Source organism: Hominenteromicrobium sp., assembly GCF_046974225.1.
Classification (GTDB): Bacteria; Bacillota; Clostridia; order Oscillospirales; family Acutalibacteraceae; genus Hominenteromicrobium; species Hominenteromicrobium mulieris.
Map to the genome: position 1 here is coordinate 10,478 of NZ_JBKWAE010000017.1, position 40,771 is coordinate 51,248.

A 40,771-nucleotide genomic window follows, 5' to 3' on the forward strand; every position below is an offset into this window, starting at 1 on the left:
CCCTTTGAGAAAAGGATTTCTCCTCTCCCAAAGGGTAGTTTAACTTTTACTTAGAATTATCTTTTTTAATAACTAAGTTATAATTGCTATCATAATACAGTCCAAGTTCTCTACACATTCTATCGTTCACATTATCTAACGCTTTCTTATATTCTGCATACGTTGGAGACAGAACCATTAAATTAGGAATGAATATATCGTTATATCCTTTATTTTGTAACTCTTTCTGCATTTTTCTCTGTGCAATAAATGCTGGATGGTATTTCATTATACCGTTTTTCATTTTAGCACCTTTCCATACTTTTTCTTTTAGTCTTTCATATTCACTTTCACTCATATCACGATAATAGGCTATCATCTCATCTGCGGTTCTGGTTTCTTGTGCAATCCCACCTATCATCTTCGCACCTATTCCCATAATAAAAGGAACTTTCAATGTCGTTTCATCGCAATATTCTAATATATTCTGTAGTGCCTGCTTCTGTTCCAGAGTCTTCAACCTTACATTAAGAAATGGTTTGAAATGACTTTTAAAATAATCTCCCCATTCTTTTCCCGGTAGCAAAGACTCAATTGCATTTTCAACGGTTTGATAATCAAGTGCCTCATTTGCTTTGTCTGCGTCACCATCATCTATAAATTGCTTCAAAGCTTCAAGTCCTGAGTCTTTTAAAACTTTTTCCTGCACTTTTTCTTGATAAATACGAAGAAGAATACTTTTGTCGCCAGTTTCCAAAAGGCTCTGTATGTCTTTAATACTAATACCGAGTTTTCTATATACTGAAATCTTTTTTAAAGTTTCAACATCTTGTGCAGTATAGTTACGATAACCATTGTTATCTTTATCCACTGACAGCAATCCTTTTTCTTCATAATACTTAACTGCACGCTTTGTCATTCCAACCTCATTTATAATTTCATTTAATAACATCAGATGCACCTCCTTATGATTTATGTTGATAGTATAAGCGTATACGCTGCGTGCAGGTCAAGAGTTTTTCGTCTTTCTTCTAAAAATGGGCAATCCCGATTTCAGGACTGCCCATTCATTCTGCTAATTATGCGATTTTTTCTTGCTTGCACCGATTTCTGCATCAATTGATGTAAGTTTGATGTAAATCGCTGTTTTTTCAGTTTTTTATCAAATGAAGTACGTCCCGTCTATTCGGTAAAACGGTACATCTTTACATCATCTTAATAGAGCTTTGCACCTGCCGGAATGTGGTCATCAACCATCAGAAGATGAAGCTTTTCTTCGCCTTCTTCTTCATGAATAGCACTGAGGAGCATACCGCAAGAGTCAATGCCCATCATCGCTCTCGGAGGCAGATTGGTGATGGCGATGCAGGTCTTTCCAACCAGCTCTTCCGGCTCATAATACTCGTGAATACCACTCAAAATGACCCGATCTACGCCGGTTCCGTCGTCCAAAACGAACTTTAAGAGCTTTTTGGACTTCTTCACGGCTTCGCATTCCTTAACCTTCACGGCACGGAAATCGCTCTTGGAGAAGGTGTCAAAATCCACCTGATCCTGGAACAGCGGCTCGATCTCCACATTGGAAAAATCAATTTTTTCTTCGACGATAGGAGCCGCTTCAACGGACTTTTCTTCAGCCTTGGTCTCGGCCTTTTCGGTCTTATCCTTGTCCAAAGGTTTCATTGTGGGGAACAGCAAAACATCGCGGATGGCTGGGGAGTCCGTCAGCAGCATCACAAGGCGGTCGATGCCGTAGCCGATGCCGCCCGTCGGGGGCATGCCGTACTCAAGCGCATTCAGGAAATCCTCGTCCGTGTGGTTCGCTTCCTCGTCGCCCGCAGCAAACGCCGCGTCCTGCGCCGCAAAACGCTCTCTCTGGTCGATCGGGTCGTTCAGCTCGGAGTACGCGTTGCACATTTCCCACGTGTTGATGAACAGCTCAAAGCGCTCCACCTTCGTCGGGTCGCTCGGCTTCTTCTTCGTCAGCGGAGAAATCGCCAGCGGGTGGTCCATGATGAACGTCGGCTGAATGAGCTCCTTCTCGCAGTATTCCTCAAAGAACAGGTTGATGATGTCGCCCTTCGTGTGGCGCTCCTCATATTCAATATGGTGCTCTTTTGCAAGCGCCTTCGCTTCTTCGTCGGTCTTCACCTCGTCAAAGTCGATGCCCGCATACTTCTTGATGGCGTCGTTCATCGTCAAGCGCGCAAATGGCTTCGAGAGGTCGATTTCCACACCGTTATACGTGATGACCGCGCTGCCGCACACCTTCTCGGCAAGGTAACGGAACATGTTCTCCGTCAGCTCCATCATGCCGTAATAATCCGTGTAGGCCTGATAAAGCTCCATCAGCGTGAACTCCGGGTTGTGGCGCGTATCGACGCCCTCGTTGCGGAACACACGGCCAATCTCGTAAACCTTTTCAAGGCCGCCTACGATGAGGCGCTTCAGGTAAAGCTCCAGAGAAATACGCAGCTTCACGTCTTCGTTCAGCGCATTATAATGCGTCTCAAACGGACGCGCCGCCGCACCGCCGGCATTTGAAACCAGCATCGGGGTCTCCACTTCCATAAATCCTCTGCCGTCGAGGAAATTGCGGATCTCCTTAATGATCTTCGAGCGCTTTACAAACGTGTCCTTCACTTCCGGGTTCACGATGAGATCGACGTATCTCTGGCGGTAGCGCATATCGGTGTTCGTCAGGCCGTGGAACTTCTCCGGCAGCACCTGCAGGCTCTTCGAGAGCAGCGTCACAGACGAAGCGTGAATGGAAATCTCGCCGGTTTTTGTCTTAAACACCTCGCCGCGCACGCCGATGATGTCGCCGATGTCAAATTTCTTAAAATCCTTGTAGCTGTCTTCGCCCACGGCGTCACGCGCCACATAGCACTGGATGCCGCCCTTTAAGTCCTGCACATTGCAAAACGATGCCTTGCCCATGACGCGCTTGCTCATCATACGACCGGCCACCACAACTTCTTTGCCCTCAAGCGCGTCGAAATCGTCTTTAATTTCCGCGCTGTGGTGCGTCACATCAAATTTCGTGATCTGGAACGGGTCTTTGCCGTCTTCTACAAGCTGAGCGAGTTTCTCTCTGCGCACGCGCAGCACTTCGGTCAGTTCCGCTTCCGTTTCCGGGGTCTTCTTTTCTGCCATTTTCTGCCTTCCTTTCCCCGCCGCACGGCGGTCACAAAAAAAGCGGGCGGATTTTCTATCCGCACCGCCTGATTCTCAATTAAGATACGGAGATGATCGTGTACTCCACGATGCCTGCGGGTGTCTCCACTTCAACGGTCTGTCCGACCTTCGCGCCGACAAGTGCTTTGCCCACGGCGGATTCATCGGAAATCTTGCCCTGGCGCGGGTTTGCTTCGTTAGAGCCCACAATGCTGAAGCTGCGCTCGGCTTCACTGCCGTCCGCACGCTTCGTTTTTACAAATACGGAAGAACCGATGTGCACGGTATCCGCCGCAAGGTTTTCCTTCTCAATGACGCGTGCGTTGCTCACCATCACTTCAAGGTCGGCGATGCGCGCCTCAAGGATAGCCTGGTCGTTCTTTGCTTCGTCATATTCGCTGTTCTCGGAAAGGTCGCCGAAAGAAAGCGCTTCTTTAATTTTTTCCGCAACTTCTTTTCTGCGGTTGACCTTCAAGTCCTCCAGCTCAGCCTGCAATGCCGCAAGGCCTTCCTCTGTAACATAATATGCCTTTTCTGCCATAGTAAATAAACCACCTTTATTTGTAATTCCGAAAAACGGGTAAATGCGTACACTAATGTTCTTTATTATAGCGATTTTGGTACCAAATGTCAATGTTTTTTAAGGCGGAAAAGTGTACAGAATAAGCCGTTTTCCCGCCCCATCTTTGCTCATTTCCCCCATTCCCGCCCTACCCCGCACAAAGCCCCGCTTCCTTCATAAAATGCCTTTTCCGTTATGCGATAGATTTCCCTTGTGTTTTATACGGGATATGGTAGAATGAAAGCGTAAAATTAAATTTTCAAACGCACAACATGTACAAAGCACAGTTACAAGGAGGCTCATCTTGAAAAAGTATCGGGCATCGGTTTTGATGTTTCTGCTTTTTGAAGGCGTAGCGGTTACGCTGTGGCTCACAAAAAGCAACCTGTTTTATTTATTCAATTTCAGCTACATAGGTTCTTGCCTTTCGGTCGGCTTAGCGCTTTTCACCGCGGGAAAACGCTATGCGCGGCAGTTTGTGCAGCTTGCAGTCGGGCTTTACATGCTCGTGTATCTGGGGCTGATGTCGCAGGAGAACATGCAGATTGAAGGCTTTTGGTACTATCTGTTTTCCGGCGTGTTCGAGGCGGCGACGATTCACTACGCCGTCGCAAAAATTTTCGGCCCGCTGCTTTTCGGCCGCGGCTGGTGCGGTTATGCCTGCTGGACAGCCATGGTCTTAGACTTGCTCCCGTTCAAAGTGCCGCAAAAGCCCCGCAAAGAAAAGCTGGGCACGCTGCGCTATGTGATGTTCGCGCTCTCGTTCGCGCTCGTCTCCGCCCTGTTCCTGATGAAGTTCTCGAACCTCGAGCGCATCATGTTCTGGCTGTTCCTCATCGGCAACATTCTTTACTATGCCGGCGGCATCGCGCTTGCGTTTATTTTTAAGGATAACCGCGCGTTCTGCAAATATCTTTGCCCGATCACGGTCTTCTTAAAGCCGATGAGCTATTTTTCACTCCTGCGCGTACATTGCGATGAAAGCAAATGTGTCCAATGCGGCAAATGCCTGAAGGTCTGCCCGATGAACGTCGAGGTCAACAAAGAAAGCCGAAAGCGCAAAAACGCCACGGAGTGCATCCTGTGCTATGCATGCACCAAGGTCTGTCCCAAAAAAGCGCTGCATTAAAACGCTGTAAACCCTATATATAAGAAAAACTACGGTACCCGCAAGCACCGTAGTTTTTTATTTTATGTTCTCTTTTACGCCTTCACTTTCACCGGATTCAGCAAATCGATTTGCTGAATCTCCCGCTTTCCTGACTGTGCAAAATTCAAGCACGGAGATTTTCAGTTTTATCCAAACGCCGTGCGCAAAAGGGTCGTATCGGACATTGTCCGCACAATGGCTCCGTCGGCCGGCAAATATTTCGGCCTAAGGCCCAGAACGGCGAAGTTAAATAACCCGGAAACTTAGGGTTCAGCCGCCGCGCCGCTTCCGTTACGTCTTTCAATGTATCTTTTTCGCAGAACCCGGCGCGCAGAAAAATACGCCGAATATGCACATCATACGCAATATCTATATTTTCTTTATCTGATATTTCGACACCCAAATCGCGCCAAAGCAGCAAACAAGCAAGTGAAGACTTTTTGTGGCTGATTCCAGAGAACGCCTCCAACCGCTCTACAATCTCCATGGCAGTCACATTGCCCCAGATATTCTCGGCGCAGCCGTCGTATTTCGATGTAAGTCTTTCGGCTGCCGACCACAAATACCGCCCCATATTGCCAGGATAGCGATGCAATGCCGGCTTTGTGCGTAGCAGTGTGCCTATTTCTTCCGACGAGCTTTCTTTGGCAATCTTCTGCATGGAAAAATGCCCTAACCGCTGCGCCAATTTATACGGCAGTGACCATGCGGTCTCCGCTTTCACCGATTGATCTGCGATAAGCCCAAACAAAAATGCGTTGCTATCCCGCATCACAAAATCGCGCTCTGCATCTGTCAAAAGTCCGCCGTTAAATATGTTTTCTGCCGTTCCGAATGTCATTTCATAATTCTGCAAAGCGTTTAAAATATCCTTATTTTCCACTGTGCACCTCCAAAATCAAGCTTTTCAATACAACTGAATTTCTTAATTTCAGTATAGCACAGCTTTTCAGTATCGCAATACAGAATTTCTCGTCCCTGCTTGAGGTGGCGAGATTGGGCTCACTTTTCATCTTTCGTCCTCCTCTCGGGCTAAACCCAGTTTATCCCTTAACGCCGCGTCAAAGCCAATAGAAAACATTGCGATTTTTCAAAATCTGTGCTATACTTTTTTCGTATTGTATTGTATCTCCTACGGAGAATAATAACAAGAAAGGAAAATTGAATATGAACAAGAAATTTAACGCAAAGCAGCTCACTCTGCTCGGCCTGATGACGGCGCTTTTGCTGCTGATGTCCTTTACGCCGCTCGGCTATCTGAACATCGGGCCGCTCGCCATCACGTTCAACGTTATCCCGGTCGCCGTGTCCGCACTGGCCCTCGGACCTGTAGGTGGTCTCATCGCAGGATCCGTCTTCGGCCTCACAAGCTTTCTGCAGGCGATTGGCGTCGGCGGTGTGAGCATGCTCGGGTCCACGCTTTTTAGCATCAACCCGTTTTTCTCCATTTTGCTGTGCTTTGTCCCGCGTATGCTGGACGGCTTTTTGCTCGGCTACATCTTCCGCAGCGTCCGTAAGCTGAACCGCGTCGCCGCGTGCTTCGTCACGGGCTTCGCCGCTGCGTTCTTAAATACGCTTTTCTTCATGTCCGCACTCATCCTGCTTTTCGGGCAGACCGAGTACATGCAGGGCTTGATCAACGGCCAAAACATTCTGCTGTTCGTCTGCGCGTTCGTCGGCGTCAATGCCGTGTTCGAGATGCTCTCGTCCACCGTCATCACCGGCGCCGTCGGCAGCGTCCTCTTAAAAGCCGGGTTTATTCAAACACCCGCTAAAAAAGCAGATTAAAAGGAGGTCCTCCCATGATCTTAGCCATCGATATCGGCAACACCAACATTGTCATCGGCTGCTGTGCCGATGGACAGGTCATTTTCCGCGAACGCGTCTCCACAAACCCCACCGCAACGGTGCTCGAATATGCCGCCATGCTCAAAATGGCGTTTGATATGAACCGCGCAGACATCACCGCGGTTGACGGCGCGATTCTCTCGTCCGTCGTCCCGGCCGTCACGCTCACCATGCGCGACGCGGTGCACAAATACCTGCACCTCACGCCGCTCGTCGTCGGCCCCGGCATCAAAACCGGCCTGCGCATCCACATCGATAATCCCGCCCAGCTCGGCAGCGACCTTGTCGTGGACGCCGTCGCGGGCATCCATCACTATCCCCTCCCGCAGATCATCATCGATATGGGTACCGCCACCACCGTCTCCGTTCTGGATGCGGAGGGCGGATACCGCGGCGGCATGATTCTGCCGGGTGTGGCTGTCTCGCACGATGCCCTCGCAAGCCGCACCGCGCAGCTGCCGAAGGTCGCGTTCGAGCTGCCGAAGCACACCATCGGCACAAATTCCGTAGATTGCCTCAAAAGCGGCCTGCTCTACGGCAACGCCGGCGCACTGGACGGCCTCATCGACCGCATCAACGCGGAATTAAACACCCCCTGTACGGTCGTCGCAACCGGCGGACTCTCCTCCGTCATCGCGCCCCTTTGCCGCAACAAGATCATCTTAGATGACGACCTGCTCCTCAAAGGGCTCTCCATCCTCTTTGAAAAAAACAAACCGAAAAACTGAAGACGCCCCGGCGCTTCAAGTCAATACAATACACACAAAAAGCACGCAGATTTTCATGCTCTGCGTGCTTTCTTTATGTCCGTTTATACGCCGAACCCCCGTCTTTCCGCCTCTTTCAAAAGTGCCGGCTGAATTTCCGGGTACGTCTGGTTTTCCGGCAGAGCGTCGCATAATACAATTTTCTCCATCTCGCTGTGTATCTCCCCGAACGATGTGATTTCCGCATAAAACAGCCCGCCGAACGATTCTTCACCCGTCTCGTTCACGCGCGTTTTGCCTGTCACGGAGTACACGCAGATCGGACGAATTTCAAATTTCACCGCACCCGTTTCTTCCATAAGCTCGCGCTTCGCCGTCTCTGCAATCGTCTCGCCCGTCTCTCTGTGCCCGCCCGGAAACTCCAGCGTCTCGCGCTCCTTGTGCTTACAAAACACCCATTTTCCGTCATGCTTCGCAATAACAACCGCAAAACGCAGCAGCTCGTCTTTCACATCTTCGTAAAACTTAACCGCCACCATAAAATGCCCCCGAATTTTCACGCTCTCTCGTCAATCATTGTCAAAAGTTTTGCTCAACGCAACCTCACTTCTTCCTCCGCTCCGCCTTCCACGCTTCAATCTGCCGCAATCGCTCCTTCACCCTTGCTTCGCTGCCCTGGTCCGTCGGTCTGTAATACTTCTTTCCGGCAAGCGAATCCGGCAAGCACTGCATCGCGGTCAGCTTTTCCGCCGTATCGTGCGCATATTCGTACCCCTCGCCGTAATGCAGCTCCTTCATAAGCTTTGTTGGCGCGTTGCGGATGACGAGCGGCACCGGCTCGGAGAGCATTTTCTGTGCGTCCCTTTTCGCGCTCTCATACGCCACATACAGCGCGTTTGATTTCGGCGCCATCGACAAATACACCACGGCGTGCGTCAAATTCACCGAGCACTCCGGCATACCGATAAAATGGCTCGCCTGATACGCCGCCACGGCGATCTCCAGTGCGCGGCTGTCCGCCATGCCCACGTCCTCGCTCGCGAACCGAATGAGCCGCCGCGCCACATACAGCGGGTCTTCGCCCGCCTCCAGCATACGCGAAAGCCAGTAAACCGCCGCGTCCGGGTCGCTGTTGCGCATCGATTTGTGCAGCGCCGAGATGATGTTGTAGTGCTCCTCGCCGGTTTTGTCGTACAAAAGCGACTTGCGGCTGATGCACTGCTCCAGCGTCTCCATCGTCACGGTCGTCTTGTTGCCCTCGCGGTGCCCGTTCAAAACGACCATCTCCAGCGTTCCCAGCGCCGTTCGCGCGTCACCGTTTGCAAACGCTGCAAGCATTTTCAACATCTCATCGGTGATTTCCACCGTCTGGTTACCGAAGCCGCGCGGGTCTTTGATTGCGCGCTTCATCAGCTCCACAAGCTCATCCTCGGAAAGTGCCTGCAAAACGAACACCTTGCAGCGCGACAAAAGTGCGGCGTTCACCTCAAACGAGGGGTTCTCTGTCGTCGCACCGATGAGCACGATGCTGCCCTTTTCCACAAACGGCAAAAACGCGTCCTGCTGCGCCTTATTAAAGCGGTGGATTTCGTCGATAAACAGCAGCGTGCGCTCACCCATGCGATGGTTCTGCTCCGCCTCGCTCATCACGCCGCGAATTTCCTTGATGCCGCTCGTCACGGCGCTGAAATTGATGAAATTCGCCTTCGTCCGCGCCGCAATAATCTGCGCCAGCGTCGTTTTACCCACGCCCGGCGGCCCCCAGAAAATCATGGAAGACACGCGGTCTTCTTCAATCAGCTGCCGCAGTACCTTGCCCTTGCCGAGCAAATGGCGCTGCCCCGCAAATTCCTCCAGCGTCCGCGGCCGCATCCGCGTCGCAAGCGGCATGTCCTGCCCCGCCCGGTTTCCAAATAAGCTCTGCTGTTCCATTTCGCGTCTCCTTCCGTCTGCAAAACCTGCATAAGCCCTGACTTTTTATCACGCAAACCTGCGCAAATTACATTCAATCCGCCTTCCGCAAAAACAGCCTTCCCGCTCGATCTGCTCTTGCATTGCGCTTCGCACCTCTCCGTTTTCCACCATCATTAACGATTAAAACCGCATTTCGTCTTACTTTTCCACCGTTTTTGCCATCATGGTCAAAAGTCTGCGCACGGCGCGCTGCCAGCGTTTGGTGACGCCCTTGCCGTGCCCGCCTTGATTCCACTCGAAGAATACCTTGCAGCCGTGATCGCTTAAAATCTCCTTCGCCTTTTCCGTGCAGTCGCCCACCGTCCGCATGACGGGCGGGCCGCCGAGCGGTTCGCGGTCGCCGAGGGATAAGTATATTGTGGTGTCCTTTTTAGGCGGACAGTTCTCCAAATATTTCAAAAACTGCGGGTACCACAAAGAGCCGGAAAGGCTTGCACCTGCACCGAATTTTTCCGTTTTCGTCAGCGCCCAAAGCGCAAATAATCCGCCGAGCGAGTACCCCAGCAGCGCACAGTTTTCGGGTTCCGTCGGCGCGCCGAAACGCTCCTCTAAATACGGCAGCGCCGTGTCTGTCAGGAATTTTAAGTAGTCTTCCCCGCCGCCCGAAAACGGCTCACCGGGCCAAATGGGCTCCGCTTCCCATGGGGTGAAATCCCGGCCGCCGTCGATTTCCGTAGAAAAAAATAATACCTCCGGCGCGTCTTCGGCGAGTAGCATCATCAGCTTTTCCATCTCCCACCCGCACAGTACATAGAGCCTCTTGGGCTTTCCCTCCGGCAAAAGGCAGGTGCAGCGACGGCCATCGAGCGTGAATACAATCGGATTTTTGGGCATAGTATCCCCCTTAAAAAACGGAGGCCTGTTCGTTCACTGCACGCAAAACGCGGTTTTGTGTACGCTCACGCACACCGTTTTAATCGAACTATTGTTTCTTTTAGCCAGTATAACACATTTTTTCGCAAAAAGCAAGGACATGAGAGGCCATCACAGGACATCTTTTTGCACAAAAATCCCGGCCGAAATTTTACGACCGGGATGTTGCTTAAAGCTTCAATTTCAGTTTACTTGCACAACTCATCTGCGAGGGCGTCAATCTGGGCGCGGGAGGCATCGTTCAAGGCGCACTTTACGGTGACGGTGGTATCCGTGTAAGTGAGGTTCTTGCTCGTTTCCAGCATCTTTTTCATGACCTTTGCCGCCATAGGCGCCCACGCGCCGTTTTCAATCATGCCGACGGTGCGGCCCTGATAATTGCGGGCGGTGAGATGGTCGATAAAGCTCTGCATATGCGGGAAAATCGTCGCATTATAGGTCGTTGTGGCGAGCACGAGCTTGCTGTAACGGAACGCATCGGCAACGGCCTCTGCCATATCGCAGCGGGCAAGATCTGCGACAACGACGTTCGGGCAGCCGCGCTGATTTAGCTTTTCGGCAAGCTCCTCCACAGCTTCTTTCGTGTGACCGTAGATGGAGGTGTAGGCGATGACAACGCCCTCGTCCTCGACCGCATAGGACGACCATGTGTTGTATTTATCAAGATAATAGCCGAGGTTTTCGTTTAAAACCGGGCCGTGCAGCGGGCAAATGATGGCGATGTCGAGCGCAGCGGCTTTTTTAAGGAGCGCCTGCACCTGTGCGCCGTACTTGCCGACGATGCCGATGTAGTAACGGCGGGCTTCGTCTGCCCAATCTTCCTCCACGTCAAGCGCGCCGAACTTGCCGAAGCCGTCTGCGGAAAAGAGGACTTTATCTGTACTGTCGTATGTGACGATAACCTCCGGCCAATGCACCATGGGCGCGGTGACAAACGTCAATGTATGACGACCGAGCTTGAGCGTACTGCCCTCGCCGACGACAACCTTGCGCTCCGGGAAATCCGTGCCGAAGAACTGCTGCATCATGACGAACGCCTTGGCAGAGGAGACGATCTGCGCCTCCGGGTATGTCTCCATAAAGGCGGCGATATTGGCGGAATGGTCCGGCTCCATGTGCTGCACGACGAGGTAATCCGGGCGACGGCCGTTAAGCTCCGTTTCGAGGTTTTGCAGCCATTCCACGCCGAAGTGGGCGTCTACCGTATCCATGACGGCAACTTTTTCATCGAGGATGACATAGGAATTATAGGACATGCCGTTTTCTACGGTGTACTGTCCCTCAAAAAGGTCTACGTCATGGTCGTTTACGCCGATATAGCGAATATCTTCTGTTACAAACATGTAAAAGCACTCCCTTATGTTCTGAATGTTCTGATTTCAGTATACCACAGTTTTCGCACGATGCAAATGCTTTTTAAAGATAGTGAAATGTCAGACGCAGCGCAGCCAGATTCGGTGTGAAGCTACACGACCTGTGCCGAAAGCTTGTGAGGAAGAATACCGGCACGTGTGATACGCAAAAACGGCGCTCCCGATTGGGAACGCCGTCTGTATGCTGTTTATAAAACCGATTAGTTGAGGATGGTCTTCTCGGTTTCTTTGTCGAAGAGGTGCATCTTGTTCATGTCGAGAGCGATCGTGATCTTGTCACCGGTCTTAGCGGTGGAAGTCGGCTCAACACGAGCGGTAAGAGCATTGCCTTCGCAGTTGAGGTACAGATAGGTCTCTGCGCCCATCAGCTCGGTAACTTCAACGTCAGCCGTAGCTCTGGCCTCCGGATGCTTCTCGATGAACTCCGGCTCATCGTGTACGTCTTCCGGACGGATGCCGAAGACGATCTCTTTGCCAACATAGTTAGCGATTTCATCGTTAGCCTTGTTAGCCGGAACCTTAATCTTAGCTGCGCCGAAGGTGACGTAGTAATCTGCGCCTTCCTTAACAAGGGTAGCATCGATAAAGTTCATCTGCGGGGAGCCCATGAAGCCTGCAACGAATTCGTTGACCGGCAGATCATACAGGTTCTGCGGGGTATCGACCTGCTGGATGAAGCCGTCCTTCATAACAACGATTCTATCACCCATGGTCATAGCCTCGGTCTGGTCATGTGTAACGTAAATAAAGGTGGTGCCGAGTCTCTTATGAAGCTTAGCGATTTCGGTTCTCATCTGTGCACGGAGCTTAGCGTCCAAGTTGGAGAGCGGCTCGTCGAGCAGGAAGACCTTCGGGTCACGGACGATAGCACGGCCGAGAGCAACACGCTGTCTCTGACCACCGGAAAGAGCCTTCGGCTTTCTGTCGAGCAGGTGGGAGATGTCGAGGATACGAGCAGCCTCTTCAACGCGGCGCTTGATCTCATCCTTCGGGGTCTTTCTGAGCTTCAGACCGAATGCCATGTTGTCATAAACGGTCATGTGCGGGTACAGAGCGTAGTTCTGGAACACCATTGCGATATCTCTGTCCTTAGGAGCAATATCGTTTGCGAGCTGATCGCCGATGTAAAGCTCACCCTTGCTGATCTCTTCGAGACCTGCGATCATTCTAAGCGTGGTGGACTTACCGCAGCCGGAAGGACCAACGAGAATGATGAACTCCTTGTCTTCGATGTCCAAGCAGAAATCTGTAACAGCGGTAACGCCGCCGGAATAGATTTTATAGACATTTTTAAGTGTTACACTTGCCATAAGATTTTTCCTCCTGATGATAGGTTGTTATACGTCAGAGCCTGGCAGCCATATGTGACGAACAACGTCTCTTTTCAATGCACTAAGTATAGCAGAAAATCGGGTCCCTGAACAGTCCTTATTTGCCCAAACTTTTTCCTTTGAGTTTAGTTAAAATAAATAAACGGCAAAAATTCTTGATGCTTTTTGTTCAGATTATTTGTGCAGGTTTTTCAAAAACCAACGCTGCGGCGCTCGGATCGAGAATTTTCGCTTCGCCGGGCGTAAGTGTGGGATCGAGCGTTAAAGCGCCGATGGATTCGCGGTGAAGGGCCGTGACGGTCTTGCCGCACGCTGAAAACATACGCTTGACCTGATGGAACTTCCCCTCCCGAATTTCCGTCCACGCGATGTGGGGATCGTCCTTACTGATTTCGAGCACGGCAGGGGCAAACTCGTTTTCGCCGCTTTTGATGCCGGTGGCAAAGCGCGCGATGTCGCTTTCTTCGGCGGGCAGGTCGAGCGTGGCGCGGTAACGCTTCCAGACGTGGCTTTTCGGCGCCAACATGCGGTGGGCGTACTCGCCGTCGTTCGTTAAAACGAGAAGGCCGGTGGTGTCCTTATCGAGACGGCCTGCAGGGAACAGGTCGCGGCGTTTAAGCTCCGGCGGCAGGAGGTCTAAGACAGTCTCTGCGCGGCTGTCACGCGTGGCGGTGAGCACACCCGAGGGCTTATAGAGCATGATGTACACAAACGCGCTGTACCGCACGGGCTTTCCGTTGACGGTGATCTCGTCCTTTTCGGGGTCGATCTGGATATCGCTTTTGCGCACGGCTTGTCCGTTGACGGCGACGGCACCGCTGCGCACCAGCGTGCCGACCGCCTTGCGGCTGCCGATATTTTCGTTTGAAAGGAATTTATCGAGTCTCATGTTGTTTCACTTTCCGTTGGATTTTGTGTGGATTCGCCGGTGTCCGGCGCGGGCGACGCGCTCTCTTTGATAACCGACTTCGGCATCTCATAGCGGGCGCTGTCTGCCGCAAAGCCGTGCATGAAGCCATCCTCTGCGCCGGACGCGACATCGCCGCCGATGATATTGCCCTCAAAGACAAGGAGCGTTGCGAAGACGCCATCGGGCGTATTCGGGTAGTTTGTGATGCGGTAGCGGTACTGCGTGCACTTTTCGCCGGCATAGGGCAAAAGGTCGAAACCCTGCGCCTGCTGCATCGTATTATACGCCGCATAGACATCGTTGAATTTTGCGGGAATGACAACCTCGCGCACATCCTGCGGCTCCGCTTCCGCCTCCCAGCCGAAGGACGTTAAAAACGCGAGGCGCTCCTCCCCCGTCATACCGGGGAATGTCTGCCGCTTTTCGCCGCGCGGGATGAGGAAAAACGCGCTGACGGCTATGGCGATGAGCACAAGCACCGCCAAAATTCGTTTTTTGTTCGCGCCGAGCGATACAATCATATTGCTGCCACCTTTCACCGCAGAAAACCGGGTAAGACTTTCTTTTCGGTCATAGGTATGCGGGGCGGCTATGCTTTATGCTTCCTCGGCGGCGGCGAGAAAATGCACGCCGTACTGCTCGAAAAAGAGCGTGTAGCCGTTAAGATGCGGCATGCCGTTTTGAAAGGTGATCTCGTAGTTTTGGAACGATTCCGAAAGGCCGGTGCCGCGGCACTTGGAGATGCTCTCTTTGAGCGTCCAGTACGCCAGAAAGCGCGCGGCGGGATTAGGGCTGCTTTGTATGTCCCGAAGCTCTGCGGGCGTACAGACGCGCTCTGCGGCACTCCCCCGCACGCGGCGGGGATATTCGGCATCGATGCCGACATTTTTCCGCGACACGGCGCAGCAGACGATGCCCTTAGTGTGGCTCAGGCTGATATGGGGCATGTTCTCCCCTTTTAAATACGGCTTGCCGAGCGGAGTTTTTTCCACAACAGGCGATTCGATGCCCCACTCGTCCTTTAAGACGCGATACAAAAGTGCGTAAGCACGGTCATGCAGCTCCTTTTGCGTGAGCGAGGGCGGAACGTTTTCCACATAGCGACGCATCAGTTTTCCTTCTTTTCATCCATCCACGCACGCAAGCGGCGCAGTGCTTCGTCTGCGCGGTCGTTTTTCATGGTCGGGAAGGCGCGCAGCAAACGGCGCTGGGTGTGACGCTGGAGCTTGGAGGTAACGCCGTTCCACTGGGCACGGAGGTCTTCGGCAGACTTCTGTGCTTTCACACGGCGGTCTTCCAGCGACGCACGGTATTCTTCGTACTTCTCCGAAAGCTGAGCGCGCTGTGCCTGAAGCTTCTCTTCGAGGACAGGGCGGGCTTTTTCGTCGAACTCCTGCTTCTGCTCGGTGATCTTCTCGTCTGCAAGGAGCGTCAGGCGACCGAGGCCGTTCGAGATGGCGTCGCTCTCTTTGCGCAGACGCGCGGACATATCGTTGATGACGGTGAGCTTTTCGTTGAGCTTGCGGATGGTAAGCACGGTGACGATGGTATCCGTGATAAACAGCGCGATGAAAATACCGACCAGAATTGCGCCGAGCGTGAAGGGAATCCAGTGCACGAGAGACGCGATAGCCGTATGAACAATGCGAATGACGACGACGACACACAGGCCCCAGAGGATGCTGAATTTTAAGCAAATATAGCCGCCGAGGTTGAAGGGCTGGTTGGAATAGTCCCACCACGTGGTGTGGAAGAATTTTTTGAGCGCCCAACCGCCGACAAGCTCGATGGCGCTGGTGAGCAGCGCGCCGCCGATAAACAGCAAGGGGATGTTATCCGAAAACGGCAGCAAAACGAGCAACACGAGCGACATGCCAAAGCCGTAGATGGGGCACACGGGGCCATTTAAGAAGCCGCGGTTGACGAACTTGCCGGTGGTGACGGTGGCAAAAATGACCTCCGAGCACCAGCCTAAAAACGAATAAATGGTAAAATACCAGAGCAGATCATAAAATGTCATGGGTCTCCCCCTAATTATGGATAGATTTTGAGCGAAAAGGGGCATACTGCACCGTGCCGTGCGGTATGCCCCGGTTGTTCGGTTTTACGGCGTTCTACGCAAATCAAACGCAGATGTTTTCGCCGACAAGGCCGACGTACTGACCCTCTTCTGCCGCTTCCGGGTGCATAAGCAGCCACTTGTTGCGGGCGAAAAGCATTTTGTCTTCCTCGGTCTTCGGCGCGCGCTTTTCGATGTCGGTGTTCGTGCCCTTCGGCAGCGCGACGACGCACTTGAAGCCGCCGTCGTTTGCATTGCACGGCGCATAGTGCAGCGTGGTGGCGTAAACCTCGATAACGGTGCCGGCGGGCACGAGGAACGCTTCGACCTTAGACGTATCGTACTTGCCGTTTTCGATGTCCTGCTCGGAGCCGATGAGCAGGATGAGGTCGGTGACGGCGATGTTTACTTCACTATCGCGGTGATATTCGAGACCGTTTAACTTATGGTTGTTGCCGTTGCAGTAGCCAATCTGCACAGGCATGCCGCCGTAGAGCGTGTAGGCGATGTCTTTGGCAGACGCGCAGCTTTCGAGAGACTCTGCACCGGGCACATAGACGACGTTTTCCGGGCAGGGCGTTTCCGCCATGGCGGCGATAATGTCGGAGCAATCGAGCCCCGTGATGACTTTGCCGTACTTTTTAAAAGCGGCATCCGAAACATTCTGAATTTTCATGGTTTTTTCATCCTTGCTTTCTGTTTTGAATCTAACCACATTATACCGAGGTGCAGAGGAAATTGCAAGACGCTAAGAACGCAAAAAGTTTTGCGCAAGCTTTTTCAAAAGCTTGCAGGTCCTTAGGGCAGCGCCCTAAGTCGTCGTCCACAGCCGACGAAACACCTTTTGCCTACACCAAAATTAGGAAACCCAGTTGCATGGGTTTCCTAAAAAGGCGAAGCCTTTTGATAAAACGCCCAGACAGAGAAAAAGCTCCCCGAAAGTGATTTCCGAAGAGCTTTCAATATACTTCTATTTACGCAGTTGTTACATCATCTCGCGCTTGCGCTTTTGTTTTTTCCAGATGATGATGGCGATGTAGACTGCGAGGAAGACTAGGATGATGGCGATGAGAACCGCGGATTGGCCGGGGCCGCCCATTTTGACCTCTGCCCAGAGCGTATCGAGCAGATTGCTCGTCTCGCTCGGGAGATTGACGAAGACCTCCGTGCGGTCGAGCACGTCCTGATCCGGGTAGTAGATGGGATTTGCGACGGCGTCGGGAGCAAGATAGTCTTTCGCGGCGGTCTCCGGGGTGGCGTAGCCGACGAAATCCATGTTCGCACCGGAAATTTCGGGGTCACACATGAAGTTGATGTACAGTTCGGCTTCTCTTTTGTGTTCGGCCGTTGCCGGGATGCACATGGCATCGACAAAGTAGTTCGTGCCCTCTTCCGGGACAATAAACTTGATGTTTTCGTTGTTTTCAACAAGCGTACCGGCATCGCCGGAATAGTACGGTGCAAGCCACGCTTCGCCGCTTTCCATTTTGTCAAAAATCTGGTCCATGACGTACGCCTGTACGAGGGGCTTCTGCTCTTTTAAAAGCATAGCCGCCTGCTCCCACTCGCTTTCGTCGGTGGAATTGAGGGAGAAGCCGAGGCGCTCCTGTGCGATGGCGAACGCGTCGCGCGGGTTATCGAACATCAAAATCTTGCCGCTGTACTGCTCGTCCCACAAAATAGACCAGCTGGTGACGGGCTCGGTGACATAATCGGTATTATAGAACAGGCCGACGGTGCCCCATGTGTACGGCACGGAGAATTTGTTTTCGGGGTCGTAATCGGGGTTTCGGAACTGCTCATCGATGTACCCGAAATTCGGGATATTGCTGAAATCCAGCTCCGCGAGCATGTTCTCGTTCATGAGCTTTGAGATCATGTAATCGGACGGGACAATGACATCGTAGCTTGCGCCGCCGCCTGCGAGTTTGGAGTACAGCGACTCGTTGCTGTCGAACGTGGTGTAGTTGACCTCGATGCCGGTGCGACGGGTGAACTCGGCATTGACATCCAGCGAGCCCTCGGTGCCGTTTGAAATATACTCGCCCCAGTTGTAGACATTGATGGTCACACCGGTGGGCTCTGCGGTGGGGTATTCTTCGGAAAAATCCCAGTCGTCGGCTTCATCGGCAAAGACGGGCGCGGCTGCGGTGCAGAGCACCAGAAGCGCAAAAAAGACGGCGAAAAATTTCTTTTTCATCAGGCACGCTCCCTTTCTGCCTTTTTGGCACGGCGCTCTTCACGTCCCTGGCGAACATTGATGATGATGAGCAAGAGCATGATGCACACAAAGAGCACGGTGGAAAGCGCGTTGATCTCCGGGGAGATGCGCTTTCTCGTCATGGAATAAATGTAGATGGGCAGCGTCTGCGTGGTGCCGCTTGTGAAGTAGCTGATGACGAAATCATCGATGGAGAGCGTGAACGCCATGATCATGCCGGTGACGATGCCGGGCATGATCTCCGGCAGCACGACTTTAAAGAACGCGCGTACCGGCGGGCAGCCGAGATCCTGCGCGGCCTCGAAGAGGTTCGGGTTCATCTGGCGCAGCTTCGGCAGAACGGACAGGATGACATACGGCAGGCAGAACGTGATGTGCGCGATGATGAGCGACGCCATGCCGAGGCTTTTGCCGCCGAACAGGCTGACTGCCGCGACGAACAGAAGCATCATGGAAACACCGGTGACGATTTCCGGGTTGACCATGGGAAAATTGGTGATGTTCATCATGACCTTTTTCGGCATACGCTTCATGCGGTTGATACCGACCGCCGCCATGGTGCCGAGTACAGTGGAAGCGAACGCGGAAACGACGGCGATGATCAATGTATTGAGCAGCGCCTCCAGAATATAGCGGTCCTCAAACAGGCGCTGATACCAGCGCAGTGTAAAGCCGGAAAACTGGGTGCGGCTTGCGGTATCCGTATCGTTGAACGAGAAGATGATGAGCACGATGATGGGCGCGTAAAGAAAGATGAAGATGAGCGCCGTGTAGACTTTGGAAGCCGTTTTCACAGAATCATACCTCCTCCCACATTTTCACCGTCGTCGAACTGGTTCATGATGCCCATGCAGATGAGAATGATGACCATGAGGACAAGTGAAATGGCAGAGCCGAGGTTCGGGTTATACGCCGAGCCGAGGAACTGCATATCGATGAGGTCGCCGATGAGCAGGTTTCCGCCGCCGCCGAGCATTTTAGAGATAATAAATGTGGAAACAGCGGGCACGAACACCATGGTAACGCCGGAAATGACACCGGGCATGCTCATGGGCAGGACAACTTTAAGGAAGACATTGCGGTTGTTTGCACCGAGATCCTGCGCAGCTTCGATGACGCTGTTGTCGATTTTGGTGAGCACAGAGTAAATGGGCAGGATCATGTACGGGATGTAGTTATACACCATGCCGAGGACGACTGCGCCCGCGGTGTTGATCATGTGGATGCGCGGCAGACCGACGGCGGCGAGCATATTGTTGATGAGGCCGTTATCCTCAAGGAGGGACATCCATGCGTAGGTGCGCAGCAGGAAGTTCATCCACATGGGCAGCATGATGAGCAAAATGAGGAAGCTCTGGCGGTTCGGCGCCGCTTTGGCGATGATATACGCGAGCGGGTAGCCGAGCAGAAGCGAAATAAACGTTGCGAGTGCGCCAAGCCAGATGGAACGCAGGAAGACGTTGGAATACTGGCCGACGCGCGCGATGTTATCTAACGTAAAAGCGCCGCTTTTATCGGTAAAGGCAAAGAATGCCACAAGACCCATGGGCACGATGATGAACAGCGTCATCCAGATCGTGTACGGGGCAGAGATGAGTTTAGTCCTCATGTTCGCTGCCCTCCTCCTGGAGCGCTTCCTCCATTTCGTCACTGAACGTGCTGTAATCGCCCATAGTGCCGGAGTAAACGGACTTCGCCATGACGTGAATGTCGTCCGGCGTGAGCGCAAGGCCGATCTTATCGCCGACATTGGCGCTGTCGGTCGTCTGGATCATCCACTTGAAGCCGTCAACATCGACGATAATCTCATAGTGTACGCCCTTAAACGTGACGCTGGTGACGACGCCGTTGATGTGTGCGGCGGCGGAGCCGGTGGGCACGATGTCGATATCCTCCGGGCGGATGACGACGTCGACCGGGGCCATTTTGCCGAAGCCGCTGTCGAGCGACTTGAAGCGCTGACCGGCGACCTCGACGAGGTAGTCTTCGATCATGGTGCCGTCGAGGATATTGCTTTCGCCGATGAAGTCCGCAACGAAGGCGTTTTTCGGTTCGTTGTAGATGTCAATCGGCGAGCCGATCTGCTGAATTTCGCCCTTATCCATGACGACGACCGTGTCACTCATGGAGAGCGCTTCCTCCTGGTCGTGCGTGACGAAAATGAACGTGATGCCGATGGCCTGCTGGATTTTTTTGAGTTCGTTCTGCATATCCTTGCGCAGCTTTAAATCGAGCGCGGAAAGCGGCTCATCGAGGAGGAGCACCTTCGGCTCGTTTGCGAGGGCGCGCGCAATGGCGACACGCTGCTGCTGACCGCCGGAAAGCTGGCCGACACCGCGGTGCGCCATGCCGTTTAAGTTGACCATATGCAGCATTTCGGTGACGGTCTTTTGAATTTCGTCTTCTTTCTTACCTTTGAGACGCATGCCGAACGCGATGTTTTCATAGACGTTCAGGTGCGGGAAAAGCGCGTACTTTTGGAAAATCGTATTGACGGCGCGCTTATGCGGCGGCACGTTATTGATCTTCTCGTCACCAAAAAAGACATCGCCGCTATCCGGTGTGACGAAGCCGCCGATGGTGCGCAAAACCGTGGTTTTGCCGCAGCCGGAGGGTCCGAGCAGTGTTACGAACTCGCCGTCACCGATGGTGAGGTTGAAGTTCTTTAAGACCTGCTCGCCGTCAAACGATACTGCAATGTCTTTGAGCGTGATGATTGGTTTTAACATGGAAAGCATCCCCTTTGCGGTTTGGTGGGACCCTTGTCCCCCGAAAGTTGCGCGGTCTTAGTGAATCACACACCCCGGCTGCATGATGCGTACTGCTTCCGCAAAGGATTTTTCACGGCCGCAGGCTTTCGCCCGTGATCCGGCCGCGGCAGGAACACTTTTCCGAACAGGATAAAAGCAACACAACGCTTTGTGTGTTGCCCGTTTTAGCGACCTTTCCGGAACAGCCGATTTTATTTGGTTTTAGATGCAAACGCAATAAGTTCAGTTTACGGAAAAAGTCAGGATTTGTCAACCGCTTTTGCGTAAAATATGAATAAAGTTTGACGATGGATTTGTGTGCATTTTTAAAAATGGGATTTTCAGGAATGTCAAAAAGGGATTTATGCGGGTTTGCGAAAAAAAGAGCGCCGCCCGAGAACCGAGCGGCGCCGAAAAGAGAGGAAAAGTATGTTTTTCCTTATGATCGGATTTATAAAGTGGAATGTGCGCGGCTTTGAAACGCAGTGTCATTCAGAGTACGGTCACGCATGGGGCGATAAGCACGGGCCGAATGCACACGACGGCGGCGCATGGGGCGCACGGCAAGAGAAAGACCTAAAAACGCCAGCAGCACAACGGCTAAAAACGGCAGAATGCCCTTTGCAGACCACTTGGCGCCCGCCTGCACGGAAGCGTTGACGACAACAGCCTTCGGCTCTGCGGCCTCGGGCGCAGCCGCGGCGGAAACGGCGCTTTCGGCGTCATCGGGATCGACCGAAGTCCCCGTGAGGCTGTGCAGGGCAGTGCTGAGCATTTTATCTGCCATATCTCTGCCCTCTGCGCGCGCGACGGCTTCCAGCTGCGCGGCGACGGCGGTGTAATCGTCCCGGAGGTCTTCCGTCGGTTCGGCGGAGACGGTTTCGGTATCCGTTATCGCTTCATCGGTCTCATCCGCCAAAACGGGTGCGGCGGCGAGCAAAGCGATAAGCAAGGTCAAGAGCACCGGCACGGCATGACGCAGTGTGCGAAGAATGGCGCTTGCTGCCTCCACACTGTTTTCGGTTTTTATCCGCATTTCTGCCGCCTGCATGCGCTTCTCACCTGACATTCAAAAATTACAAAGCAATAACATTTGTTACACTTCTGTTACATTTTAGCATACAGAGCGCTGAAAAGTCAAGAGGAAATGATTTGAAAAGTGCATAAAAAAGCCCCGTTTTTCTTGAAAACGGAGCTTTCGTTACAAAAGTTACAAGTTATGCCATAACAATGACGCTGAGCACGATATAGACGGCGTAGGCGGCGAGCATTAAAACGCCCTGCCAGCGCGAGAATTTCTTCGTGATGAGCGTGGGCACGACAGACAGAATGCCGATGATGAGACATGCCGGGATATCGACCATGGCGACGGTGGGCGACGCGGGGAGCTTGCTGCCGTAGATGAGCGCACATACGGGCAGAATCAAGGTCAGATCGATGATATTTGCGCCGATGATGTTGCCTGCGGAGAGCGAGCCCTGCTTTTTCGCGATGGCGGTGAGCGTGGTGACAAGCTCCGGCAGAGACGTGCCGATGGCGATGATGGTGACGGAGATGACGCGATCCGAAACGCCGCACATGGAAGCGAGCGCGGAGCCGTTATCGACAAGGAGCTGTGCGCCGGCGACCGTGCCGACCGCGCCGATGAGGAACTTGACAACATTGGTGATGACGGTTTTTTTCGTGACGGGCTCATCGAGCTGCTGACCCTTTGCCCCGCCCTTGACGGCGACGACGGCCTCGTGGATGTTGTCGTACATGGCAATGACGAAAATAATGATGAGCAAAATGCTGGCAACCATGCCGACGCCGTTATCAAACAGTGAGAAACATACGGTGACAGCGGCAGCCACGAGCATGAGGATCATTTTGAGCATGTAATCTTTGCGGCGGATCGCCATAGGAATGGCGACAAGCGCGATGCCCATGATGAGACCGAGGTTCGCCGTGACGCTGCCGATGGCGTTGCCGATGGACATATCCACCATGCCGATGCCGCTGCCGGGCGAAAGTGCCTCTGCGGCACGTGCGTCGAGCGCCGCGAAGATGGAGACGAGCAGCTCCGGCAAAGTGGTCGCGAAGCTGACGACCGTTGCGCCGACAATAAGCTTCGGAATGCCGGAGGCTTCCGCCATCCACGATGCGGCATCCACAAAGAAATCGCCGCCCTTGATGATGAGCACGAGACCCACGATGAGCAGCAAGACTGTAATTGCAATTTCCATTTGCAAATTCCCCTTTTTTACGCTTTCAGAGCGTTTTCGTTTTCTTCTTCCGCAAGATTACGCGGAGAAAGACATTATTTCTATTATAGCGGGGAACTGCGGGAAAATCCAGTCTTATTTGCCTGTTTTGTCAAATTTTACGGTTTTATTCATCGGACCCAAGGCTGCGGACGAGCTCTTCGAGCTTTTCGGCCTGTTCGTACGGAATATCGCACCACGGGCCGTCGTCCTTTTTATAGAACAGATTGCCGTAAACCGTGATCGTGCTCGTTTCGCCGTTTGCGTATTCCAGCGTGAAAATGTTGGCCGAGCCGTCGTATGCGTTCGGGTCGCCGCTCGTTTCCGCCGCGTTCTTTAAGAGAAGCAGCGGCATGATCTGCCCGATTTTTTCCTCGTCCGTGAAGACCTTCACGTCGCTTACGGGCTGTGTTTCTGCCGTGATGCGCACAGGCAACACGACCTTGCCGCCGATGGCGGGCGCGGTGCCCTGATCTGCGCCGTCTGCCTGCGCGGTCTCGGCGGCGCCTGTGACTTTCGTTTCGTCGCCGGTGTAATCGGCTATGCCGCTGAGGTGCTGCGCGATGAAGCCCCAGCCGAGCAGCAGACACACGCACGCGGCGAGCGCGGCACACCATTGCAGGGTGACTTTTCTTACGTGCGGCAGCTTGCGGCTGCCGTCCGCTTCCGCGATATATTCTTCCTTTACACCGCCGAGGGCCTTGAACAAATCGATACCTGTCATACTGTTCCCGCCTTTCTTTAAAGCCAGATGTCTTCCTTTTGGAGATAATCCCGCAGCTTTTCACGCGTGCGGTGGAGAGACGTTTTGACGCGGCTTTCGCCGCAGCCGTACTTTTCGGCGATGGCTTTTACGGAATCCATATACCAGTAACGGCGCATGAAAAAGAGCCGGGCATCGACGGGGAGCGTCGAGAGAAAGCTGTTTAAGGCTTCGGCAATCTCGCGGCTTTCCGCTTCCCTTGCTGCTGTTGGGTCTGCGATGCACGCCGAAAGCTCCTCCGTGAGCGCGGAGACCTCTGCGCTGCGCTTTTTCGCGCGGAGCTTGTCTAACACTTATCGCACGCGATGTTGCGACAGATGCGCGCCAGAAACGCAAAGAGCGCGAGCGGGCGCTGCGGCGGCATGGCATTCCACGCGCCGAGGTACGTATCGTTGACGCACTCCTCGGCATCCTCTGCTTCGGGCAGAATGCGCCCGGAGAGCGTGTGGAGCTTCGCCCCGTACTTTTCGTCCGTTTCGTGCACGGCGCTTTCGCTGCGCGCCCAGTAGAGCTCGATGATCTCATGGTCTTCCTTCATGCTTTTGTCCTCCCTTCCCCTTCACTTTATAAGTAGGCGTTTTATATCGGCAGGTTACACGGATTTTGAAATTTTCGATAAAAGTTTGTCCGGCGACTAAAGCTTAGTGCCGGACAACGTTTTCCAGATTATGAATCAGCCGCGACCTTTGCGGGTTAGCCGTATTCAATACGGGTTTAGCCGCGCATTTCGAGGTACTCGTCGTAGGTGGTAACGCGGTCGAACGTGCCGCCCTCGGGCAGAATTTCGATGATGCGGTTCGCGACGGTCTGGGTGAACTCGTGGTCGTGCGATGCAAACAGCACGACACCCTTGAAATCGATGAGGCCGTTGTTGACGGCAGTGATGGACTCGAGGTCAAGGTGGTTCGTGGGCTGGTCGAGCAGGAGTACATTGCTGCCGAACATCATCATGCGCGAAAGCATGCAGCGCACCTTTTCGCCGCCGGAAAGCACCTGCACGGGCTTATAGACGTCTTCGCCGGAGAACAGCATTTTGCCGAGGAAACCGCGCAGATACGTTTCGGTGGTGTCTTTGGAATATTGCTCGAGCCAGCGGATGATGGAATCTTCCGTATCGGTGAAATAGGCGGAATTATCCTGCGGGAAATAGGACTGACTCGTCGAAACGCCCCACTTGAATGTGCCGGCATCCGGCTCCAGCTCGCCCATTAAGATTTTGAAAAGCGTCGGCACGGCGAACTCGTTTGATGCGGTGAACGCGATTTTATCCGTGCGGCCGACGGTGAACGTGACGTTATCAAGCACCTTTACGCCGTCTACGGTCTTTGTAAGGCCCGAGACGGTGAGGACGTCTTTGCCGAGCTCTCTATCCATCGTAAAGCCGACATACGGGTAGCGACGGGAGGACGCGGGCATTTCTTCGACGGTGATCTTATCGAGCAGCTTCTTTCTGGACGTCGCCTGACGGGACTTCGATTTATTTGCGGAGAAGCGCTGGATAAAGTTCTGGAGCTCCTTGATTTTTTCCTCCGCCTTGCGGTTCTGGTCGCGCATCATGCGCTGCATGAGCTGGCTCGACTCATACCAGAAGTCGTAGTTGCCGACGTACATTTTGATCTTGCCGTAATCGACATCGACAATATGGGTGCAGACGTTATTTAAAAAGTGGCGGTCATGGGAGACAACGATGACGGTGCCCTCGTACTCAATGAGAAAATCCTCTAACCATGTGATGGCTTTGGCGTCGAGGCCGTTCGTCGGTTCGTCAAGGAGAATCATATCCGGCTGGCCGAACAGCGCGCGGGCCAAGAGCACTTTAACCTTTTCGGTCTGGTTCAGGGTGCTCATGGTGTTATACATATCGTTGCTGTCGAGCCCGAGACCCTGCATGAGCTTTGCGGCTTCGGTCTCGGCGTCCCAACCGTTGAGCTCGGAGAACTCGGCTTCAAGCTCGGCGGCGCGGTTGCCGTCTTCTTCATCAAAATCGGGCTTTGCGTACAGCGCGTCTTTTTCCTGTGCGATCTCATACAGTCTTGCATTGCCCTGCATAATGGTATCAAAAATGGTTTGGTCTTCGTAAGCAAAGTGGTCCTGTTTCAGAACGGACATTCTGTATTTGGGGTCAAACGTGACCTCGCCCTTACTGGGCTCTAAATCGCCGGACAAAATACGCAGGAAGGTGGATTTACCCGCGCCGTTTGCGCCGATAATGCCGTAGCAGTTGCCCGGCAAAAACTGGAGATTGACGTTTGAAAAGAGGTTCTGACCATCAAAATTGATGGCGACCCCGTTGACATTCAGCATAGTTTGGTTCCTTTCAAATGGTGCTTTTATATTTTTCTTTTTATCTCAGTGCAAACCGCTCCACGGCTTCCGCGAAGCCGTCTTCGATACACGGTGCGACGACGGCGTCGGCAATCGCTTTCGCTTCCTCTATGCCGTTGCCGACGACGGCGGCGAAGCCTGCGGCTTTCAGCATACCGAGGTCGTTGCCGTTATCGCCCGCCGCCATGGTGTTTTTGGGATCGATGCCGAGGACCTTGCAGAGCGAATACAGTGCGGTGCCTTTATCGCAGCCCTTTTTATTGATCTCGATGTTATCGACGTTCGAGAATGTAAGCTCGATGCCGCCTAACTTTTGCAGGCGGGCCAAAATTTCCGGGCGGACGCTTTCCGGAATGAACATCATATTGATCTTTTCCGGCTCGGCGTGCGTTTCTTTTAAATACGCGGAGAGGTTGTCCGTGAACGTATAATCTTTTGTGAGGAAGTAATATTTTTCTTCCGGGAAGCCGAAAATGGTGCGGGCTTTATCCGGGTTGCCGCGCTTTGTAACGCCGCGCCCGTGCACGTAGTATTCCACATAAAGCTCGTAATCGTCAAAAATTTTCTGCACTTCGAGCGCGGTCTCGGTGGGAATGAGATCGGTGCAGAGCACTTTGTTTTCCAGAATATCCCACACGGCGCCGCCGTTTGAGGTGATGGCGTAGCGGATAAACGGCAGCTCGGTGAGGCACGGCGGAATAAAATTGCGCACGCGTCCTGTGGCCGGGACGACCAGAATGTCTGCGTCGTTCGCCTTTTCCATGGCGCGGCGGTTGCGCTCTGAAAGCTCCGCGAAGCCGTGCAGCGTGGTGCCGTCCAGATCGAACGCGATGAGCTTGATGTTTCTTTTTGCTTCTGTGTTTTCCATATATACAGATATGGACTGCCGTGCAGTCCATTGCGCTCCTTTCCGAAAGTCATACCAATTAAATATACTGTAAAACCCGGAATAAAACAAGGGCTTATGCGAAATTTGGCAATTTCACAGCGAAATTTTGCAATTTCTCGTCGAAAATTCGCGTGTTTTTTGAAAACGGTTGTTTTCGGCACTATGCAATGCTATACTAAAGCCAACAAAGGACAAGGAGTTGTTTTGAATTGATGGATATGGCAAAACCAGACATGACCAAAATGCGCCGCGCCGACCGCGCGATTTCCCGCGAGGATGCGCTTGCGGTCATTGACCGCTGCGCTTACGGCACACTTTCCCTTATTGCGACGGACGGCACGCCGTATGCGGTGGCACTGAACGTGGTGCGTGACGGCAAGAAGCTGTTCTTCCACAGCGCGCCGGAGGGGCTGAAGGTCGACTCTCTGCGCGAAAATCCGCAGGTTTGCCTGCTGTTTGTGGAAAACCCGACGATCTACGAAAAGGGGCTGACGACGCTCTATACCTCCACTGTGGTGCGCGGCAAAGTGACAGAAATAACCGATTTCGATGAAAAACGCCGTGCGCTGCGTCTGCTTTGCGACCGTTTTGTGCCGAGTTTGACGAAAGAGGAAACCGGCTGCGTGGAGACGGGGCCGAAATCGACGGGTGTGTGGTGCATTGAGATTGAGTCTGTCACCGGCAAGCAGAACCGCCGCATGGGCTGATTTTTAAGAGATATAGAATTGTATAAGGCACAAATGTGTTTCGTAGTGTCGAAAAATTCGTGCTGCGGAACATTTCTTTGTGGAATTTGTTGAAAGAAGCGACCAAATATGGTATACTGAAAAAAATTGTGTGCGATTTAGGGGTTCGTGCACACAAACTTGGAAAAGTGAGGCGTTTTAAAATGCTTTTACCGGTCGTTTTTCTGTGCAATGCACTTTTATTATTGACGGTTTTAAACAGCCGCTTTCGGCTGCTGGCGGAGGCCATTGTTTCGGGCGGCGTGTTTGTGCTTTCTATTTTGCTGAATCTGCTGCTCTCCCCTGCCTTTAACGACGCGACGGGGCAGTTCGGCAACGGCATGAATGTGCTCTTATTGCTGGTTGCGGCGGTATTCCTCTACACGAACAATTTGGCGCAGAAGCTGAGCCTTTCTCTTTTGATGATCTGCAACTACGCATTTTTGCTTCCCGTGACGACCACGCTTTTGAAAGCGTTGCCGTTTGCGGGCGACGGCGTATGGTCGGCGGTCATCGGCAGCCTGCTTTACATTGTTCTGACATTCCTCTCTTTCATGACGCTGGCACACCCGTTTCGCTATTTTGCACAGCGCGGCGTTTCGGTGCTGTCTGTGGGGCTTTGTGCGGCGCTTGTTGTCTGTTTATTCTGCGCAAATGGAATTTTGCCGACTTTTTTCGGGCTGAACAGCGTAACGCAGCGCCTTATTCTGACAGCGGCGCTGTACCTTGTTTTGGCGTTTACGGTGCGTGCGGCGTTTAACGCGGCAAAGTACCAGGAGAGTGCCTGCACGGCGGAGCACCGCGAGCAGCTGCTCGGCGCGGAGGCGGATTATTTCCGCGCGATGGTGGGCAACGTGACAAACGCAAAGAACGCGCAGGAGCACCATGATTTCGTTTTGCATGAGATCGCGGCTGAGGCGCAGGACGGCAGCTGCGAAGGCGTACTGAATATCATCAAAGAGGAAACAGTTCTGCACGATCCGTATTTACAGCGATACAGCGAAAACCCGTATGTGAATGCAGTGCTGGCGGGCAAGGCGGCCTACGCGGCACACTGCGGCATCGTTTTGGAAAGCAATGTGGAGCTTGGCGCGGTGCGGCTGAAAACCATTGAATTCTGCGCGATTCTGAACGACATGCTGACGCACGCCATCGACTGCGCGGAGCACTCCGGCGCAGAGGAGCCACGCGTGCGCATCACGGCGCTGCCGGTGGAAAACCGCATCACGTTTGAGGCGGTGTACTCGGCGCAGAAAAAGCAGAAAAAGCGCACACCGGCGACGAAGAGCTCCGTGAATGACCTTGTACATAAGCTGTTTGAGCCGAAAAAGCCGCAGGTGCTCGGCATGGAAGTGGTACGCGGCATTTTGGAGCGGTACAGCGGCGCGATGGATCTTTCCGCGGCGGGCGGTTCCGAAATCTTGCGCATCATCATCAATAATTGACGGTTTTAAATTTACTCTAAGGGGATAAAACATGGCGGACAAAAAGGGAATTCTTTATAACGAGGCCGCAAAGGCGTATTTTTACGGCGACTGTGTAAGCTCCATTGAACCGTACGGCGGCGGGCACATCAACGACACGTTTCTGGCGCGCACGGAAAAGGGCAACTTTGTCTTGCAGCGCGTGAACGGGTATGTGTTCCCACACCCGGATGAGATCATGGACAACATGGTGCACGTGACGAAATTTTTGGCGGAGAAGCTTGAAAAGGCCGGCAAAGACCCGAAGCGCGGCACGCTGACGGTTTTAAAGACGAACGACGGCAAGGATTATTATATCGACAGTGAGGGCAACTACTGGCGCTCGACGATCAATTTGGAGAACACAACGGCGTATGACTTTGCGGAATCTCCGGAGATGCTGAAAAAATCCGGCGCGGCGTTCGGTGCGTTTCAGAACATGCTCTCTGATTACCCGGCAGAGACGCTGCACGAGGTCATCCCGCACTTTCACGACACCCCGGCGCGTTTTGAACAGCTCATGCAGGCGGTGCGCGAGAACAAGGCAGGGCGCTTAAAGAATGTTGCGGCCGAGCTGGAATTTGCAAAGGCACGCGAAACGGACTGCGGGCTTTTGATGAACCTGCTTGAGGAGGGCAAGCTGCCGCTGAAGGTGACGCATAACGACACGAAAATGAGCAACGTTTTGATTGATAACGCGACGGGTGACGCGGTGTGCGTCATCGATCTTGACACGGTGATGCCGGGCCTTGCGGCGTTTGACTTCGGTGATTCCATTCGCGCGGGTGCTTCCACCGGTGCGGAGGACGAAACCGATCTGACGAAGGTGCACTTCAGCGTGCCGCTCTTTAAGGCGTACACGGAAGGCTTCCTCGGCGAAGCCGGCAAGGCGCTGACCGAGACGGAAATCCGCACGCTGCCGGACGGTGCGAAGCTGATGACGTTTGAGGTGGGCATCCGCTTCCTTGCGGACTACCTGAACGGCGATGTGTACTTTAAGACGAAGTACCCGCAGCACAACTTAGACCGCGCACGCAACCAGTTCCACCTTGTGGCGGAAATGGAAGCAAAGCGTGATGAGACGCAGGCCATTGTGGACACGTATTTGTGATGAAATATTAAATTGAATATAGTAAAAAAGTCCTGCACAGCTTATCATGCGTGCAGGACTTTTTATGTTCAGATTGTTAAATTACTTGCCGTTTTTGAACGCATCCATGTTGATGAGCTCGCCGCCGCGGAGGCGGGATTCTTCGGCTGCGAGCGCCATGAAGTGGCTTTCGAGGGAGTGCTCCAGCGTTGTGGTGCGCTCGGTGGCTTCGGTCTCGTTGATGAGCATATCGAGGAAATCGTTCACGATGCCGCTGTCGCCGCCGCCGTGACCCTTGAGGTCGTTTGCAAGGAGCTTGACATCGATGATTTCTTCCGGCTCGCCGAAGACGCGGACGTGGATTTTATTCGAGAGCATATCGGCTTCGATCTCACCGTTCGTGCCCATGGCCTTGAAATAACGGTAGCACTTTTCGGTGAACGCGCACATGGTGAAGCTCATGGTTGTGCCGTCCTCGAAGAGGAGGTTCGTCTGCTGGTGGTCGACGACGTTGTTGTCGCACATATAGACGCAGCGGCCGTACTGACCGTTTTTCAGTGCTTCATAGGTGCGCTCTTCGGTGGGGTTCACGCCGCAGGCAACGCCCGCCATCCACGTATTGCCGTTGCGGATGCCCGTTGCGGGGTTCGTGATGTAGATCTTCTCGGCGTCGAACTTACAGTTTTCCTTCGCTTTGCAGCCGCCGAGGCAGTACGGCGTTGCGCCCTCCGGTGCGCACTCCTTTTTGAAGAGGTGCGTATCGCCGAGGGAGGAAATGGCCTTACATTTTTTGCCGAGCAGCCATGTGTAGATGTCCATATCGTGGCAGCACTTCTGGAGGATCATGGGGCTTGTCTGGTCACTGTTGCGCCAGTTGCCGCGCACAAAGGAGTGCGCCTGGTGCCAGTAGCCGACGTTCTCGTTTGCACAGACGGAGACGACATCGCCGATCTTTTTGCTGTCGAGAATGGACTTTAATGTATTATAGAACGTGGTATAGCGCAGAACATGACATACGATGATCTTGCCGGGGCAGTGCTTTGCAACCTCGATAATACGCTTGCACTCCTGAAGATCCGGAGAGATCGGCTTTTCCATCAGGATGTTATAGCCCTTTTCAAGCGCCGGAATGGCGTGGTTGACGTGCTGGCGATCCATGGTGGAAACGACCATGACATCGGCAAGCTTATCCTGCGCGAGCATTTCCTCTGCGCTCGTGAAGCAAAGCTCATCCTTGATGCCGTAGAGTTCTTTCGCTTTCTGTACCTTTTCCGGGTTGATATCCGCCACGGCGACGACCTTCATGCGGTCCGGGAAAAGCTTCTGCATGGAAGCGTATGTGCTGCCGCGGTCGCCGAAGCCGGCGATGGCAAATGTGATGGGTGCTTTCATGGATTTTACCCCCTCTTCCTTTCGTAGAGAAACGAGATTTAATGGAATCATACAAACGGAAAGGTGCGGGCGAAGACAGGGCCGTCGCACACACCTTGCTGCTTTCTGAATTTGATTATACGGACAATAACGGCAAAAAGCAAGCCGTTTTGGGCTTTTATGCCGTTTAATTTACAAAACGGACTTTGCATTGTAATGGCGGTCCTTGAGCGGGATGTAGGTCTGACCGGTGGGCAGCGCGCGGTACGCCGGGCGGATGATGCGGCCGCCCGTTGTGAGCTCCTCGATGCGGTGGGCGCACCAGCCGGAGATGCGCGAAACGGCAAACATGGGTGTGTAGAGATCCTCCGGAATGCCGAGCATCTCATAGACGAGCCCGGAATAAAAATCGACGTTGGCGCATACTACTTTCTCGTTCCCCGTAACTTTATGGAACGCGTCTGGCGCTAAGCGCTCGATGCGCTCATACAGCGCGAACTGGTCGGCGTAGCCGGTTTTGGCGGCGAGGGAACGCGCCTGTTTTTTGAGTTCGACGGCACGCGGATCGGACAATGTGTAAATGGCGTGACCGATGCCGTAGATGAGGCCGCTCTTGTCCCCCACCTCGCGGCGCAAAATGCGCTCGAGGTAGTTTTCCACTTCGTCATCGCTGTCCCAGTGCTGCACATTCTGCATGATGTCTGTCATCATCTGGCGTACCTTGTGGTTCGCGCCGCCGTGACGGAAGCCCTTCAGGGAACCGATAGCTGCGGCGATGGTGGAGTAGATATCCGTTTGCGCGGAGGAAAGCACACGCGTGGTAAATGTGGAGTTGTTACCGCCGCCGTGCTCTGCGTGGAGCACCATGCAAAGGTCGAGCAGCTGGGCTTCCTCGTGCGTGAATTGGCGATCCTCGCGCAGGGCATTCAAAATCGCCTCCGCCGTTTTGTGCTGCGGCTCGAACGGGTGAAAAAACATGGTCTGTTTATCGTAATGGCGGCGCTTGACCTGATAGGCATACGTCATGATGGCCGGCATACGCGCAATGAGCGAGATGCTTTGGCGCATGTTATTTTCGAGTGAGAGATCGTCCGGGTCGTCATCGTAGGAATAGAGCGTCAAAACGGCACGCGCAAGCTTATTCATCACGTCGCGCGACGGGTTTTTCATAATGACGTCCTCGGGGAAGTATTCCGGCAGCTCGCGGTTTTCGTAAAGAAGCTGACAGATGCGGTTATACTGGCGTTCATCGGGCAGCTTGCCGAAGATCAAAAGCCACACGACTTCTTCAAAGCCGAAACGGCCTTCCGCGCGGCAGCCGTTGATGATGTCCACAACATTCATGCTGCGGTATGTGAGGCGGCCGCTATCCGGAATTTTCACGCCGTCGCTGATGAGGTAGCCGTGCACGTTACAGACGTGCGTAAGGCCGGCCATGACGCCGGTGCCGTCGCGGTTGCGCAGGCCGCGTTTGACGTGGTAAAGCTCGTATTCATCCTTTGTAATCTGGTTATTGGCACGATACTCGGCGCAAAGCTCGCTGACCGTTGTGCTGCTTGCACTTTCGTTTATCAATCTTTCCAAAACTGCTCATCCTTTCCTGCGCGGCTCTTCGCACTGCGTTCCGCACATTTTCGCGTAGTAGATACATAATAACGCAGAGTTGCGGTTTCGTCAAGCATTTTTGAATTATGAAACTCAATATCTTTCATTTTTATCTTGATTTATTTTACAAAAAATAAATTAAGCACAAAATATTGCATGAGTGACAATAAGTTTTTTCATTTTGAGGTGTAAAATGAAGCTGAAATCAAAATGGCCGGTACGCAGGTTTTTCGCATTTTTGGGTGCGCTGTATCTGTTTTGCGCGGTAACGCCGCTGCTGTTTGCGGAGAGCGGCACGGCAAAAAGCGAATCTGTTTTTCGCATTTACGACACGGCAACAGAGACGGTCCGCACCGTGAACGATCTGGATTTTCTCTGCGGGGCGCTGCCGTGTGAGATGGCCGTTTCTGCCCCCGACGAGGCGTTAAAGGCACAAATCATCGCGATACACACGCTCTATGACCGCAAGCGGCGGGAAAACACGGGGAAAGATTTTGATTTTACCTGTGACAGCGCGGAAAAGAATATCTACACGGTTGATGCGGGGCTGACGGACGAAGAACAAAACCGCGTGCGGGCGCTGTGCTTATCGGTGCTCGACAAAAAAATTTATTTTGAAAACGAGCCGATCAACGCGTGTTATTTTGCGATTTCTGCCGGGTGCACGCAGCCGTTTGAAAACGTGTGGCCGGAAAAAAGCTATCCGTACCTCACCGCTGTAGCGTGCCCGAGCGACCTTTTGGCGCAGGGGTTTCAGAGCGCGACAACGTTTACGGAAGACGAGATACGAGCCGCTTTCTCGGAAATTTCATTTGACGATGCGCCGGGAAGGTGGTTCTCGGATATTCAATATTTTGACACGGGATATGTGGAAAAGCTTACGGTCTGCGGGGTAGAAATGACAGGCGTGCATGTGCGGGAGGCGCTCGGTTTACGCAGCGCGAGTTTTACGGTGACGTATGAAAACGGCGCGTTCACATTTACGACGCTCGGCTATGGGCACGGCGTGGGCATGAGTCAAGCGGCCGCCATAACGCTTGCGGAAGGCGGCATGACGGTTGACGAAATTTTGGCACGATTTTACCCGGGAACCGACATAAAATAGGAGATGCCCTGCCGTTTTGCGCATCGGCAGGGCAGTTTTCTTACGGCGTGATAAGATTTTACTTTTTCGGGATAACGGGGATCCAGATAGCGGACTCGTAGTCGGTGCTGTCCGGGTCGCCGTCTGCGGAATACCACTCGATGTTGTACTTGCCGGCAAGGTCGTACTCCTTGTTGCCGGGCAGCCACTCCATTTACGCTCTCCCCTTTCCTCTGTCGCTGTATTCAGTATAGGCGATTTTGCGGTTCGTTTCCTGTCTGAAAGGAAACAAATCTGTCTTTACATTTCAGAAAAAGCGATATCGAGCAGGTGAACGGCGGTTGCACCGCCCATGCGAAGGCATTCATAGCAGCGGTTGCAGTAGCACAGCACCGGGATTTGGGGATCAAACTGCGCGGCATAATGCTGCATGAGAGAGGTTTGCAGGTCTTCGGGCAGCTTGTACAGTGGAGTGTTCGGGTAGTTTTTGAGACGCGGATCATCCGTTTCGTAATGCAGGTTGCCGCAGAATATGGATTTTTCACGGTTATGCTCGATCTCTATCACTTCCGCGTGCATTTTCTTTAAAAGGCTGCGCACGGCTTCGTGGATCTCCGGGTGATTGCGGTCGCGCCAGCAATCCTGCACATAGAATTTTTGACCGTTTAGGTTCGGAAAGTTGAAATCTTTTAAGGCATCGAGATATTCCCACATCGACTGCGTTTTCACTTTGTCTTCGAGCGTCTCGCGGCATGCCTGACAGATGTAAAGCGCGATATCCGCAGGGGAAATCTCTCTTTTATCGACGCGGCAGCAGCCGGCAACCGGCATTTGCTTTTCAAAATACGCTTTGACTTTTTTTGCCGTTGCGGGACTTGCCGCGCTAAAGTTACAGCTTGGGTAATAAATGTACATATTTCCCTCCGAATTTTAAAAATCAGCATGCTCCAAAAGCCATTTGGCTACGCCGTCTTCGTTGTTTCCGCCGATGACGGCAGTGGCGGCGGCTTTCAGTTCTTTGTCGGCATTTTGAACGGCGTAGGCTTCGTCCGCAGCGTGGAACATATCAAGGTCGTTTTTACCGTCGCCGAACACGACGAGCTTTTCGCAGCCGAGCTTCTCTTTCAGCTCGAGGACGGCGTTCGCTTTGGAGGCGGTTTTCGGCATGATCTCGAGCCACTGCTCGCCGGAGTAAATATCTTTGGAGTAGACGACGTGGTAGGTTTCGCGGTATTTTTCGTAAAATGGCGCGAGTTTTTGCGGGTCGCCGATGCAGGTGATATAGAAAAGATCGCCACGCGTGAGCTCTTCCGTCGTATACACCTCGCGGGTACGGGGGTCGTTTACGCGGGTATCGGCAAAGTCCTTCAGGCCGGGCGTGCACTTTTCATAGATAAAGGAAAAATGTTCTCTGCCGTCCACATTTGCGTACACGATGGGGTAGATATTCGCCTTGAAGAGTTCATCTAAAACCGCGTACACGGAAGCGTCAAAGTAATTTGCGAGAAGAATTTCCTCCGTGACGTTATCGCGGACGAACGCGCCGTTATAAATGATGAGCGGAAAGTGCGTGTTGAGCCCCTTGGTGACCGTTTTCGCGGTGACAAGCGAGCGCGCCGTAGCGTAGGAAAACAGCATGCCGCGCGAAGTTAGCGTGTTGATCGTCTCCGCCGTGAACGGCGAGACGGTTTGGTCGCGGCGCAGCAAGGTGCCGTCTAAATCGGAGACGTAGAGCGTTTTTGGGCCTTTCATATTTTCCCTCACTTTCGAATTTCGGCGATGAGATATTTTCGGAGCTTTTCGAGGTCGTCTTCGGGCAAATCGAGCGCTTCGCCCTCGAACCAGATCTTCATGGCGCGCTCGGGCAGATATTTTAGGCTCTGTGGGACGTTTTCGATCATCCAGAGCCCGGCTTCGTATTTGGATAAAATGCGGCGCTCCTTTTTAAACGACAGAATGCGGCCTAAAATGAGGACGTTGCTCGCGAGGTAGCGCGGCTTGTAGCTATGAAAATCGTAGTTTTCGACATCGGCGGAGATGCCCTGCCAGAAGTCTTCATCGGAAATCTCGGAGAAAATCTCCTTTGGCGGCGGGCCGTACAGGGTGACGCCGCACTGCAAAATAAGCTTGATGTAGCTTGTGACGTCGGCATCCGGGAACTCCCGGTCGAGCACATAACAGTTGAAATCAGGGTCATGCAATCGCTGTTCGATGCGCTCGCTCCAGAAATCGCTGTAATGGAACACGCAGTTACCAGGCGTTCGCCACAGCTGCACGTCGCAAAGCTTCACGGCGGAGAGCTCCACGGGGCACGGACTGCCGTCGATTTCGAGCAGATCTTGTGCGATTTTGAGCTTCGTTTCGATCGTAAGTGCGTCCTTTACAACGACCAGAACGTCCAAATCGCCGGATGCGGGCTGAAACGCGCCGAGGGCAACAGAGCCGTGCAGGTACACGCCAACGAGGTTCTCCCCCGCGTGCGCTTTCCAACTTTCCGTAATGCGGGCGAGCTGAGATTTGATTTTGAGAGGCAGAGTTTGGTAAGATAGTAGACTGTCCATAAAACCTCCTACTTCGCAGTACTTTTCATTTACTATATACTGCTTTTTTTCACCGTGTCAACCAAAAACAGTTTTACAAAAATCAAATCAGTTCTGCGCTTCCTTGCGGTTTGCAGAACGGTACTGGGTGGGCGAAACGCCCACGATGGATTTGAAAATACGGTTAAAATGATTGATTTCTTCAATCCCGAAACAAATCGCCTTACAGAGCAATTTGAGGCCCCGGGGCTTTGCCGGGCTGATGCTGCTCCAAATCGGTCAGCACATGGTTCGCCGTGACAAGACCGACATTCGGCGCGATATAACTGCCTTTGCCAATGACGATTTTGGCGGCGAAATTCTGAAAATAGCAGCCGAACGCGTTAAAATCATTCATATCATCCGGGTCGAAAATCAGATTTTCCGCGCTGCTTACTTCATTGCGGAAAGAAACCGGGAACGGAATATCGCGATTGATGCCCTTTATCTTCTGCATCCACAAGTTTCGCCAGCACCATGTCCAGCCGAGACTGGATTCCTCAAACCAGCGGCCACGCAAAAACTTTTTATCGTAAAACAACGGCATAATAAGTTTTGAAAAAAAGCTGAATACCGGTCGTTCCAAAAGCATCTCCCCCTTTTCCTCCAGTGTAGAGGAAAAAGTAGAAAACCTCCAGCAGAACTCTCTTTTTTGCTTGACGGATACTACGAAAAAAGCATCTTTTATAGCAGCTCCGAAAGCCGCGAACTGCCGATGGAGCGCTCCGCAAGCTGCATATCTTTTGTGGAGTGGAGGTTCAGCATACCAAGCTTTTTGAGGTTCGGGATCTCCATCGTTTTCACGGTATAGGCGATATGGCCGAATGTATCGACACCGACGTCGCCAAACGCCTCGGAATCCGGCATAGCACCGATGCCGAGGGAATCGAGAACATAAAAAAGACTTTGCACATAAAATGCACAAAGTCTTCTAAACAAGATATTATTGTGCAGGCAGGCTGAGATGGCACGCTGGGTGTCCGTCGTTACACTCGTATTCGATCGAATAACCCACATCTTTTGTAAAACTCACCGCGCAGAAGCCTGCTTTCATTTTGACTTTCTGCCCGTTCAAAAACGTCACCGAATGCCAGTCGTAAGCTGGGTTTGTGTGCCAATCTACGGGGACTTTCGGGTTTTGCTCCCCTGTTGTCATATAATCCGTTTGTATGTCGGCGTAAAACGACCGCAGGTTCGCCCAGTCCGTTGCGACCCTTGCCTTATGAAGCTGTGCGCTGAAAACCGGAATCGCGACCGCAATGAGTATCGCGATGACAGCCACGACAATCAGCATTTCCATAAGCGTGAAGCCTTTTTTATTTACCCGACGGTACGGTTTTATTTTCTGGAGCAGGACGGTTTTTAACATTTTATCCTCCTATCACAACGAAAAACATAAATACTAATAAAGCCGGATTTTATTATAATAGGTTGGTATTATGTTGTCAACATTTTAGCAGCGTTATCAATTTATCTTGCAGAAAAGCCGTAACGATTTAAGTTTCATACCAAGCCGGGCCGATATACGCGTCCCACTCGACAGAAGTCGTCTGCGGCGTAAAGGCGATGGTGAAAAATGTAAAGTCTACTTCTATGCCGTCCGTAATGCAATCCATGATAATCCGCCGATTTTCCTCAAAGAGGGCAAATACTCTGATTCCCTTTACAAAGCCGGAAAGCATTTCCTTCACCGCATCGGCACCTTCAAGCACGATCTGTTCTCCGACCGGATTACCGTTTTCAATCGGTCTTCTGTTCTCAAACGTTACGCTTTCCATGTGCTCAAACCGAAGTACCGCCCGCTCGATCTCCAAGTCACAATCTCCCGGGTTTTGCTTCGTGTGCTTGTGAATATTCAAATGCGTGGCGCTAAACACAAGTGTGTTTTTATCGAAGCAACCGAGCGAAAGCTCCGCATCATGAAACTCAAAAATATCAAGCTTATTTTCGGCCTTGTACTGCATGAATTTTCACCTACTTGTTCTGTTTTAAGCGTACAACCGTCTCAATATGTGCATCGTTGTCCAAACTCAAACTCATATCCTCCGCAATGATTGGGAGCTTGAACTTGATGGACTTGAGCCACTGACCGTTGGGCTGGCGTTCCTCGTAAATCTGGATTTCAGAGATCAGTTCCTCAATCAGCTGCCGTTTCTCTCTGTCATCCATCTTTCCATAGAGCTGATCGAAGTAGATCAGAACCTTGTAGATATTATCGCCGGTCAGCTTTTCTGCCTCAATGGCCTGTTTCTTGGCTCTGGCTGCAATCAGCAGAGATTCCAATTCTTCAATCTTATCATACATCCCATAGAGCCGATCATCAAGATCAGATTTCCGTCTGCGGTAATGACGGTCGTCTGGGTCAAGAGAGTCGATTTCTTCAATTAGCTTGGATTTGGTAGAATAAGCCTGACGAAGCTGCTTTTCATAGTTGCTGATTTCCTGCTCAATGGCAGAGGTATCCACCTTCATACTGACTTTTTCCTGCATCATGGCGGCGAACTTCGGATTGCTTACCAGCTTGACGATAACCTCCGCCACGGCGCTGTCCAGCAGTTCTTCGTTGATCTGCTTCTTGAAGTCGCATTTATGTCCATGGGTCATCGTGCGGTGCTTGCAGCCGTAATAAAAGAAGTCCTTGTATTTCGTACCATCTGCTTTATGCTTGATGCTTTTGTTTCCATACATTCTTACGCTGCAAACTGGGCATTTCACAATGCCGGACAACAGATGTATTTTTGTATCCTTGTCTCTGTTGACGCGTTCGTATTTTTCCGCTTGTGCCAACAGCTTGACCTGCGCCTTATGCCATAGTTCTTCGGAGACAATTCCCTCATGCAGTCCGTCAACCAGCAAATAGTCATCCTGCTCCACAAGACGGTAATCATTTCGTGTGCCATGCACCTTCTCCGTCCGGCGTCTACCATAGGCGATTTTCCCGCAGTAAACCGGATTTTTCAGAATCCTGCGGATCAACGCAGAATCAAACAGGGGATTTTTCCCGTTTTGCCTTTGGATTTTGTGAATCCCATGGGTTGCAAGGTATTTTGCAAGACCGTTTGCACCGGTATCCGTATGCACATACTGGTCAAAAATTACACGAATTGCTTCTGCCTCTTCCTCGTTGATGAAAAGCTGCCCCTTTTCCAGCTTGTAGCCATAAGGCGCAAAGCCGCCGTTCCATTTCCCCTCACGGGCTTTCTGGATTCTGCCCTCCATCGTCTGCACACGGATGTTTTCACGCTCAATTTCCGCAACCGCCGACAAAACGGAGATCATCAGCTTTCCGGCATCCTTGGAGGAATCAATACCATCCTCGACACAAATCAGATTGACACCGAAATCCTGCATCACCTGCAAGGTGGACAGCACATCCGCCGCATTTCTGCCGAAGCGGGACAGCTTGAACACCAGCACATAGGATACGCCGTCCTTGCCGGACTTGATGTCCTCCATCATCTGATTGAACTGGATTCTGCCCTCTATGGACTTACCGGATTTTCCGGCGTCCTCGTATTCGCCCACGATTTCATAATCGTTGAAGTCAGCAAAGGCTTTCATTCGGGACTTCTGGGCATCCAGAGAATATCCGTCAATCTGCATAGCGGTGGACACCCGCGTGTAGATATAAACTTTTATCTTTTCTTTTTTCATGGGCATATCCTCAGTCAGCCTTGCTTGTTATCCGTTTTCTGCTCCAACAGCTTGATGGAATCCAGA

44 protein-coding genes are annotated in these 40,771 nt (G+C 52.6%); 8 read left to right on the forward strand and 36 right to left on the reverse strand.

The features are described from left to right. Window positions 1–46 precede the first annotated feature (46 nt). The 3 genes from ACLTX1_RS11065 to greA all read right to left on the reverse strand — a co-directional run bounded on the left by ACLTX1_RS11065 (window position 47) and on the right by greA (window position 3,697). Window positions 47–931: a MerR family transcriptional regulator gene (locus ACLTX1_RS11065; RefSeq protein ID WP_118700521.1), complete on the reverse strand. Its 885-nt coding sequence runs from the start codon at window positions 929–931 to the stop codon at window positions 47–49. 263 nt (window positions 932–1,194) lie between these two features. After that, window positions 1,195–3,135 carry a lysine--tRNA ligase gene (gene lysS, locus ACLTX1_RS11070; RefSeq protein ID WP_412330932.1) on the reverse strand — a complete coding sequence of 647 codons (1,941 nt, stop codon included), beginning with the start codon at window positions 3,133–3,135 and terminating at the stop codon, window positions 1,195–1,197. 79 nt (window positions 3,136–3,214) lie between these two features. Continuing rightward, window positions 3,215–3,697 (reverse strand): transcription elongation factor GreA, encoded by a 483-nt coding sequence (gene greA / locus ACLTX1_RS11075; protein ID WP_176820141.1) that lies wholly within the window; start codon window positions 3,695–3,697, stop codon window positions 3,215–3,217. Between the two features lie 325 nt (window positions 3,698–4,022). On the opposite strand from greA, the gene ACLTX1_RS11080 reads away from it, so the two are divergent. Next, entirely contained in the window at window positions 4,023–4,847 is an 825-nt protein-coding gene (locus ACLTX1_RS11080) for a 4Fe-4S binding protein (protein WP_396897209.1), read from the forward strand. Between the two features lie 145 nt (window positions 4,848–4,992). Here ACLTX1_RS11080 and ACLTX1_RS11085 read toward each other — a convergent pair whose 3' ends face one another. Further along, window positions 4,993–5,751 carry an endonuclease III gene (locus ACLTX1_RS11085; RefSeq protein ID WP_412330933.1) on the reverse strand — a complete coding sequence of 253 codons (759 nt, stop codon included), beginning with the start codon at window positions 5,749–5,751 and terminating at the stop codon, window positions 4,993–4,995. Between the two features lie 284 nt (window positions 5,752–6,035). Here ACLTX1_RS11085 and ACLTX1_RS11090 point away from each other — a divergent pair, with 284 nt between their 5' ends. After that, on the forward strand, window positions 6,036–6,656 hold the full coding sequence (locus ACLTX1_RS11090; RefSeq protein WP_412330934.1) for an ECF transporter S component: 621 nt from the start codon (window positions 6,036–6,038) through the stop codon (window positions 6,654–6,656). Window positions 6,657–6,670: 14 nt separating this feature from the next. Continuing rightward, complete coding sequence (locus ACLTX1_RS11095; protein ID WP_176820138.1) at window positions 6,671–7,444, forward strand: type III pantothenate kinase; 774 nt, start codon at window positions 6,671–6,673, stop codon at window positions 7,442–7,444. Window positions 7,445–7,527: 83 nt separating this feature from the next. Here ACLTX1_RS11095 and ACLTX1_RS11100 read toward each other — a convergent pair whose 3' ends face one another. The 21 genes from ACLTX1_RS11100 to ACLTX1_RS11200 all read right to left on the reverse strand — a co-directional run bounded on the left by ACLTX1_RS11100 (window position 7,528) and on the right by ACLTX1_RS11200 (window position 27,113). After that, complete coding sequence (locus ACLTX1_RS11100; RefSeq protein ID WP_412330935.1) at window positions 7,528–7,962, reverse strand: NUDIX hydrolase; 435 nt, start codon at window positions 7,960–7,962, stop codon at window positions 7,528–7,530. Window positions 7,963–8,026: 64 nt separating this feature from the next. Further along, window positions 8,027–9,355: a replication-associated recombination protein A gene (locus ACLTX1_RS11105; RefSeq protein WP_412330936.1), complete on the reverse strand. Its 1,329-nt coding sequence runs from the start codon at window positions 9,353–9,355 to the stop codon at window positions 8,027–8,029. Between the two features lie 180 nt (window positions 9,356–9,535). Continuing rightward, entirely contained in the window at window positions 9,536–10,231 is a 696-nt protein-coding gene (locus ACLTX1_RS11110) for an alpha/beta hydrolase (RefSeq protein ID WP_412330937.1), read from the reverse strand. A 227-nt stretch (window positions 10,232–10,458) separates the two neighbouring features. Continuing rightward, window positions 10,459–11,613 carry an FprA family A-type flavoprotein gene (locus ACLTX1_RS11115; RefSeq protein ID WP_412330938.1) on the reverse strand — a complete coding sequence of 385 codons (1,155 nt, stop codon included), beginning with the start codon at window positions 11,611–11,613 and terminating at the stop codon, window positions 10,459–10,461. 230 nt (window positions 11,614–11,843) lie between these two features. After that, window positions 11,844–12,953 (reverse strand): ABC transporter ATP-binding protein, encoded by a 1,110-nt coding sequence (locus ACLTX1_RS11120; RefSeq protein WP_412330939.1) that lies wholly within the window; start codon window positions 12,951–12,953, stop codon window positions 11,844–11,846. 190 nt (window positions 12,954–13,143) lie between these two features. After that, window positions 13,144–13,863 carry a pseudouridine synthase gene (locus tag ACLTX1_RS11125; RefSeq protein WP_412330940.1) on the reverse strand — a complete coding sequence of 240 codons (720 nt, stop codon included), beginning with the start codon at window positions 13,861–13,863 and terminating at the stop codon, window positions 13,144–13,146. Continuing rightward, window positions 13,860–14,405 carry a DUF4830 domain-containing protein gene (locus tag ACLTX1_RS11130; RefSeq protein WP_176820132.1) on the reverse strand — a complete coding sequence of 182 codons (546 nt, stop codon included), beginning with the start codon at window positions 14,403–14,405 and terminating at the stop codon, window positions 13,860–13,862. Before ACLTX1_RS11130 ends, ACLTX1_RS11125 begins: the two co-directional genes overlap by 4 nt. 75 nt (window positions 14,406–14,480) lie before the next feature. Beyond that, a complete protein-coding gene (locus ACLTX1_RS11135; protein WP_412330941.1) occupies window positions 14,481–14,993 on the reverse strand; it encodes a 4'-phosphopantetheinyl transferase family protein in 513 nt (170 codons plus the stop codon). Further along, window positions 14,993–15,904 (reverse strand): putative ABC transporter permease, encoded by a 912-nt coding sequence (locus ACLTX1_RS11140; protein WP_412330942.1) that lies wholly within the window; start codon window positions 15,902–15,904, stop codon window positions 14,993–14,995. The genes ACLTX1_RS11135 and ACLTX1_RS11140 overlap by 1 nt, the downstream gene beginning before the upstream one ends. A gap of 103 nt (window positions 15,905–16,007) precedes the next feature. Beyond that, window positions 16,008–16,619, reverse strand: coding sequence for a DUF4867 family protein (locus ACLTX1_RS11145; protein ID WP_176820129.1), 612 nt, complete (start codon window positions 16,617–16,619; stop codon window positions 16,008–16,010). Window positions 16,620–16,928: 309 nt separating this feature from the next. After that, complete coding sequence (locus tag ACLTX1_RS11150) at window positions 16,929–18,143, reverse strand: ABC transporter substrate-binding protein (RefSeq protein ID WP_412330943.1); 1,215 nt, start codon at window positions 18,141–18,143, stop codon at window positions 16,929–16,931. After that, on the reverse strand, window positions 18,143–18,958 hold the full coding sequence (locus ACLTX1_RS11155; protein WP_176820127.1) for an ABC transporter permease: 816 nt from the start codon (window positions 18,956–18,958) through the stop codon (window positions 18,143–18,145). Before ACLTX1_RS11155 ends, ACLTX1_RS11150 begins: the two co-directional genes overlap by 1 nt. Next, window positions 18,955–19,773 (reverse strand): ABC transporter permease, encoded by an 819-nt coding sequence (locus tag ACLTX1_RS11160; RefSeq protein WP_316518369.1) that lies wholly within the window; start codon window positions 19,771–19,773, stop codon window positions 18,955–18,957. The genes ACLTX1_RS11155 and ACLTX1_RS11160 overlap by 4 nt, the downstream gene beginning before the upstream one ends. After that, entirely contained in the window at window positions 19,763–20,893 is a 1,131-nt protein-coding gene (locus ACLTX1_RS11165) for an ABC transporter ATP-binding protein (RefSeq protein ID WP_176820125.1), read from the reverse strand. Before ACLTX1_RS11165 ends, ACLTX1_RS11160 begins: the two co-directional genes overlap by 11 nt. Window positions 20,894–21,365: 472 nt before the next feature. Continuing rightward, on the reverse strand, window positions 21,366–21,950 hold the full coding sequence (locus ACLTX1_RS11170) for a hypothetical protein (protein WP_412330944.1): 585 nt from the start codon (window positions 21,948–21,950) through the stop codon (window positions 21,366–21,368). A gap of 181 nt (window positions 21,951–22,131) precedes the next feature. Further along, window positions 22,132–23,139, reverse strand: coding sequence for a calcium/sodium antiporter (locus ACLTX1_RS11175; RefSeq protein ID WP_412330945.1), 1,008 nt, complete (start codon window positions 23,137–23,139; stop codon window positions 22,132–22,134). A 145-nt stretch (window positions 23,140–23,284) separates the two neighbouring features. Continuing rightward, window positions 23,285–23,881, reverse strand: a complete 597-nt coding sequence (locus ACLTX1_RS11180; protein ID WP_343284828.1) for a hypothetical protein — start codon at window positions 23,879–23,881, stop codon at window positions 23,285–23,287. Window positions 23,882–23,898: 17 nt separating this feature from the next. Further along, window positions 23,899–24,213: a sigma-70 family RNA polymerase sigma factor gene (locus ACLTX1_RS11185; RefSeq protein WP_412330946.1), complete on the reverse strand. Its 315-nt coding sequence runs from the start codon at window positions 24,211–24,213 to the stop codon at window positions 23,899–23,901. Continuing rightward, window positions 24,207–24,458 carry an RNA polymerase sigma factor gene (locus ACLTX1_RS11190; protein WP_412330947.1) on the reverse strand — a complete coding sequence of 84 codons (252 nt, stop codon included), beginning with the start codon at window positions 24,456–24,458 and terminating at the stop codon, window positions 24,207–24,209. Before ACLTX1_RS11190 ends, ACLTX1_RS11185 begins: the two co-directional genes overlap by 7 nt. A gap of 176 nt (window positions 24,459–24,634) precedes the next feature. Continuing rightward, window positions 24,635–26,224 carry an ABC-F family ATP-binding cassette domain-containing protein gene (locus ACLTX1_RS11195; protein WP_308449102.1) on the reverse strand — a complete coding sequence of 530 codons (1,590 nt, stop codon included), beginning with the start codon at window positions 26,222–26,224 and terminating at the stop codon, window positions 24,635–24,637. A 40-nt stretch (window positions 26,225–26,264) separates the two neighbouring features. After that, window positions 26,265–27,113, reverse strand: a complete 849-nt coding sequence (locus ACLTX1_RS11200; protein ID WP_412330948.1) for an HAD family hydrolase — start codon at window positions 27,111–27,113, stop codon at window positions 26,265–26,267. Between the two features lie 233 nt (window positions 27,114–27,346). Between ACLTX1_RS11200 and ACLTX1_RS11205 the strand changes: the two genes are divergently transcribed. The 3 genes from ACLTX1_RS11205 (at window position 27,347) to ACLTX1_RS11215 (ending at window position 30,433) form a co-directional block, all read left to right on the forward strand. After that, window positions 27,347–27,841, forward strand: coding sequence for a pyridoxamine 5'-phosphate oxidase family protein (locus ACLTX1_RS11205; RefSeq protein ID WP_308449100.1), 495 nt, complete (start codon window positions 27,347–27,349; stop codon window positions 27,839–27,841). Between the two features lie 182 nt (window positions 27,842–28,023). After that, window positions 28,024–29,304: a hypothetical protein gene (locus ACLTX1_RS11210; RefSeq protein ID WP_412330949.1), complete on the forward strand. Its 1,281-nt coding sequence runs from the start codon at window positions 28,024–28,026 to the stop codon at window positions 29,302–29,304. 31 nt (window positions 29,305–29,335) lie between these two features. After that, on the forward strand, window positions 29,336–30,433 hold the full coding sequence (locus ACLTX1_RS11215) for a phosphotransferase enzyme family protein (protein ID WP_412330950.1): 1,098 nt from the start codon (window positions 29,336–29,338) through the stop codon (window positions 30,431–30,433). Between the two features lie 81 nt (window positions 30,434–30,514). Here ACLTX1_RS11215 and ACLTX1_RS11220 read toward each other — a convergent pair whose 3' ends face one another. Beyond that, complete coding sequence (locus ACLTX1_RS11220) at window positions 30,515–31,804, reverse strand: Gfo/Idh/MocA family protein (RefSeq protein WP_412330951.1); 1,290 nt, start codon at window positions 31,802–31,804, stop codon at window positions 30,515–30,517. A gap of 41 nt (window positions 31,805–31,845) precedes the next feature. Here ACLTX1_RS11220 and ACLTX1_RS11225 point away from each other — a divergent pair, with 41 nt between their 5' ends. Next, entirely contained in the window at window positions 31,846–31,974 is a 129-nt protein-coding gene (locus tag ACLTX1_RS11225) for a hypothetical protein (protein ID WP_412330952.1), read from the forward strand. A gap of 1 nt (window position 31,975) precedes the next feature. Here ACLTX1_RS11225 and ACLTX1_RS11230 read toward each other — a convergent pair whose 3' ends face one another. Then, window positions 31,976–33,358 (reverse strand): citrate synthase, encoded by a 1,383-nt coding sequence (locus tag ACLTX1_RS11230; protein WP_412330958.1) that lies wholly within the window; start codon window positions 33,356–33,358, stop codon window positions 31,976–31,978. Between the two features lie 223 nt (window positions 33,359–33,581). Here ACLTX1_RS11230 and ACLTX1_RS11235 point away from each other — a divergent pair, with 223 nt between their 5' ends. Beyond that, window positions 33,582–34,493, forward strand: a complete 912-nt coding sequence (locus ACLTX1_RS11235) for a SpoIID/LytB domain-containing protein (RefSeq protein WP_412330953.1) — start codon at window positions 33,582–33,584, stop codon at window positions 34,491–34,493. A gap of 58 nt (window positions 34,494–34,551) precedes the next feature. Here ACLTX1_RS11235 and ACLTX1_RS11240 read toward each other — a convergent pair whose 3' ends face one another. From ACLTX1_RS11240 to ACLTX1_RS11280, 9 genes are all read right to left on the reverse strand, one after another. Further along, window positions 34,552–34,686, reverse strand: a complete 135-nt coding sequence (locus tag ACLTX1_RS11240) for a hypothetical protein (protein ID WP_308449095.1) — start codon at window positions 34,684–34,686, stop codon at window positions 34,552–34,554. 86 nt (window positions 34,687–34,772) lie between these two features. Next, on the reverse strand, window positions 34,773–35,387 hold the full coding sequence (locus ACLTX1_RS11245; protein ID WP_412278208.1) for a hypothetical protein: 615 nt from the start codon (window positions 35,385–35,387) through the stop codon (window positions 34,773–34,775). A gap of 15 nt (window positions 35,388–35,402) precedes the next feature. Next, a complete protein-coding gene (locus tag ACLTX1_RS11250; RefSeq protein ID WP_412330954.1) occupies window positions 35,403–36,224 on the reverse strand; it encodes an HAD family hydrolase in 822 nt (273 codons plus the stop codon). Between the two features lie 8 nt (window positions 36,225–36,232). Further along, window positions 36,233–37,033: an aminoglycoside adenylyltransferase domain-containing protein gene (locus ACLTX1_RS11255; protein WP_412330955.1), complete on the reverse strand. Its 801-nt coding sequence runs from the start codon at window positions 37,031–37,033 to the stop codon at window positions 36,233–36,235. 202 nt (window positions 37,034–37,235) lie between these two features. Next, complete coding sequence (locus ACLTX1_RS11260) at window positions 37,236–37,637, reverse strand: hypothetical protein (protein WP_412330956.1); 402 nt, start codon at window positions 37,635–37,637, stop codon at window positions 37,236–37,238. Between the two features lie 98 nt (window positions 37,638–37,735). Next, window positions 37,736–37,963 (reverse strand): hypothetical protein, encoded by a 228-nt coding sequence (locus ACLTX1_RS11265; RefSeq protein ID WP_412330957.1) that lies wholly within the window; start codon window positions 37,961–37,963, stop codon window positions 37,736–37,738. 31 nt (window positions 37,964–37,994) lie between these two features. Further along, a complete protein-coding gene (locus ACLTX1_RS11270; RefSeq protein ID WP_308449089.1) occupies window positions 37,995–38,420 on the reverse strand; it encodes a type IV pilin protein in 426 nt (141 codons plus the stop codon). Between the two features lie 127 nt (window positions 38,421–38,547). Then, window positions 38,548–39,015, reverse strand: coding sequence for a hypothetical protein (locus tag ACLTX1_RS11275; protein ID WP_308449088.1), 468 nt, complete (start codon window positions 39,013–39,015; stop codon window positions 38,548–38,550). Window positions 39,016–39,025: 10 nt separating this feature from the next. Then, window positions 39,026–40,705, reverse strand: a complete 1,680-nt coding sequence (locus ACLTX1_RS11280) for a recombinase family protein (RefSeq protein WP_343284817.1) — start codon at window positions 40,703–40,705, stop codon at window positions 39,026–39,028. Window positions 40,706–40,771 lie beyond the last annotated feature (66 nt).

Excerpts from the sequence above, each read along its gene's own strand:
- ACLTX1_RS11065 (WP_118700521.1), bottom strand. The coding sequence starts at position 931 with ATGTTATTAAATGAAATTATAAATGAGGTTGGAATGACAAAGCGTGCA.
- lysS (WP_412330932.1), bottom strand. The coding sequence starts at position 3,135 with ATGGCAGAAAAGAAGACCCCGGAAACGGAAGCGGAACTGACCGAAGTG.
- greA (WP_176820141.1), bottom strand. The coding sequence starts at position 3,697 with ATGGCAGAAAAGGCATATTATGTTACAGAGGAAGGCCTTGCGGCATTG.
- ACLTX1_RS11090 (WP_412330934.1), top strand. The coding sequence starts at position 6,036 with ATGAACAAGAAATTTAACGCAAAGCAGCTCACTCTGCTCGGCCTGATG.
- ACLTX1_RS11095 (WP_176820138.1), top strand. The coding sequence starts at position 6,671 with ATGATCTTAGCCATCGATATCGGCAACACCAACATTGTCATCGGCTGC.
- ACLTX1_RS11100 (WP_412330935.1), bottom strand. The coding sequence starts at position 7,962 with ATGGTGGCGGTTAAGTTTTACGAAGATGTGAAAGACGAGCTGCTGCGT.
- ACLTX1_RS11105 (WP_412330936.1), bottom strand. The coding sequence starts at position 9,355 with ATGGAACAGCAGAGCTTATTTGGAAACCGGGCGGGGCAGGACATGCCG.
- ACLTX1_RS11110 (WP_412330937.1), bottom strand. The coding sequence starts at position 10,231 with ATGCCCAAAAATCCGATTGTATTCACGCTCGATGGCCGTCGCTGCACC.
- ACLTX1_RS11115 (WP_412330938.1), bottom strand. The coding sequence starts at position 11,613 with ATGTTTGTAACAGAAGATATTCGCTATATCGGCGTAAACGACCATGAC.
- ACLTX1_RS11120 (WP_412330939.1), bottom strand. The coding sequence starts at position 12,953 with ATGGCAAGTGTAACACTTAAAAATGTCTATAAAATCTATTCCGGCGGC.
- ACLTX1_RS11125 (WP_412330940.1), bottom strand. The coding sequence starts at position 13,863 with ATGAGACTCGATAAATTCCTTTCAAACGAAAATATCGGCAGCCGCAAG.
- ACLTX1_RS11130 (WP_176820132.1), bottom strand. The coding sequence starts at position 14,405 with ATGATTGTATCGCTCGGCGCGAACAAAAAACGAATTTTGGCGGTGCTT.
- ACLTX1_RS11135 (WP_412330941.1), bottom strand. The coding sequence starts at position 14,993 with ATGCGTCGCTATGTGGAAAACGTTCCGCCCTCGCTCACGCAAAAGGAG.
- ACLTX1_RS11140 (WP_412330942.1), bottom strand. The coding sequence starts at position 15,904 with ATGACATTTTATGATCTGCTCTGGTATTTTACCATTTATTCGTTTTTA.
- ACLTX1_RS11145 (WP_176820129.1), bottom strand. The coding sequence starts at position 16,619 with ATGAAAATTCAGAATGTTTCGGATGCCGCTTTTAAAAAGTACGGCAAA.
- ACLTX1_RS11150 (WP_412330943.1), bottom strand. The coding sequence starts at position 18,143 with ATGAAAAAGAAATTTTTCGCCGTCTTTTTTGCGCTTCTGGTGCTCTGC.
- ACLTX1_RS11160 (WP_316518369.1), bottom strand. The coding sequence starts at position 19,773 with ATGAGGACTAAACTCATCTCTGCCCCGTACACGATCTGGATGACGCTG.
- ACLTX1_RS11165 (WP_176820125.1), bottom strand. The coding sequence starts at position 20,893 with ATGTTAAAACCAATCATCACGCTCAAAGACATTGCAGTATCGTTTGAC.
- ACLTX1_RS11170 (WP_412330944.1), bottom strand. The coding sequence starts at position 21,950 with ATGCGGATAAAAACCGAAAACAGTGTGGAGGCAGCAAGCGCCATTCTT.
- ACLTX1_RS11175 (WP_412330945.1), bottom strand. The coding sequence starts at position 23,139 with ATGGAAATTGCAATTACAGTCTTGCTGCTCATCGTGGGTCTCGTGCTC.
- ACLTX1_RS11180 (WP_343284828.1), bottom strand. The coding sequence starts at position 23,881 with ATGACAGGTATCGATTTGTTCAAGGCCCTCGGCGGTGTAAAGGAAGAA.
- ACLTX1_RS11190 (WP_412330947.1), bottom strand. The coding sequence starts at position 24,458 with ATGAAGGAAGACCATGAGATCATCGAGCTCTACTGGGCGCGCAGCGAA.
- ACLTX1_RS11195 (WP_308449102.1), bottom strand. The coding sequence starts at position 26,224 with ATGCTGAATGTCAACGGGGTCGCCATCAATTTTGATGGTCAGAACCTC.
- ACLTX1_RS11200 (WP_412330948.1), bottom strand. The coding sequence starts at position 27,113 with ATGGAAAACACAGAAGCAAAAAGAAACATCAAGCTCATCGCGTTCGAT.
- ACLTX1_RS11205 (WP_308449100.1), top strand. The coding sequence starts at position 27,347 with ATGGATATGGCAAAACCAGACATGACCAAAATGCGCCGCGCCGACCGC.
- ACLTX1_RS11210 (WP_412330949.1), top strand. The coding sequence starts at position 28,024 with ATGCTTTTACCGGTCGTTTTTCTGTGCAATGCACTTTTATTATTGACG.
- ACLTX1_RS11215 (WP_412330950.1), top strand. The coding sequence starts at position 29,336 with ATGGCGGACAAAAAGGGAATTCTTTATAACGAGGCCGCAAAGGCGTAT.
- ACLTX1_RS11220 (WP_412330951.1), bottom strand. The coding sequence starts at position 31,804 with ATGAAAGCACCCATCACATTTGCCATCGCCGGCTTCGGCGACCGCGGC.
- ACLTX1_RS11225 (WP_412330952.1), top strand. The coding sequence starts at position 31,846 with ATGGAATCATACAAACGGAAAGGTGCGGGCGAAGACAGGGCCGTCGCA.
- ACLTX1_RS11235 (WP_412330953.1), top strand. The coding sequence starts at position 33,582 with ATGAAGCTGAAATCAAAATGGCCGGTACGCAGGTTTTTCGCATTTTTG.
- ACLTX1_RS11240 (WP_308449095.1), bottom strand. The coding sequence starts at position 34,686 with ATGGAGTGGCTGCCCGGCAACAAGGAGTACGACCTTGCCGGCAAGTAC.
- ACLTX1_RS11245 (WP_412278208.1), bottom strand. The coding sequence starts at position 35,387 with ATGTACATTTATTACCCAAGCTGTAACTTTAGCGCGGCAAGTCCCGCA.
- ACLTX1_RS11250 (WP_412330954.1), bottom strand. The coding sequence starts at position 36,224 with ATGAAAGGCCCAAAAACGCTCTACGTCTCCGATTTAGACGGCACCTTG.
- ACLTX1_RS11255 (WP_412330955.1), bottom strand. The coding sequence starts at position 37,033 with ATGGACAGTCTACTATCTTACCAAACTCTGCCTCTCAAAATCAAATCT.
- ACLTX1_RS11270 (WP_308449089.1), bottom strand. The coding sequence starts at position 38,420 with ATGTTAAAAACCGTCCTGCTCCAGAAAATAAAACCGTACCGTCGGGTA.
- ACLTX1_RS11275 (WP_308449088.1), bottom strand. The coding sequence starts at position 39,015 with ATGCAGTACAAGGCCGAAAATAAGCTTGATATTTTTGAGTTTCATGAT.
- ACLTX1_RS11280 (WP_343284817.1), bottom strand. The coding sequence starts at position 40,705 with ATGAAAAAAGAAAAGATAAAAGTTTATATCTACACGCGGGTGTCCACC.